Annotated in this window: 50 protein-coding genes and 1 other annotated feature (1 of these 51 running past the window's edge); of the genes, 18 read left to right on the top strand and 32 right to left on the bottom strand. The window is 32.3% G+C overall.

The features are described 5' to 3' along the window. The 4 genes from carB to argB all read right to left on the bottom strand — a co-directional run. Positions 1-2830, bottom strand: the 5' portion of a protein-coding gene (gene carB, locus EV214_RS13955; protein WP_132246837.1) for a carbamoyl-phosphate synthase (glutamine-hydrolyzing) large subunit. 359 nt of this gene lie to the left of the window's left edge; the window shows 2830 of its 3189 coding nt (coding positions 1-2830); the start codon lies at positions 2828-2830; its stop codon lies beyond the left edge, outside the window. Beyond that, complete coding sequence (gene carA / locus EV214_RS13950; RefSeq protein WP_132246835.1) at positions 2821-3900, bottom strand: glutamine-hydrolyzing carbamoyl-phosphate synthase small subunit; 1080 nt, start codon at positions 3898-3900, stop codon at positions 2821-2823. Before carA ends, carB begins: the two co-directional genes overlap by 10 nt. A 507-nt stretch (positions 3901-4407) precedes the next feature. Further along, a complete protein-coding gene (locus EV214_RS13945; protein ID WP_132246833.1) occupies positions 4408-5571 on the bottom strand; it encodes an aspartate aminotransferase family protein in 1164 nt (387 codons plus the stop codon). Beyond that, positions 5558-6445, bottom strand: a complete 888-nt coding sequence (gene argB / locus EV214_RS13940) for an acetylglutamate kinase (RefSeq protein ID WP_132246831.1) — start codon at positions 6443-6445, stop codon at positions 5558-5560. Before argB ends, EV214_RS13945 begins: the two co-directional genes overlap by 14 nt. A gap of 142 nt (positions 6446-6587) precedes the next feature. Between argB and argC the strand changes: the two genes are divergently transcribed. Together argC and argJ are read left to right on the top strand one after the other, a co-directional pair. Next, positions 6588-7625 carry an N-acetyl-gamma-glutamyl-phosphate reductase gene (gene argC / locus EV214_RS13935; protein WP_132246829.1) on the top strand — a complete coding sequence of 346 codons (1038 nt, stop codon included), beginning with the start codon at positions 6588-6590 and terminating at the stop codon, positions 7623-7625. A gap of 21 nt (positions 7626-7646) precedes the next feature. After that, complete coding sequence (gene argJ, locus EV214_RS13930) at positions 7647-8873, top strand: bifunctional glutamate N-acetyltransferase/amino-acid acetyltransferase ArgJ (RefSeq protein WP_132246827.1); 1227 nt, start codon at positions 7647-7649, stop codon at positions 8871-8873. Positions 8874-9000: 127 nt separating this feature from the next. Here argJ and EV214_RS13925 read toward each other — a convergent pair whose 3' ends face one another. From EV214_RS13925 to lysA, 3 genes are read right to left on the bottom strand one after another with little or no spacing between them, the layout of a single operon-like run. Next, complete coding sequence (locus EV214_RS13925; RefSeq protein WP_132246825.1) at positions 9001-10176, bottom strand: M20 metallopeptidase family protein; 1176 nt, start codon at positions 10174-10176, stop codon at positions 9001-9003. Positions 10177-10186: 10 nt separating this feature from the next. Continuing rightward, positions 10187-11335 carry an alanine racemase gene (alr, locus tag EV214_RS13920; protein WP_243116674.1) on the bottom strand — a complete coding sequence of 383 codons (1149 nt, stop codon included), beginning with the start codon at positions 11333-11335 and terminating at the stop codon, positions 10187-10189. Between the two features lie 18 nt (positions 11336-11353). After that, positions 11354-12649: a diaminopimelate decarboxylase gene (gene lysA, locus EV214_RS13915; protein WP_132246821.1), complete on the bottom strand. Its 1296-nt coding sequence runs from the start codon at positions 12647-12649 to the stop codon at positions 11354-11356. A 295-nt stretch (positions 12650-12944) separates the two neighbouring features. On the opposite strand from lysA, the gene EV214_RS13910 reads away from it, so the two are divergent. From EV214_RS13910 to EV214_RS13885, 6 genes are all read left to right on the top strand, one after another. After that, positions 12945-14798, top strand: a complete 1854-nt coding sequence (locus tag EV214_RS13910; RefSeq protein ID WP_132246819.1) for a sigma 54-interacting transcriptional regulator — start codon at positions 12945-12947, stop codon at positions 14796-14798. A gap of 187 nt (positions 14799-14985) precedes the next feature. Next, positions 14986-16590, top strand: coding sequence for an N-acyl-D-amino-acid deacylase family protein (locus tag EV214_RS13905; RefSeq protein WP_165916378.1), 1605 nt, complete (start codon positions 14986-14988; stop codon positions 16588-16590). 33 nt (positions 16591-16623) lie between these two features. Then, positions 16624-17475: a serine hydrolase gene (locus tag EV214_RS13900; protein WP_132246815.1), complete on the top strand. Its 852-nt coding sequence runs from the start codon at positions 16624-16626 to the stop codon at positions 17473-17475. 123 nt (positions 17476-17598) lie between these two features. Then, positions 17599-18213 carry a nucleoside recognition domain-containing protein gene (locus EV214_RS13895; RefSeq protein WP_132246813.1) on the top strand — a complete coding sequence of 205 codons (615 nt, stop codon included), beginning with the start codon at positions 17599-17601 and terminating at the stop codon, positions 18211-18213. An 18-nt stretch (positions 18214-18231) separates the two neighbouring features. After that, a complete protein-coding gene (locus EV214_RS13890) occupies positions 18232-18768 on the top strand; it encodes a spore maturation protein (RefSeq protein ID WP_132246811.1) in 537 nt (178 codons plus the stop codon). Between the two features lie 23 nt (positions 18769-18791). Continuing rightward, positions 18792-19697 (top strand): S66 peptidase family protein, encoded by a 906-nt coding sequence (locus EV214_RS13885; RefSeq protein ID WP_132246809.1) that lies wholly within the window; start codon positions 18792-18794, stop codon positions 19695-19697. A 326-nt stretch (positions 19698-20023) separates the two neighbouring features. On the opposite strand, the gene EV214_RS13880 is transcribed toward EV214_RS13885, so the two are convergent. After that, a complete protein-coding gene (locus EV214_RS13880) occupies positions 20024-21226 on the bottom strand; it encodes a methyl-accepting chemotaxis protein (RefSeq protein ID WP_165916377.1) in 1203 nt (400 codons plus the stop codon). A 317-nt stretch (positions 21227-21543) separates the two neighbouring features. On the opposite strand from EV214_RS13880, the gene EV214_RS13875 reads away from it, so the two are divergent. The 5 genes from EV214_RS13875 (at position 21544) to yugI (ending at position 25148) form a co-directional block, all read left to right on the top strand. Continuing rightward, positions 21544-22095, top strand: coding sequence for an RNA polymerase sigma factor (locus tag EV214_RS13875; RefSeq protein ID WP_132246805.1), 552 nt, complete (start codon positions 21544-21546; stop codon positions 22093-22095). Next, complete coding sequence (locus tag EV214_RS13870) at positions 22092-22568, top strand: hypothetical protein (RefSeq protein ID WP_132246803.1); 477 nt, start codon at positions 22092-22094, stop codon at positions 22566-22568. The genes EV214_RS13875 and EV214_RS13870 overlap by 4 nt, the downstream gene beginning before the upstream one ends. A gap of 1 nt (position 22569) precedes the next feature. Next, positions 22570-23340 carry a hypothetical protein gene (locus tag EV214_RS13865; RefSeq protein ID WP_132246801.1) on the top strand — a complete coding sequence of 257 codons (771 nt, stop codon included), beginning with the start codon at positions 22570-22572 and terminating at the stop codon, positions 23338-23340. Next, positions 23322-24269 (top strand): hypothetical protein, encoded by a 948-nt coding sequence (locus EV214_RS13860; RefSeq protein WP_132246799.1) that lies wholly within the window; start codon positions 23322-23324, stop codon positions 24267-24269. The genes EV214_RS13865 and EV214_RS13860 overlap by 19 nt, the downstream gene beginning before the upstream one ends. Positions 24270-24737: 468 nt before the next feature. After that, the gene (gene yugI / locus EV214_RS13855) at positions 24738-25148 is read left to right on the top strand and encodes a S1 domain-containing post-transcriptional regulator GSP13 (RefSeq protein WP_132246797.1); all 411 of its coding nucleotides are present in this window, start codon (positions 24738-24740) and stop codon (positions 25146-25148) included. A gap of 62 nt (positions 25149-25210) precedes the next feature. Here yugI and EV214_RS13850 read toward each other — a convergent pair whose 3' ends face one another. The 4 genes from EV214_RS13850 to EV214_RS13835 all read right to left on the bottom strand — a co-directional run bounded on the left by EV214_RS13850 (position 25211) and on the right by EV214_RS13835 (position 28649). Then, the gene (locus tag EV214_RS13850; RefSeq protein ID WP_132246795.1) at positions 25211-26005 is read right to left on the bottom strand and encodes an ABC transporter ATP-binding protein; all 795 of its coding nucleotides are present in this window, start codon (positions 26003-26005) and stop codon (positions 25211-25213) included. After that, the gene (locus tag EV214_RS13845) at positions 25980-26873 is read right to left on the bottom strand and encodes an ABC transporter permease (RefSeq protein WP_132246793.1); all 894 of its coding nucleotides are present in this window, start codon (positions 26871-26873) and stop codon (positions 25980-25982) included. Before EV214_RS13845 ends, EV214_RS13850 begins: the two co-directional genes overlap by 26 nt. After that, positions 26873-27886: an ABC transporter substrate-binding protein gene (locus EV214_RS13840; protein ID WP_132246791.1), complete on the bottom strand. Its 1014-nt coding sequence runs from the start codon at positions 27884-27886 to the stop codon at positions 26873-26875. Before EV214_RS13840 ends, EV214_RS13845 begins: the two co-directional genes overlap by 1 nt. Before the next feature lie 340 nt (positions 27887-28226). After that, positions 28227-28649 carry a HutP family protein gene (locus EV214_RS13835; RefSeq protein ID WP_132246789.1) on the bottom strand — a complete coding sequence of 141 codons (423 nt, stop codon included), beginning with the start codon at positions 28647-28649 and terminating at the stop codon, positions 28227-28229. A 208-nt stretch (positions 28650-28857) separates the two neighbouring features. On the opposite strand from EV214_RS13835, the gene EV214_RS13830 reads away from it, so the two are divergent. Beyond that, on the top strand, positions 28858-30315 hold the full coding sequence (locus EV214_RS13830; RefSeq protein WP_132246787.1) for an aminoacyl-histidine dipeptidase: 1458 nt from the start codon (positions 28858-28860) through the stop codon (positions 30313-30315). Positions 30316-30338: 23 nt separating this feature from the next. Here the strand turns inward: EV214_RS13830 and EV214_RS13825 are convergent, their stop codons facing one another. The 3 genes from EV214_RS13825 to EV214_RS13815 all read right to left on the bottom strand — a co-directional run bounded on the left by EV214_RS13825 (position 30339) and on the right by EV214_RS13815 (position 33691). Further along, entirely contained in the window at positions 30339-31415 is a 1077-nt protein-coding gene (locus EV214_RS13825) for a tartrate dehydrogenase (protein ID WP_132246785.1), read from the bottom strand. Between the two features lie 106 nt (positions 31416-31521). Further along, positions 31522-32427, bottom strand: a complete 906-nt coding sequence (locus EV214_RS13820; RefSeq protein ID WP_132246783.1) for a DMT family transporter — start codon at positions 32425-32427, stop codon at positions 31522-31524. A 157-nt stretch (positions 32428-32584) separates the two neighbouring features. Further along, positions 32585-33691, bottom strand: coding sequence for an HD-GYP domain-containing protein (locus tag EV214_RS13815; RefSeq protein ID WP_132246781.1), 1107 nt, complete (start codon positions 33689-33691; stop codon positions 32585-32587). A gap of 435 nt (positions 33692-34126) precedes the next feature. Here EV214_RS13815 and EV214_RS13810 point away from each other — a divergent pair, with 435 nt between their 5' ends. Then, complete coding sequence (locus EV214_RS13810; protein ID WP_132246779.1) at positions 34127-35431, top strand: UDP-glucose dehydrogenase family protein; 1305 nt, start codon at positions 34127-34129, stop codon at positions 35429-35431. A gap of 48 nt (positions 35432-35479) precedes the next feature. Here the strand turns inward: EV214_RS13810 and EV214_RS13805 are convergent, their stop codons facing one another. The 7 genes from EV214_RS13805 to EV214_RS13775 all read right to left on the bottom strand — a co-directional run bounded on the left by EV214_RS13805 (position 35480) and on the right by EV214_RS13775 (position 41243). Beyond that, positions 35480-36079 carry a YdcF family protein gene (locus EV214_RS13805; RefSeq protein WP_132246777.1) on the bottom strand — a complete coding sequence of 200 codons (600 nt, stop codon included), beginning with the start codon at positions 36077-36079 and terminating at the stop codon, positions 35480-35482. 63 nt (positions 36080-36142) lie between these two features. Continuing rightward, on the bottom strand, positions 36143-36586 hold the full coding sequence (locus tag EV214_RS13800; RefSeq protein ID WP_132246775.1) for a CGGC domain-containing protein: 444 nt from the start codon (positions 36584-36586) through the stop codon (positions 36143-36145). A 154-nt stretch (positions 36587-36740) separates the two neighbouring features. Further along, the gene (locus EV214_RS13795; RefSeq protein WP_132246773.1) at positions 36741-37880 is read right to left on the bottom strand and encodes a glycosyltransferase family 4 protein; all 1140 of its coding nucleotides are present in this window, start codon (positions 37878-37880) and stop codon (positions 36741-36743) included. A 12-nt stretch (positions 37881-37892) separates the two neighbouring features. Next, positions 37893-38894, bottom strand: coding sequence for a CotS family spore coat protein (locus EV214_RS13790; RefSeq protein WP_132246771.1), 1002 nt, complete (start codon positions 38892-38894; stop codon positions 37893-37895). 15 nt (positions 38895-38909) lie between these two features. Then, on the bottom strand, positions 38910-39941 hold the full coding sequence (locus EV214_RS13785; RefSeq protein WP_165916376.1) for a CotS family spore coat protein: 1032 nt from the start codon (positions 39939-39941) through the stop codon (positions 38910-38912). 47 nt (positions 39942-39988) lie between these two features. Then, on the bottom strand, positions 39989-40234 hold the full coding sequence (locus tag EV214_RS13780; RefSeq protein ID WP_132246767.1) for a transcription initiation factor IIE: 246 nt from the start codon (positions 40232-40234) through the stop codon (positions 39989-39991). A 67-nt stretch (positions 40235-40301) separates the two neighbouring features. Continuing rightward, a complete protein-coding gene (locus EV214_RS13775) occupies positions 40302-41243 on the bottom strand; it encodes an NAD-dependent epimerase/dehydratase family protein (protein WP_132246765.1) in 942 nt (313 codons plus the stop codon). A 167-nt stretch (positions 41244-41410) separates the two neighbouring features. Here EV214_RS13775 and cotE point away from each other — a divergent pair, with 167 nt between their 5' ends. Further along, entirely contained in the window at positions 41411-42001 is a 591-nt protein-coding gene (cotE, locus tag EV214_RS13770) for an outer spore coat protein CotE (protein ID WP_165916375.1), read from the top strand. A 30-nt stretch (positions 42002-42031) separates the two neighbouring features. Here the strand turns inward: cotE and serS are convergent, their stop codons facing one another. Then, on the bottom strand, positions 42032-43309 hold the full coding sequence (gene serS / locus EV214_RS13765; RefSeq protein WP_132246761.1) for a serine--tRNA ligase: 1278 nt from the start codon (positions 43307-43309) through the stop codon (positions 42032-42034). A gap of 47 nt (positions 43310-43356) precedes the next feature. Beyond that, positions 43357-43573: a binding site (T-box leader), on the bottom strand. A gap of 207 nt (positions 43574-43780) precedes the next feature. On the opposite strand from serS, the gene EV214_RS13760 reads away from it, so the two are divergent. Both EV214_RS13760 and EV214_RS13755 read left to right on the top strand, forming a co-directional pair. Then, positions 43781-43972, top strand: a complete 192-nt coding sequence (locus tag EV214_RS13760; RefSeq protein ID WP_132246759.1) for a hypothetical protein — start codon at positions 43781-43783, stop codon at positions 43970-43972. Between the two features lie 174 nt (positions 43973-44146). Then, positions 44147-44779 carry a site-2 protease family protein gene (locus EV214_RS13755; RefSeq protein ID WP_132246757.1) on the top strand — a complete coding sequence of 211 codons (633 nt, stop codon included), beginning with the start codon at positions 44147-44149 and terminating at the stop codon, positions 44777-44779. A 30-nt stretch (positions 44780-44809) separates the two neighbouring features. On the opposite strand, the gene EV214_RS13750 is transcribed toward EV214_RS13755, so the two are convergent. The 9 genes from EV214_RS13750 to EV214_RS13710 all read right to left on the bottom strand — a co-directional run bounded on the left by EV214_RS13750 (position 44810) and on the right by EV214_RS13710 (position 57217). Further along, positions 44810-47560 carry a UPF0182 family membrane protein gene (locus EV214_RS13750; RefSeq protein ID WP_408631311.1) on the bottom strand — a complete coding sequence of 917 codons (2751 nt, stop codon included), beginning with the start codon at positions 47558-47560 and terminating at the stop codon, positions 44810-44812. Positions 47561-47677: 117 nt separating this feature from the next. Beyond that, on the bottom strand, positions 47678-48715 hold the full coding sequence (locus tag EV214_RS13745) for a PTS transporter subunit IIC (protein WP_132246755.1): 1038 nt from the start codon (positions 48713-48715) through the stop codon (positions 47678-47680). 51 nt (positions 48716-48766) lie between these two features. Then, positions 48767-49600: a carboxylating nicotinate-nucleotide diphosphorylase gene (nadC, locus tag EV214_RS13740; protein WP_132246753.1), complete on the bottom strand. Its 834-nt coding sequence runs from the start codon at positions 49598-49600 to the stop codon at positions 48767-48769. Next, positions 49582-51147, bottom strand: coding sequence for an L-aspartate oxidase (gene nadB, locus EV214_RS13735; protein ID WP_132246751.1), 1566 nt, complete (start codon positions 51145-51147; stop codon positions 49582-49584). Before nadB ends, nadC begins: the two co-directional genes overlap by 19 nt. Before the next feature lie 14 nt (positions 51148-51161). Further along, positions 51162-52073, bottom strand: a complete 912-nt coding sequence (gene nadA, locus EV214_RS13730) for a quinolinate synthase NadA (protein WP_132246749.1) — start codon at positions 52071-52073, stop codon at positions 51162-51164. A 133-nt stretch (positions 52074-52206) separates the two neighbouring features. After that, a complete protein-coding gene (locus tag EV214_RS13725; protein ID WP_132246747.1) occupies positions 52207-52731 on the bottom strand; it encodes a transcription repressor NadR in 525 nt (174 codons plus the stop codon). Positions 52732-52860: 129 nt separating this feature from the next. Further along, entirely contained in the window at positions 52861-54945 is a 2085-nt protein-coding gene (locus EV214_RS13720) for a methyl-accepting chemotaxis protein (RefSeq protein WP_132246745.1), read from the bottom strand. 93 nt (positions 54946-55038) lie between these two features. Further along, on the bottom strand, positions 55039-56484 hold the full coding sequence (locus tag EV214_RS13715; RefSeq protein WP_132246743.1) for an aminotransferase class I/II-fold pyridoxal phosphate-dependent enzyme: 1446 nt from the start codon (positions 56482-56484) through the stop codon (positions 55039-55041). 64 nt (positions 56485-56548) lie between these two features. Further along, positions 56549-57217, bottom strand: coding sequence for a GntR family transcriptional regulator (locus EV214_RS13710; protein WP_132246741.1), 669 nt, complete (start codon positions 57215-57217; stop codon positions 56549-56551). Between the last annotated feature and the right edge of the window lie 454 nt (positions 57218-57671).

Raw genomic sequence — 57671 nt, 5'->3', positions numbered from 1 at the left:
CTTTTAAGGAAACATATATTGCGCCTTCTGTAGGAATTTTAATTCCTGAAGCACTAAATCCTTTATAGATTGCTTTATTTAAATCTCTATCAATGCCTAATACTTCTCCAGTAGATTTCATTTCTGGTCCTAGATGCATATCCACATCGGCAAGCTTCTCACCTGAAAACACTGGAACTTTTACAGCGTATAAATTTTTCTTTTCCATAAGTCCTATTCCATAATCACTATCTTTTAGTTTTTTTCCAAGCATTGCATCTACTGCTAATTTTACCATTGGCACCCCTGTTACTTTGCTTAATATTGGAACCGTTCTTGATGCTCTCGGATTTACTTCGATCACATATATATCTTTTCCATCAAATACATATTGAATATTTACAAGACCAATAATGTCGAGTCCTTTTGCAATCTTTTTTGTATACGCTACTAACTTGTCTATTGTATCTTGATTTAAGGTTATGTGTGGATATATTGTAATACTATCTCCAGAGTGCACCCCTGTTCTTTCTACATGCTCCATAATACCTGGAATTAATATATCTTCTCCATCTCCTATAGCATCTACTTCTATTTCAATTCCTTTTACATATTTATCAATGAGGATTGGATATTTTTTTGATAAATTCACAGCCTCTTGCATATATCGTTTTAATCCTTCTAAATCATAAACCACCTGCATCGCACGTCCACCGATCACATATGAAGGTCTAACAACTACTGGATACCCTAATATCTCTACTGTTTCTAACGCTTCCTCCATACTTGTAACCGCTTTTCCTGTTGGACTAGGAATCTCTATTTTTTCTAAAAAGTTTCTAAATTTATCTCGATCTTCTGCCATATCCATTGACTGATAAGACGTTCCTAATATATTTACGCCTCTTTCAAAGAGCTTTGGTGCTAGATTTACAGAAGTCTGTCCTCCTAATTGGAGAATCACACCCTCTGGTTTTTCGTTGTTAACTACATTCATTACATCATCTATATATAATGATTCAAAATAAAGTTTGTCTGCCGTATCAAAATCCGTACTTACTGTTTCTGGATTGTTATTCATCATAATAGATTCATACCCTGCTTCTTTGATCGCCCATACCCCATGAACACAAGAATAATCAAATTCTATCCCTTGCCCAATTCGGATAGGTCCTGAACCAATCACCAATACTTTCTTTTTATCTGATATAATATTTTCATCTTCCTCTTCATAGCAAGAATAGTAATAAGGCGTTTGTGCGTCAAATTCACCACTACAAGTATCAACCATTTTATATACAGGATGAATATCATATTCTTTACGCATTTTTTGAAGTTTCTCATATTGAATTTCTGTTAAATCACTGATTTCTTTATCTGTAAAACCCATTGCTTCTGCTTCATAAAGTAATTTTTCATCCATTTTTTCTTTTTGCAATCTATTTTCCATATTTATAATATTATTTAAACCATTTAAAAACCACGGATCGATTTGCGTCATTTCATGTAGCTCAGAAACAGTTCTCCCTCTTCTTAAAGCCTCCGCTAGCGCAAATATTCTCTCATCATCACATTTTTTTATTTTATTATTTAACGCTTCTGTATTCATATCCATAATAGAAAACATTCTAAGTCCTGTAAATTTAGACTCTAGGCAAATGAGTGCCTTTAAAATTGCACTTTCAAAGCTTCTGCTAATGGCCATGACTTCTCCTGTTGCTTTCATCTGGGTTCCAAGCGTTCTTTCGGCCTTATTGAATTTATCAAAAGGCCATTTTGGAAATTTTACGACAATATAATCTAGTGATGGTTCAAAACAAGCACTAGAATTCTTTGTTACATAGTTTTTTAGTTCATCTAAACTAAAGCCGATTGCAATTTTTGCACCTATTTTTGCAATTGGATATCCTGCTGCTTTTGACGCAAGTGCACTCGATCTACTTACCCTTGGATTTACTTCTATGACAATATAATTATTACTTTTTGGATCTAGGGCAAACTGTATGTTGCATCCACCTTCAATCTTTAAGCTTCTTATAATTTTGATGGATGATTGTCTTAGCATCTGATATTCTTTATCCCTTAGTGTTTGAGAAGGGGCAACAACAATACTATCTCCTGTATGCACGCCTACAGGGTCCATATTTTCCATATTACATATAATAATACAATTGTCCTTTTTATCTCTTATTACTTCATATTCAATTTCCTTCCATCCTGCTACACTTTGTTCTAGCAATATCTGTCCAATGGGGCTATTCTCTATTCCTCTTTGACAAATTTCAATGAGTTGATCATAATTGGAAGCAATACCCCCTCCTGTTCCTCCTAATGTATAGGCAGGTCTGATAATCACAGGATATCCATGGTTTTCAACAAATGCTTCACATTCTTCTAGCTTTGTTGCAATAATGCTCATAGGAATCGGCTCATCAATCTCTATCATGAGTTTTTTAAATTCTTCTCTATCCTCTGCTTTTTTTATAGTTTCACTGTTGGTTCCTAGTAATTTCACGCCATATTTGTCAAGTATGCCCATTTCACTTAACTTCATAGCTAAATTAAGCCCTGTTTGACCTCCAAAGCCTGGTAAAATTCCATCCGGTTTTTCTTGGGCTATAATCTTTTCTACGCTTTCTACATTTAAAGGCTCTATATATACCTTATCTGCTACGTTTGTATCGGTCATAATCGTAGCTGGATTGCTGTTGACAAGAATCGTTTCAATTCCTTCTTCTTTTATTGCTTTACACGCTTGTGTTCCTGAATAATCGAATTCTGCTGCTTGTCCAATGATAATAGGCCCCGATCCTATTATCATTACCTTTTTTAATGTTTGATCTATAGGCATTTGTCACCCTCCTTTAAATGATCTATGAATTTATCAAATAGATACGTAGAATCTGTTGGTCCTGGTGCACCTTCTGGGTGGTACTGTACTGAAAAAACCGGAAGTTCTTTATGTCTCATTCCTTCTACTGTATTATCATTTAAATTAATATGTGTAATCTCCATTCCATTTTCTTCTACGCTCTTTCGATCTACTGCATAGCCATGGTTTTGAGAAGTAATATAGGCTTTATCTCTTGTGATATCATAAACACCGTGATTTCCACCTCTGTGTCCATACTTCATTTTGTAAGTATCCCCCCCTACTGCTAATGACAGTACTTGATGTCCCATACATATGCCGAAAGTAGGAATTTTTTTGATAATTTTCTTTATTGTTTCGATCGCTTCTGTCGCTGCTTTAGGATTTCCAGGTCCATTACTAAGAAGTACACCATCAGGGCTACTATTCATGATTTCTTCATAACTTGTATCGTAAGGAAATACAGTAATATCACAATTTCTATATTTTAAATTGTTTAATATATTTTGCTTTATGCCAAAATCTAACACAGCAATTTTAGGTCCTTTCCCTTCTATATGAAAAACTTCTTTTGTTCCAACAATCTTCATCCAATCTTCTTTTAACTTTTTTTCTTTTAAAATTTCATCTAATTGTTCCATAGATAAATCTTCGTTGGATATAATACACTTTAGTGCCCCTTCATTTCTAATTCTTTTAGTGATACTTCGTGTATCCACATCACAAATCCCTACAATCCCCATTTTTTGAAGCATTTCTTCTAATGTGTACTCACTCATATAATTAGAAGGATTTTGATCAATCGATTTTGTCACAAGGCCTTTTGCATATATTTTAGAAGATTCACTTTCCGAACTATTAATCCCGTAATTTCCTATTAATGGATAAGTCATAGTGATAATTTGTCCTGCATAAGATGGATCTGTTAATATTTCCTGATACCCTGTAATAGAAGTATTAAATACCAGTTCCCCTACAGAGGTTCCTTTTTTTCCAAACCCTTTTCCTTTATACACTGTTCCATCTTCTAGATACAATATTCCATTCATTTTGCATCCCTCCATCAGTTTTATATATTCATTCATCAATTATCATAATTTATACGCAACAATTTTATTTATAATTATACATAACATTATATAATTATTCAATCAGTTTTAAATTTTTTTCTTCTTTTATATTTGATTTTTATAAACCGATTTATTTTTAAATACATTCTTATTTCTCATAATCCTAACTACTATTTTGATTACATACACATTTACAAATCACGTTATTTATTGTCCTACTAAATTAATATCTATACTTTGCGCAACTATTCATATATATATGCTTTTGTTCATAACTATTTTTTTTATTAAAAAAACCTTTTGCTAGAGGCAAAAGGCATATTTTTACATACACAAATATCAGATATTATCACGAATCATGTGTATCTTCTTTATCACATCCTTTTCAGCCTCTCTGGACCGATTTAAAGGTACTATATTCTATTTTCATTATATAGTACCATATTTTCGAACGAATTGTCAATCATTCTTTTTTTTCCATTTTGTCTATACTTCCTTTAACGCATCTTGTAATATCGTTATACATTGATCGATCTCTTCGTTTTTTACATTTAATGGTGGCAATATCCTTACAACATCTTTCCCTGCACCTACTAGAAGTAGTCCTTTTTCAAAACACTTCCCTACAATCATTTTCGGATCTATGTTTACTTTAATTCCAAGTATAAGTCCCATACCTTGGATACTTTCTATGACAGGATATTTATTTTGTAAGATTTTTAGCTTCTCGACAAAATATTTACTCTTCTCATTAACACCATGAATAATTCCGTTATCTACCAACTCTTCTAAAACGGCGAGTGATACTGCACAAGCCAAAGGACTTCCTCCAAATGTACATCCATGATCTCCTGGTACAAAAGCACTTGCTGATTTTTCATTTGCAAGGGTTGCCCCTATTGGAAAACCTCCACCTAGTCCTTTCGCCATACAAATTATATCTGGAATTACTCCAAAGCTTTGATAAGCAAATAACGTACCTACTCTTCCAATCCCACACTGAACTTCATCAAATATTAATAATGCATCAAATTTATCACATAACCCTCGTGCTTCTTGCAAAAATGCTTTTGTTGCTTTTATGATTCCGCCTTCTCCTTGAATTGGCTCGACAATCACAGCACAAGTGTTTTCATTTATATTTTTCTCCAAAGCAGCTATATCATCAAACTCTATACTTTTTACCCCTTCCATTAAAGGCATAAAATCTTTTTGATACTTCTCTTGTCCTGTTACTGCTAAGGCACCCAAAGTTCTTCCATGAAATGCATTTTTCATATAGATGATTTCATTCTTGCTATTATTTTTTATTCTTCCATATTTTCTAGCTAATTTTAGTCCTGTTTCTACTGCTTCTGTTCCACTATTGCAAAAAAATACTTGCTCATGGTCACTATTTTGGGCTAATTTTTTTGCCAAATCTAATTGCTGTTTATTCCAGTATAAATTAGAAACATGTATTAATGTTTTACTTTGTGCTTCCAATGCGGCTACCATAGCTGGATGACTATGTCCCAAACAGTTTACTGCAACTCCGGAGACAAAATCAATATATTCTTTTCCATCAGTGTCATATACTTTACTTCCAATTCCTTTTTCAAAGGTTACATCAAATCTTCCATAGGTATTCATTATATTATGCTTGCTCATTTTTTTCTCCTCCTTTTATCATTGTTCCCATTCCTTCATTTGTGAATATCTCAAGGAGCAAACTATGCTCCTTTCTACCATCAATGAGATGTACATTTTTAGTTCCCCTTTCTATGGCTTCTATACAGCACTCCATTTTAGGAATCATCCCCCCGAGAATGACTTCTTCCTTGATACATTTTTTTATTTCTTCTACTTCGATACTTGAAATAAAACTTGACGTATCTTTAATGTCTCTATATAGTCCTTCCACATCTGTTAATAATATAAGTTTTTCTGCGTTCAAAACTGCACTTATAGCTGAAGCAACATAATCTGCATTAATATTATAAATATTTCCTTCCTGATCACATCCAATAGGCGATATGACTGGCAAATATCCATTCTGAAGCAAATCGTCCAATAGCTTCGTATTCACAGATACAACTTCTCCTACATACCCTATATCTATTTTTTCTTTTTCTTCATAGATATATTTTTTCTTTGCAGCAATAAGCTGATTATCTCTTCCACTAATTCCTACAGCATCAATTCCATGCTTGCACAAATCAGAAGTGATTCCCTTATTAACTTTTCCCGAAAGCACCATTTCTACAACTTCCATAACACTTTCATCTGTCACTCTTAATCCCTTTACAAATGTTGTTTCTATATCTAATTTATTTAACCAATTTGAAATATTTGGCCCACCTCCATGAACAATCACAACATGAATCCCTACAAGTTTCAAAAGTACTACATCTTCTATCAATGCTTTTTTAGCATCCATATTTTTCATAATGCTTCCACCATATTTAATCACAAAAGTTTTTCCTCTAAATTTTTTAATATAAGGTAGCGCTTCTATCAATATGGCTATTTTCTGATGATCCATCTTATATTAACCCCTTTCTGAATATGCGTTTTAAATAATTATACTAGCATTCGAATAATTATTCAATATTTTTATTTATTTTAGTTGTATATTTATTTATTTTATTGTATAATTAATTAAATTATTCTTAGGAGGTACCCTTATGATAAAAGCAGGAATCATAGGTTCAACAGGTTACGCCGGACAACAATTAGTTTGGTTACTAAAAAGACATAAAGAAGTAGAAATTATTTTTCTATCCTCTCATAGTTATACAAATTTAACTTTTTCTGACGTTTATCCTCAATATGATCGTTTTATAGAAGATCTATGCATAGATATCCATACAGCCGAGAACAAATTCTCTCTTATTGATGTACTCTTTATTGCGCTACCTCATGGTAAATCTTTTGACATAACAAAAAAAGCCCTTAATCTTGGTGTAAAGGTCATTGATCTAGGCGCAGATTTTCGATTAAAAAGTACAGAGGCTTATGAAAATTGGTATGGCCTTACCCATGGGTGTAGTGATTTGTTAGCTGCTTCCATATACGGTTTGCCAGAACTATATAGAGAGAATATAAAAGAATCCAATTTAATCGCGAATCCAGGCTGCTATCCTACAGCAAGCATATTAGCACTAGCTCCTTTATTAAAAGAAAAATTGATTGATCCTAATTCTATTATTATTGATGCGAAATCAGGTGTATCAGGAGCAGGTAGAAAAGAAAATATCCAAACCCTCTTTGCAGAATGTAATGAATCTATAAAAGCTTATGCGGTAGGGAGTCATCGCCATACACCAGAAATCGAACAAGAAGTTTCAAATATCTATGGAGAAAATATCTATTTGTCTTTTACCCCGCATCTAATTCCTATGAATAGAGGAATCCTTGCAACATGTTATGGGAATTTAAAAGAAAAGATCACGCAAGAAAGTTTAAACAAAATCTATGAAGATTTTTATAGAGATGATTATTTCGTAAGAATGAGAAAAAACTTTCCTGAAACAAGATGGGTAAAAGGAACAAATCTCTGTGATCTACATGTATGTGTAGACGAACGAGTGGGAAGAGTAATTGTAGTATCTGCCATAGATAATCTAATGAAAGGTGCAGCAGGGCAAGCTATTCAAAATATGAATATTCTATTTAACATAAATGAAACGCACGGTTTAGAACTAATGGCAATGGCACCATAAATTAAAAATGTAAAAGAAAGGATGATTCCATTGAAAATTTTAGAAAACAAGACAATCTCAGATGTCCCAGGTTTTAAAGCTGTCGGCATACACAGTGGCGTGAAAAAAAACGGTAATAATGATTTGTGTGTTATTTACAGTGAAAAACCAGCTGTAGCAGCTGCTGTATTTACTAAAAATAAAGTAAAGGCCGCTCCTGTATTAGTGAGTATGGAACATATAAAATCAGAAAATATACAAGCGATTGTAGCAAACAGCGGAAACGCCAATGCTTGTACGGGATCAAAGGGCTTTGACAACGCAGTAACGATGACAAATATAACCGCAGAAGCATTAGGTTTATCCGCTAAAGAAGTAATGGTAGCCTCTACAGGAATTATCGGTTTTCCTATGCCAATAGATAAAATTACCTCAGGCATAGAAACAGCTTGCAAACAACTGTCAAAGATAGGTGGAGAATCTGCCGCAAAAGCCATTGCAACTACGGATACTTTCACAAAAAAGATAACGGTTGAAATTACAATAGAAGACAAACCTATATATATTAGTGGCATTGCCAAAGGCTCTGGCATGATTCATCCAAATATGGGTACGATGCTTAGCTTTATTACAACAAATATTAATATTTCAAAATCTTTATTGCAATTCGTCTTAAAGAGTAGTATCGAAAATACCTATAATATGGTTTCTGTAGACGGAGACACAAGCACAAATGATACGGTGATCGTGATGGCAAATGGGCAGGCAGAAAATACTTTCCTTTATGCGATGAATGGTCATTATATGCAGTTTAAAGAAGCCCTTGATTTTGTGAATAAAGAACTTGCAAAAATGATTGCAAAAGACGGAGAAGGTGCAACAAAGCTAATAGAAACCGATGTCATTCATGCAAAAACAATAGCAGATGCAAAACTCTGTGCAAAATCTGTGATTGGTTCGAGTTTAGTAAAATCTGCATTGTTTGGTAGTGATGCAAACTGGGGAAGAATATTGTGTGCCATTGGTTACGCTGATGGAAATTTCATGCCTGAAAAGGTTGATATCTCTTTTAAAAATGATGTAGGCATCATCCAAGTTGCGAAAAATGGTATGGGTATTCCTTTTGATGAACCCTTGGCAAAATCCATATTAGAACAAGAATATGTGAATATCCTTATTGATTTAAAAGATGGAGAACATTCTGCTACTGCTTGGGGCTGTGATTTGAGTTATGATTATGTGAAAATTAATGGAGATTATAGATCATAAAAATAAAATCTCCTTTCTGGTATAATTAGCAATGCTATTTAAACCAGAAAGGAGATTTGTTGTTACAACTTCTACTCTATCTATACGCTCTACTGACTCGGAAGGCTTTACAATATACTTATCTATGTTATTTCTTTAATAATTGAATAAGCGTTTGTGTTTGTAAAATAACACCTATTTTAATACATTCTTCATCAACCATAAAACATTCACTATGAATAGGTGCTGTCCATCCCCTCTTATGGTTTCCACAACCCAAATTATAATAGGCGGCCTTTGTTGCTTTACAGAAAAATGAAAAATCATCTGCTCCCATACTTGGGAACTCCTTGAATAACACGTTATCACTGCCTAATAAATTCTGCGCTGTGTCCTTTAAAATACCTACTACTTCATCATCATTAATCAGCGCTGGATAACCTTCTTCAAATTCAATTACTGCACTTGCACCATGTGCCATTGCTGTGTTTTCTACGATTTGCCTAATTTTTTCTTTTGCATATATTCTTGTGTCTGGATCTAATGTTCTCAATGTGCCTGACATAATCACTTCTGCAGGGATTATATTATTTTTTATTCCACCATGAATTTGTCCTAATGTAACTACTGCTGAACTTAGTGGTGAAATACTTCTACTTACAAAGGTTTGTAATGCTGTGATGATATATCCTGCAGTTACGATAGCATCTATTGATTGTTCTGGATAAGCACCGTGGCTTGATTTGCCACTTACTTTTATACAAAACTCATTGGTAGCTGCATTTACTTTTCCGTATTTTAATTCTACATACCCTACATCTATATATGGCATTAAGTGAAGGGATGTAACATAGTCTACATGAGGATTTTGCAAGCATCCCTCCTTGATCATTCTGTCTGCTCCACCTATTGTTTCTTCTGCTGGTTGAAAAAATATTTTTACATTTCCTTCAAGATCATTTTCCATTTCTTTAAATAGCTTTGCTACGCCAAGATGTATAGTAGTATGCACATCATGTCCACAGGCATGCATAACCCCCTTATAAACTGATTGGAAAGGTAAATCATTTTGTTCTATTATAGGCAATGCATCTATATCTGCCCTAGCGCCCACTGTCTTACCATCTTTTTTTCCCTTAACGATTGCTACTATTCCTGTTTGAGCAATACCTTTTTCATACTCTATTCCCCATTGATCTAAATATTCACAAATTCTATCACATGTTCTATGTTCATTTTCACTAAGTTCTGGGTACATATGGAAATCTCTTCTTATTTCTACGAGCGCTTGAAATAATTCATTAACTCTTTTTTGTATATCCATCATATTCTCCTTATCCAATATAATTGATTACATTTACTATTTTGTTATCTTTCGTATAAACACGTGGTGGTCTCATAGTAATCCTACTCACGATTTCATTTTTATTTGTTTCTGCTAGCCGTGATACAGTATGAATATCTAGTGTATTATTTGTGCCATCACCATATATAATCACATCATCACCTTCACTGGCCTCGGGTATATGGGTCAGATCAATCATACATTGATCCATACAAATCACGCCAATTATTGGTGCACATTTGCCATGAATAGTTACATAACCCTTATCTCTTAGATTTCTAGGATACCCATCTGCATATCCAAATGGAACTGTTCCGACTATACTATCTCTTTGTGCTTTCCATAGATAATCATAACTTACACCTTCTCCCTTAGCAATTCTTTTTATATAAGCTATTTTAGTTTTAAATGTTAGTGCTTGCTTTAAATCTAAGCTTCCATAATGAAAACCCTTGATCCCATATATAATTGCTCCAGGTCTAATCATATTCATTCTATATTTGGGATAGTCAACTGCTGATATACTATCCTCAATGTGCTTATATTTAAATGCAAATCCTCTTTTTTCAAGTGAATCTATTGCTTTTATGAATTTATGGTATTGTTTCTCATCTTCTTTTTTACCCACAAGTGCCAAGTGAGAGAAAATTCCTTCTACATAAATATTTTTGAGACTACAAATTTTTTCTATTTCATCAATACTTTCTTCACAGTCCCTAAAGCCTAATCGATTAAATCCTGTATCATATTTTATATGTACTACAGGCTTTTTATTATATTTCATTCCAAGTTCATTTAAAATTTCAGCTTGCCTGTATAAAAATACGGTTTGTGTTATATCATTTTCAACTACATGTTCTAAATATGAGTCCGGAGTAAATCCCATAATGAATAATTTATACTCCTTAAAATGCTTTCTCAAATCCATGGCTTCATTTAATGCCGCTACAGCTAAATAATCTGCTCCATTTTCCATTAAAGCTTTGGCTATACCAACGGCTCCATGTCCATAACCATTAGCCTTTACTACTGCTGCAATAGCTACGTTTCCTCCAACCATTTTTTTTATGCTTTTTATATTAAAGATAATATTATCAAGATTAACCTCAACGAATGTATCTCTCAATATAGGTTTCATGATTTTTTCCTCCAAGCTTTACTTAAGTGAATCTGGTATTAACTCATTTCTTATCATATCATCATAGGTTTGTCTTTTTACTATAAGATAGTCCTTGCCCTTATTTACAAGAACAACGGCTGGTATATTATTTTTGTTATAGTTACTTGCCATTGAGTATCCATATGCCCCTGTAGAGAATATGGCAAATATATCACCAGGCTCTGGATGTGCTATATTTATATCTTTTATTAATATATCTCCTGACTCACAGCATTTACCACATATGGTTACCTTTTCAGTTTTTGAATCACCCATCTTGTTAGCCATTATTCCTTCATACTTAGCTTGATATAGCGCAGGTCTAATATTATCTGTCATCCCACCATCTATTGAAACATATTTTCTAATGCCTTTTATGTTTTTAATACTACCGATTGTATGAAGCGTAGTTCCCGCTTCTCCAACTATACTTCTACCAGGCTCTATTACTACAGCAGGTCTTTCAATTCCTATTTGTTGTGAAAATTCTTCTATTCTGGCCATAATAGGTTCTAAGAAATATGGATATGGTTTTTTATGATCTTCATCATTATATCTTATTCCAAATCCACCACCCACATTTAATTCCTTAATTGTGTAGTTGTATTGTTTTTTACATTGTTCCACTAATTTCAATGATGTCTCTAATGCTGCTAAATGAGATGTATTGTCATGGAGCTGTGAACCAACATGAAAATGGAACCCTAAAAAATTAACATACTCCGATTGAATAGCTTTTTCAATATGATAAGATATCACGTCTTCATCTAAAGGAATACCAAATTTGGAATCCTTCTTTCCCGTAACGATATAATCATGAGAATCACTTTCAACTTCAGGTGTAATCCTATATAAAATATTTATTTTTTTCTTTTTTCTTTTACAAACTTGTTCTATTAAATCAAGTTCATTTAATCCATCTACAATAATTCTTCCTATACCATAATCTACCGCAAGCTCAATTTCACTGAATAGTTTATTATTTCCATTAAATTCTATTTTTTCTGCTGGAAAATTTGCTTTTATAGCAGTATACAATTCTCCTCCCGAGACAACATCAAGGCAAAGTCCTTCTCTCTCAATGATTTTATACATAGCAAGAGATGAAAAAGCTTTAGAAGCATAAGCAGCTCTCGTATTTGGATACTTATTCAAAAAACATTCTCTAATTTCTCTACATTTTCCTACTATGTCACTTTCTGAATAAACATATAAAGGTGTTCCATATTCTTGTGCAAGCTTTACTGCATTGCACCCATCAATATACAAAGTGTTATTTTTCTTTCCTATCATCCTACATTATCCTTTCAAATTATATTGTATTATATGAAAACTAATGTATGCACAAAATATGCCAATTTAAGCTTGTGAATCTTTAACAAAGCGAAATTTGTAATTTACAATGTCATCCTAGACCCACATGTTCATTTTAAGAAACCCTCTAGATCTTATTGATTCATATATTTGTCCATAATTTTAGACTAGATTCCTAAATTCCAAAAACAATTCATTCCTCCTTTCATTTTTGTAATTCTTGCTATAAAATGAATATATAGTCGAAAAATGGATATTAAAGGAAGGAACTATTATGATCTTTGAAAATCACCTTTTTGAACAAATCATCAATAATATCGATGTTGGCATTATCTATATAGACAAAAATCATAACATTAAGCAGGTTAATCAATACGCCCAAGAAGCGCTAGGCATAATAATAGATCCTCACAAATCTCATCTAGGCGGAAAAATAAATCCTGGAGACATAGTAGTTATAGTAGATAACCATATTGGAAACGACGATGGTGGTCTTACGCCAGAGGATTTAAAGGTAATCAATATAAATGATAAGGATATCAAAACAAACGATACGCTAATAGGTATCGGCATATTTAAAAATGCTGAGATCAAACCCATATATAAACATTGCCGAAATTTAGGAGCTGTTTGCGAATTTAAAATAAAAACCAATCATTTAGGTTTTCATATAGAAGCATATATTGATTCTATTGAAAAAGAAAATGTAATTATTGTAAACGGTATAAAATATTCTATTAAATTTTTTAATTCTATCGGTCATATTGTAGTTATTGATAAAATCTCTGGAAATATCAAATTTTTTCAAGCCAAAGGATATACAGTAAGAAAAGAAAATATACGAAGACTGCTACAGGGCAATACTTTTCTACCTAAGGGAGATAAATCTTTTGGTAGTATTAATTTGCATGAAAAAAAACTAGAAGAAATTGTAGAATGCGATGCGCTTATATCTGATCTAGATTTAATATTACAAGAAAAGCTTTCTTCTATACAAAATAAATTTTATGAACTAAACCAACGCCCTGCTTTATGTTCTATTCATACTATTAAAAATAATCATGAGGTGGCAGGAGCTTTTATCACTTTAAATGATGCATCTGAACCATATAAGATGTTGAAAAACAGGAATGCAATCCTATCAGAACTTGAAAAAATTCAAAACAACTATATCACTCAAAATTATACCTTCCCTCCAAACTCATTCCAAGACTTTGTTGGGAACAGTGCAAAAATAAACGAAGTAAAATATCTAGCATACAAGGCCTCTAGTTTTAAACTGACCGTTATCATAACAGGTGAAAGCGGAACAGGTAAATCTCAATTAGCTAGAGAAATCCACAGGCTGTATAAAGGTGATTCTCCATTTATAGAAGTAAACTGTAGCTCTATTCCTCACAATCTATTTGAAAGTGAATTGTTTGGATATGTAGGTGGTGCTTTTACAGGCGCTTTACCTAGTGGTAAAGATGGTTACTTTCAAATGGCAAACAGCGGAACTATATTTCTTGATGAAGTAGGTGAAATCCCTAATGAAATTCAAGTGAAGCTACTTCACGTTTTACAAAACAGAAAATTTTATAAAATTGGTTCATCCAAACCAACAAATATAGATGTACGTATCATAGCGGCTACAAATATGGATTTAAGAAAGGAAGTTCAAAATGGAAGCTTTAGAGAAGACTTATACTACAGGCTAAATGTTTTCCCGATAAAAATTCCACCACTCAGAGAAAGAACCTCTGATATCTATATTTTAATAAATAATATATTAAAGAATTTAAGTAATTTCCACAATATATCTTACAAACAACTATCAGGTGAAGCATTAAACAAACTATTAAACTACTCATGGCCTGGCAATGTACGCGAACTTGAAAATACACTCGAAAGAGCTATGACCCTTTGTGAAACAAATATACTATATCCAGAGCATATATATTTAGAAGACATCACCTCACAAAACAATATTTTAACCCTTAAAAACATGCTAGATATAGCTGAAAAAAGAGCTCTTGAAGATGCTATTATTCAATATAACCATAACAAGAATCTCATTATAAAAAACTTAAATATATCTAAATCTTCATTTTATGAAAAAATCAAGAGATATAATATAAAATTTTAATTTCCATAATTTTGGAGTGCTTTATTTTTTCTTGGACAAAAAATCCAGAGCACGCTACCCCCTTGATACAAAATAAGTCATAGTGCACCTATTTATTATGTGGCATAATTTTTGCTTTATAATTTTACAACCCATTGAAACACTAACGTACTTTTATTCTATTTTATACTTGGAGGTGTACATTCATATGCATTTTGATTTACTCATTAGAAATGCAAAAATCGTCGATGGCGCTGGTGTTCCTTGGTACAAATCAGACATTGGTATCTCTGGTGATAAAATTGTTCGTATTGGAAATCTAGTTAATGCAACTGCAACAATAGAAATTGATGCATCGAATAAAATTCTTTCCCCAGGTTTTATAGATACGCACACTCATTTTGATCTTGTTCCATTTGCTTTTGCAGAAGCTGAGGATCAAACGAACAAGAGAAGATTATATCAAGGCATCACTACTCAAATCGTAGGATGTTGTGGCATCTCACCTGCACCCATATCTGAAAATAAAAAATCAGAATGGTTTGATAGAACCTTTGCGTTAAATAATTACAAAGATGCACACTGGAACAGTTTCTCAGAGTATTTAGAACAGCTAGATCACTGTTGTTTAGGTACAAACTATGCTTGTTACGTTGGTCATGGCACGATTCGATACAATGTGATGGGTTATGATGATCGTTCTCCAAATAAAGAGGAAATGGAAAAAATGAAAAAGCTATTGGCACAGTCAATTGAAGGCGGTGCTATAGGAATGAGTACTGGACTCATTTATCCACCAGGTGTTTTTGCAAGTACAGAGGAACTTGTAAATCTTTCTTCAGTACTTAAAAAGTATAACGCGATCTATGCATCACACATTAGAAATGAAAATACTCGTTGGATGGAATCTATAAATGAAGTCATAGAAATAGCTATGAAAAATAATATTCCTGCTATTATACATCATGTTAAAACAAAAGCCAAAGATTCTGAACAACTGGTGAAAAATATTTTACAAGCAATTCATGATGCAAGGAATAGCAATGTTGATATAACCTTTGAACAATATCCATACGAAGCAAGTTCAACTGGACTAACAGTAATTCTCTCATCATGGATTGTAGAAGGAGGCAAAGATAAGATTTTAGCAAGACTAAAAGATCACGCACTATTCAAAAAGATGCACGCAGATATCTGCAAGGACTACAAATGGCAAAACGAAGAAGAAGAATGGGCTGGAAGTAAAAACATACTTATTCTCAGTGCTAAAAATCATGAGCATTTCATTGGAAAAACAATTTATGAAATAGCGAAAGCACTTGGTAAAAAACCCATAGAAGCTGCATTTAAGATACTGATAGGTAGTGATTTACAATCCTACGCTGCCTATTTTGGAATAAAACAAAGCGATATCAAAGAAATAATGAATTCGCCATATGGCATGTTTGGTTCAGATTCAGATCCTACAAAGATCGGAGAGCATGTCCATCCTAGAGCCAATGGAACCTTCCCTCGTATATTAGGTAAATATGTACGAGAAGAAAAGACAATAAGCCTAGAAAATGCAATTTATAAAATGACAGGATTTCCTGCTACTAAATTTAATCTTCATCAAAGAGGTCTAATAAAAGAAAATTTTTATGCAGACATCGTCCTATTTGATGATAAAAAAATTGCAGACACAACTACATATGTGAAGCCTTTTGAAAAACCAGAAGGTATAGATTACGTAATTGTTAATGGAAGTATCGCTATAAAAAATGGAGAATTTACAAATAAATTCGCTGGTAAAGTACTCAGAAAAAAATATTAAATGTAAAATAATAGAATTGTTTAGGAGTTACCTATGAAAAATTTGAAAGATAAAATAAAAAATATTTTGAACGCTATAGATGGCAATAAAGGTCTATATATGAAAGATTGTTCCACAAATGAAATCCTAACGATCAACGAAAATAGAAGATTTCATGCAGCTAGTACCATCAAAATAGCCATTCTTTACGAAGCACTCCTTCAGGTACAAAGTAAAAAGCGGAAGTTAGATGATTTATATAAACTAAAATCATCTGATCTAATTGGTGGTTGTGGTGTTTTAAAGCTTATGCATGTTGGACTTGCAGTTACATTAGAAGACCTTATCACACTTATGATTACTGTAAGTGATAATGTTGCAACGAATATACTTCATGATATTTTAGGTAAGGACAATATTAATGATTCTATTCAAACTCTTAACATCGGAAATACTTTTTTTGCACGTAAACTTATGATACCCGATTCTAATCTCTATAGCTATACTACTGCAAAAGATTTAGGAATATTATTAAATGAATTTTTAGGATGTAAAAAACTAAATGAGGACATTGCAAATAAAGGGCTTGAGATACTTTATAAGCAGCAATATAATGATAGAATATCAGACAATTTGATTCTATGTGGTAATTGTAGTGAATATATATGTCATAAAACGATATGTCCAAAATGTCATACCACTACTTCTAATTGTGATCCAATTCATCTACCTTTTGCACACAAAACTGGCGAAATCAATGGTGTCGTTCATGATGCTGGAATATTAACGATTAAAGATAAAAAAATTATTATCGTATGTCTTACCGATAATCTTTCTGACAATAAGCAAGGGATCCTCATGGAGCGAGAAATTGGAAATGCAATTTTTGATTATTTTATGAAATAACAATGAGATTGAAATAAATTTAAATTGTAAACATATCGACTTTATTCATTTGTATTGAATAAACTTTAACGATAATAATTTATATAAAAAATATATAAAACATTTAAGAATGGAGGAATTGTTATGATTAATGTAATTTGGTTAGGTTTTATTGCTATTGGCATCATTGTAGCACTAGTTACAGGAAATGCTCAAGTAATAACAGATGCTGCATTAGCGTCTGCTGATACTGCTGTAGAGCTATCTATTGGTCTTATAGGGGTTATGGCATTATGGCTTGGGCTTATGAAGATTGCTGAAGAAGCTGGAATGGTTAGAGCATTAGGAAATGCATTAAGGCCTATTATGAAATTTCTATTTCCAGAAGTTCCCGATGACCATCCCGCTATGGGGGCTATTGTAATGAACATGGCTGCAAATATTTTTGGCTTGGGTAATGCTGCAACACCTTTAGGGATCAAAGCAATGAAAGAACTTCAGAAATTAAACGATGAAAAAGACACAGCAACAAATCCAATGTGTACATTTCTTGCAATCAATACGTCATCACTTACTTTAATTGCATCTTCTGTAGTTGCATATCGTGCAGCAGCAGGTTCTACAAATGCAACTGAAATTATTGGAGCAACAATCATTGCGACAATTGCATCTACAATAGCAGCAATTATCGCTGTAAAGCTACTTCAAAAATTGCCTATCTTTAATAAAACTGAAAAGGAAGCGGTACAAAAAAATTAATTAAGGAGGTTGATGATAATGTTTGTAAAATTTATGGAAACTATTTCGGTTTATGCAATTCCACTAATCATTTTGATTATACCTATATATGGATTTATAAAAAAAGTAAAAGTCTATGAAGCTTTTACAGAAGGAGCAAAAGAAGGATTTACAACCGGGGTTACAATCATACCTTACTTGGTAGCCATGTTGGTAGCTATTGGTATATTTAGAGCATCTGGCGCTTTGGATATCTTGGTAAGCGTAGTTTCACCAATAACAAATCTATTTGGAATGCCAGCAGAAGTTCTTCCTATGGCACTTATGAGACCATTATCTGGTGGTGGAGCATCTGGTATTATGAATGATTTGTTTACAACATATGGACCAGATTCATTGATTGGTAGAATGGCTTCTGTTATGAATGGTTCTACTGAAACTACATTTTATGTATTAGCAGTTTATTTTGGTGCTGTTGGTATTAAAAAAACCAGACATGCTGTACCTGCAGGACTTATTGCAGATGTGGTAGGCCTTTTAACAGCTGTATTTGTTACAAATCTAATGTTTAAATAAAATATGATTTGGAGGAAAATATCATGATAGTTCCAAAAGGATTAAAACATGGAGATACTATTGGGGTTATTGCTCCTGCAAGTCCAGTAACAAAGGAACAGGCAGATACGGCAAAAACTGTTTTAGAGGAAATGGGATTTAAAGTAAAAATGGGAGATAGTTGTTATGCATCTTTCGGTGGATATTTATCTGGAGAAGACACGATACGTGCGAGAGATTTGAATAACATGTTTATGGATAATCAGGTAGATGCAATTATTTGTATTAGGGGAGGCTATGGTTGCGCCCGTATGATAGACCAGCTTGATATGGACACGATTCAAAAAAACCCTAAAATATTTATTGGATATTCTGATATAACCGCACTGCATTTGCTCCTTAATCAGAAAGCAAATTTAGCCACTTATCATGGCCCTATGGTTGTTTCTAATATGTTAAAATTTAACCAGTTTACAAAATCATCATTTTTTCATGTTATGAATGCTGAAGAAGATATCGAACTAAACAATCCAAAAAATGATCCCATAAAAACGATGGTAGAAGGTTGTGCAAAAGGCCCTATAGTAGGTGGGAATTTGGCTTTGATTGCCACTACAATGGGTACACCCTATGAGATTGAAACAAAGGGAAAAATTCTCTTTATAGAAGATATAGGTGAAAAACCTTATAGTATTGACAGAATGCTAACGCAACTTAGATTAGCTGGAAAACTGAATGATTGTGAAGGAATAATCCTTGGCGATTTTGCAGATTGTGAAGATACTGAAGGGTTTACAGCCTTTGAAGTGTTTAACAATATTATTAAACCATTTTTTAAACCTACTATATATAATTTCAAATCAGGCCATTGTGAATCCATGATTACCCTTCCATTAGGACGTGTTTGTGAATTGGATGCAACAAATAAAAAAGTAATCATAAAAAATTAAGTTCATAATTAAAATATATTCTTGTGACAAGAGGAAATGAGAACGGGCCATATATTGGAGTTAATATCCAATATATGGCCCATTTTTATAGCTATAATAACCTATTCCACTGGTTTTGAATTATCAACATCCCTTGTTCCAAACAATATCTCACCTTAATGCCTAGATCATTAACAAATGTTTCCTCAACCTTTTGAATATTATATGTTTTTCAAAAGTTATCCACATCTATCCACAACAAATTGTGTATAGATAAAGCTTGTCTACTATATATTGTTTTCTTATATCTATAAATACATTTTTTCTTTTAAATATATACTTTATGCTTACATCGTATCATACTTTATTTTACGAAATTCATCATCAAATTCTATTTGTGTTCTTTGCGCTATTTCTGATATATGTTGTGCGACTCTTGCTACATCTTCCATAGAAGCATTTTGATTCTTACTTATTTTTGAAGTTTCTTCACTAGATGCTTCTATTTTCTTTATAATATTTAACATCTTATTTGAAGACTCAGAAATTTGACCTATTAAGATACTCATTTCGTATATATTATTTTCACCATTTTTAAAATCTCTATCTACTGCCCCAATAGAATCTGTTGCTGATTTTACCAATTCAATGATTTCATGAATTGTTTCTTTTATATCATTGGAAAAAGCGTCAGAGCTTTCAGCAAGTTTTCTAATTTCATCAGCAACAACCGCAAACCCTCTTCCATGTTCTCCAGCTCTCGCTGCTTCAATAGATGCATTCAGTGATAAAAGGTTCGTCTGGGATGCAATATTTTGTATCGCTGTAATTACATTTATAATGTTTTCAGACTTTTGCTTTAATCCATCTATCTTTTCAATAGAATAATGCATAGACTTTCCAATTTCATTCATGCTGTTTTTTACATTATTTGCAAATTGTGTACAATTATTAGATTTAGAATTCACATCAACTGCAGCATTTAATCCTTCTTTTGATGCATTTAACGCTTCCTCAGCCTGATTTTCTAAATTATTTGATAAGGCAGTAACTTCCTCAGAAGAAGCTGCCAATTCTTCTGAAATAGCACTTAATTGTTCTGTAAATCCTCCTATATTTTTCATCATATCTTGATATTTTGTGCTATCTTTTACGATCTCTACAGCGCCTACTGGCTTCCCATTTTCATCATATATTCCAGAATTAGATACTAAAGAAACTAGTCTTTCGCCACTTTTTGTATAAATATCAACCATAGCATCTTTTAAGAATTTCTTGGATTCTACACATTTCTGCGTAGGACAATCTTTACATACTTCTGATTTAAATATATCATAGCACTTCATCTTTTTAGCTTCTTCTTCACTATACCCTGTTAACGCTTTCATAGAATTAGGCCATAAAATGATATTATACTCCATATCTCTAGCAAAATAAGGATCAGGCATAGCATTTTGAATGCCCTCTAAAATAGATATCTTATTTTTAAAATCTTTCATGGTTGTATCCTTTTCATCATAGTATATCTCTTTCTCTTTCTTCCAAAACATGATTTCTCCTCCTAACATTTACTATTCACTTGTTTATGTTTCGTATAAATTTCTACATATTTTTTCATTTCCCTTCTTTTTATGTCAATATTTTTATAATTATTCCATGTTTTTCCTACGTTTTTGACTCCTTTTATGCTACTATGTCCCATTTCATAATATTTTTTAATCTCAAACAAATAACTCTTGAATTATAAAAATATCTTAGCCTATTGTAATATTACTATGATACTATTTATTTAGAAAAAATTTCATATTTTTGCAGTATTTTTTTAATTTACTCCGTCTATATTAGTGAGCAGGAAAGGAGGGACGATATGGTTTGTGATGATGAATTGGTTAAACAATGCTTATCTGGTGATGAGCATGCCTTTAGAAGAATCATTGATAAATATAAGGCTTATGTCTTTGCCATCATCCTTAATTTTGTAAAAGATCATAATGAAGTAGAAAATATAGCTCAGGAAACCTTTTTACAAATCTATCGTTCTCTGCCACAGTATCGTTTTGAAAGCTTAAAATCTTGGATTGGTAAAATTGCTACAACAAAGGCAATTGACTGGAAAAGATCAAATGCAAAACGTTTCTGCGAAGAGACGGTGGTGGATATTGAGAGTATGTCAAATGAAGGAAATAAGGAATACAAAACCCCTGAAGAAATCTTCATTCAAAAGGAAAACAAAAACCGTATTGATAAGATTTGTAAAAATATCCCTGAAATCTACAGCAATGTCATCATAAAATTCTATTTTGAAGGAAAAAGCTATCAAGAGATTGCATCAGAAACGGGCACGTCTTTAAAAACAATAGAGTCTAGACTCTATAGAGGACGTCATTTATTCAAAGAGAAATGGAGGGAAGATAGATGAATCACTATGATCAAATACAATGGATTCTTTATAAAAAAGGTGTTTTATCCATTGAAGCATCAGAAAAAATGGAAGACCATTTGTCAATGTGTGACCAGTGCTTAGAAATCTTTCTCTCACTCATTGATGAAGAAGAAATCAAATCTGCCCATCAAATGATTTCACCAGACTTTACAGCTTCTATAATCCATGAAGCAAATACTATAAAAAACGATTTCATGAAAAGAAAATACAAACCAGAACACAAAAACCTATTTATTTATTATACCGCTGCAGCCATGGTAACACTTGTTTTAATGGGAAGTGGATTTTTTTACACCTTAGTAAATACAGTCCCTAGTATTACACAGTCTGCCGTAAGTCAAGAGCATTTTATGCAAACAAATAGAATTACAAATTTTTCAGAAAAGGTAGTAAACAAAACATCCGATTTTATTAACCATTTTGAAGTATGTGATCAAAGGAGGAATTAACGTGAATAAAAAAAGTAGATTTACAATGATACTACTGTCTTGTATTCCAGGGCTGAGCCATCTATACTTAGGCCTTAGAGATCGGGCAATCATATTTCTTTTATCATTCTTTGGAGCAATTGTTGGTACTGGAGGAATATGCTTCATCGTTAGCGATGATGACCCTATGATTATCTTGGTGTTTGCATTACCTATTATTTGGCTCATTGCATTAATTGATGCTTTTTCTTTAAGGGAAAAGCTATACCAAAATCATTCACAATCGATAGAAGGGGTCATCCCGCAAAAACAAGTATCTATGGAAAAATCTAATCGAAAAACGATTGCCATGATTCTTTCTATCATTCCTGGTGCTGGGCATATGTATATTGGGCTTCAAAAAAAAGGTTTGACTTCTATGAGTATATTTTTCTTTACTGTTTTCTTCATGGGATGGTTAGGCATAAGCTTATTTTTATTTATACTGCCTGTTATTTGGTTTTACAGTTTTTTTGATGTTTTCCATTTGGTTGATGAAGAAAGTCCTTGTGATGAAGAATTTATATTCCCTTTACCAAAAATCAAGCACAAATGGATTGGGTGGGGATTGATTGTACTAGGCGATTTTGTCATATTAGAAAGGATTGTTTATCCTTTAATTCCCTGGGAAATTCAACGCTATGTTCAAACTTCTATTGTAGCCATTATTTTGATTGGTAGTGGCGTAAAGCTATTAATAGGAAGTAAAAAAGACAACGCAAAGGAGGATACCATATGGAAAGAAGAAGAGTAGGAACCTTATCTATGGCTGTTTTATTAATTATTTGTGGGGTTATAATGCTCATTACCCAACTCAATAAACAGCCCGTTTTAGACATCGTATTAAAAGGATGGCCCCTTATATTATTTTTATTAGGTGGAGAAATTTTATGGTATTGTTATAAAGCGAAAGATGAAAATGTAAAAATAAAATATGATTTATTTAGTATTTTCATCATATGTATTATCCTTATATTTCATTTAAGTGTTTATGGATTGATTCAATTAGATCTAGTTTCAAAGCTTGATAAAATGATTTCTTCTCAAGACTTTGTTTTAAAAACCCCTGTTGAAGAATTTACTTTCAACGATAACATTCAAAAAATCATCATCGATGCAGCAAATTTTAATCATTTAACAATACGCACAAATGAAGAAAATAAAATTACTGCATATGGTACTGCACAAATTACATCTGATACAAAAGAAACAGCAGAAAAGCTTCTAAATTCAAAAAATATGGTTACACATCAATCAGGTAATACCCTTTATATCTCCTTAAATCGATTTTCCTCAGATCATGGTTATTTAAGAGAGTATACCCTTATTATTCCTAGTGCTAAAAAAGTAGAGATTACCAATGGAGAAAATTTAAAGCTCGCAATAGATACATTGAATAACGATTGGGTCATAGATGGATTTCACAATACAGAAATTCGTTTAAGTGAAAATGCTGATATACGCATCAATACTTCTGTTGAAAATAAGAACCATTTAAAAGGAAACATAGCATGGGTTATAGATAAAACTGCAAATATTAAAGAAACTTCAGATTCAGAAGAAGCTACACAATCTAATACAGCATCCTCTTACCCTATAAATGGAAATTTTATTCAGGGAAACGGTAAATATAAAATTCACATCCTCAATACGGATAATATAACAGTGAATGGCTTCTTATAAAAAGAATGACGCTATCTATATTTTATCGATAGCGTCATTCTTTTTATCTTTATTCTTATTTTTTTAGATTCAACGTCGAATTTTATGATTTTAGAAAAATAAAAGTTAGTCAACAAAAAACAACAATGTAATTATTTCCAAATATATTTTGATTAATGGCTTAAAATCAATGTTTCCATCAAATAAATTCTATAAATTACCATAAAAAAATATATTGACAAAACCTATTTTAGGCTGTTATCACAAAACTTGATGTTGAACCTAAATTTTTATTGACAACTTAAAGGCTATTTCCTTGTTTTTTTATCCTATTGTGGTATACTAGATAAGAAAATAAAAAAGTCTGTCTTAAATATCTTTTAAGGTTGGCTTTTTTGAAATACATGACGGAAATTATAAATGATCCCTAATTACTAGTGATATATAATTTTCTATGTATTATAAGAAAATAATATTAGGAGTGTGCTTATGTCAAATAATTTAGAAGTTGGAACTATCGTGGTAGGAAAAGTAACTGCCATTAAACCTTTCGGCGCTTTTGTAGCATTGGAGGAAGGAAAAGAAGGATTAGTGCATATTTCACAGATCGCTCATGGTTTCGTGAAAGACATCAATGAACATCTTTCTGTTGGAGCTGAAGTAAAGGTAAAAATCTTATCTATTGATGAAGCCTCTGGAAAAATTTCACTTTCTATTCGTGCAACACAACCAGTTCCTGAAACTCAAGAACAAGATAAACCTCGCGCTGAACGTCCTCGTCGTCCAAAATCAAAAAAGGCTACAGTGAATAATTATCAAGATCCACAAAACAACCAAAGTTTTAATTCTCTTGAAGACAAATTAAAAGTTTGGTTAGAGCAATCTGAAAAGAATCAATAATAAAAAGAGTTAACCTGTTTTGGTTAGCTCTTTTTCATTCAATAAAAATTCGCATGCTATTTTTAAGAAAACAGCAAGCGATCACTCAATAAATCATCTGATTGTATTTTTTCAAAGCATCCAAGAAGTTTTTCAATGGTTAAGCTTTTCTTTTCTTCTCCTTTGATATCCAATACGATTTTTCCTCCATGCATCATTAAAAGTCTATTTCCAAGACTGATCGCCTGATTTAAGTTATGGGTAACCATAAGCGTTGTTATTTTTCTTTCTGAAACGATTTTTTGTGTAAGATCAATAATTCTTTCAGAAGTTTTTGGGTCTAAAGCTGCCGTATGCTCATCTAAAAGAAGGATATGGGGATTTGAAGCTGTAGCCATCAGTAGTGATAATGATTGTCTCTGCCCTCCTGATAAAAGTCCCACCTTTGTATCTAGTTGATTTTCTAATCCTAAATGAATCTTAGAAACCAATTTTTCAAACAATGGGATATCCTTTTTCGAAGCACCCATGGATAAATCGAATTTTTTCCCTTTATTCATTGCCATAGACAAATTCTCTATAATGTTCATAGATGGAGAAGTTCCCATAGATGGATCTTGAAACACTCTCCCAATATCCCTTGTACGTTTAAATTCTGGCTCATTGGATATATCTTTATTCTTAAGCCTTATAGAACCTTCATCCACTTCGATACAACCCGATATAATATTTAAAAGTGTAGATTTTCCTGCACCATTACTACCAATGATCGTAATAAAATCTCCTTGTTCTACATCTAATGAAAATTTATTAAAAACCGTTTTTTGGTTTACTGTATTCGGATGAAAGGTTTTACACAGATTTCGAATTCGTAACAATAGGATCACCCCCCATAGAAAATATTTTTTTTCCTTTAAAAGGATTTTTCCCTTGGTTAACCGCTAAAGCAGCAATAACAATAATAGCTGTAATTAATTTTAAATCCGTGGGAGGAAACCCAAGTTTTAGTGCAAAAGCTGTACTAGTCTTATATAAAACAGAGCCAAACAAAGCCATTGTGGTAGGAACAACCAGTGAAACTCTCTTAAAAATTGCTTCTCCAAATATAATGGATGCAAGACCCATAACAATCATACCTGTTCCCATGCCCACATCTGAAAATCTTTGATATTGCGCTACCAAAGAACCTGATAACGCTACAAGTCCATTAGAAATCATAAGTGCTATAATCTTAATGTTTCCTATATCTATTCCTAAAGAAGTAACCAGTTGGGGATTATCCCCTGTAGCTTTTATGATAAATCCAAATTTTGTTTTCAGAAAAAAGTCTAATGCAAATTTCACAAGAATTGCAAATACAGCAATAATCATAATTGGTTTTAAACCGTTACTAAAAATAGTTTCTTGATTGAATAAAGGCACATTTGCTTTTCCCATGATTCTTAAATTTATGGAGTATAGACCAATCATGACTAATATTCCTGATAGAAGATTTGTTATTTTAAATTTTACATGTAAAAATCCTGTGACGCCTCCTGCAAGTAAACCTGCTCCAAAGGCAAATATTGTTGCAATGAATGGCCCTATTCCTAAAATCAAACAGCTAGCAGTAACCGCAGCTCCCAATGGGAAACTGCCGTCTACTGAAAGATCCGGAAAATCTAATATTTTATAAGTAATATATACACCTAGAACCATTACCCCAAATATCAGTCCTTGTTCTAGGATATTTAACCAAAAGTCCATTATTTTTCTCCTCCTACCCATTCTGCCTTTTCTTTTAAGTCGTTCGGTAATACTATATTTAATGCCTTTAACGTATCTGTATTAATAACCAATTGCGTTTCTTTTAAGGTCTCAATAGACATATCTTTAGGATTTTTTCCATTTATAACCTTTACTGCTGTTAATCCTGTTTGAAATCCTAATTTGTAGTAATCAATTCCTTCTGTAGCCAAAGCGCCACCTTCTATATGTGCTTTTTCTGCTCCTATGACCGGAATTTGTTTTTCCATGCACTCTGCCGCAATCAAAGGCATTGATGAAGCTACTAGATTATCTGTCGGTGTATATAAAACATCTATCTTACCAATGAGTTCATTCAATACTTGAGGAACTTCATTTACATTTGTTACACCAGTTGTTATAATCTCTAATCCAAATTCAGATGCTATTTTTTTTGCACGAGTAATTTGAATTTCAGAATTGATTTCACTTGTATTATAGATGATTCCAACTTTTTTTCCATTTGGAACTAATTTTTTTAATAATTCAAATTGTTTCTTTACAGGTGCCAAGTCACTTGTTCCAGTAACATTTGTTCCTGACATCTCCCAAGACTCTACAAGTCCTGCTTCTTTCGGGTCTGTTACAGCTGTTATGATAATCGGAATTTCCTTTGTCGCATTAAAAGCTGCTTGTGCTGTTGGTGTTGCAATGGCTAGTATCATATCTTTTTCTTGCGATACAAAGTTTTGTGCAATAGTTTGTGCTGTTGGCATATCCCCTTGTGCATTTTGAAAATCAATTACTACCTTTTCTCCATCTTTAAGTCCTTCTGATTCTAACGCATCAATGAATCCTTTTCGTGCTGCATCTAGTGCTGGATGCTCTACAATTTGTGTAATCCCTAATTTTATTACTTTTTCTTCATTTCCTTTTTCAGCTTTTACAGGAACTGATTCTTGTGCACAACCTATCAATAATAATAAACCTACCATCAATAATAAAACTTTTTTCAATGCTTTTTTCCCTACCATGCTACCATCCTCCTAATTTTTTGTATTGTGATTATGTTTTTAAAAATAAAAAAACTCCCTATAAGAGAGTATCATACGTACTAAAACAAACCCTTTTCAAAAAGGATTTCATGCACCCATATCTCCTACCAAACTACCATCCTACTTGTTTTTCTTCTCTTATCTAACCTACATGTTCCCTACTAACTACTAACTACTAACTACTAACTACTAACTACTAACTACTAACTACTAACAAAATTTTATCTTATTATATGTGAATACATGAATTCTGTCAATCCTATTTAAAATTTTTATGCGATTCTTAAATAATAGGAACGTTTCTATAATGAACTTTTCTCTACGTCCAATCCGGAATAGATCGGTGGGCAAGTCCAATAACCACTTCATTTAAATGTAGTAATCCAATACTCATAAAGATCGTCACACTTAAATGTTCTTCGTATCTTGCGATTCCGATCTTTCCACCTGCATTTAATCCACTTGCTTTCTCTGCAACCTGCATTATTGCTTCTCTCGCTGCTCCGGCTACAGCGCCATCATGTACATGGGATTCTTTCACAACACCCGTCCTTCTTGCTGAAATAATCGCCCTTTCAATGATCTTTGGAATAGAATCAATTAAATTTCCTCCAATATCAACCGCTACAGTTTTGATCCCTTGATCTCTAAAACTCTTTACTTTTTTATCCTCTTCACTTCTTGAAGAAGAAATCGCAATTTCAATAGACGCCCTTGCAATATCCAAACTATCAAACTTCATTTTTGAACCTCCTCGTTTTCTTACAAAATCTCATGCTAAATTCATTATATATTTCTAATATCGCTTTGTCAGTATAAAGTTAAAATGCAACCGAAAATAATTATAAATATAATTTCCCTAGAATTTCTTCTATAATTTTACATTTTTTTAGCGCAATGATATAATCATGTTAGTATAACAATAAAATACCAAGAAAGGATGATTTTTTATGTGTAATGTTTTAGGCAATTTAAACCCGATATCTGTTTTTAAATATTTCGAAGAAATGTCTAACATTCCCAGAGGTTCTGGAAACGAAAAAGCAATCAGTGATTATTTAGTTGATTTTGCCAAAAATCACCATCTAGAGGTTATTCAAGATAATGTGCTAAATGTAATGATTAAAAAACCAGCAACGATTGGATATGAAAATGCACCTACCGTTATTATTCAAGGTCACATGGATATGGTATGTGAAAAAAACAAGGATACAGTACATGATTTTGAAAAAGATCCTCTTAAACTAAGAATACTCGATGACATGATCTATGCTACAGATACAACCCTTGGGGCTGATGATGGTATTGCTATAGCTTACGGACTCGCATTACTTACATCTGATAATATTCCACATCCTCCTCTTGAGGTTTTAATTACAGTAGAAGAAGAAACAGGTCTACGTGGTGCTTTTGCATTAGATCCAAAACATCTTCAAGGGAAATTTTTAATCAATATTGATTCAGAAGAAGAGGGTCAACTTTTAGTAAGCTGTGCAGGTGGTATTCGAACAACACAAGTGCTTCCTCTCATTTGGGAAGACGTAGATAAAAGTCATATTTCCTATACCATAAATATTAGTGGGCTTTTGGGCGGTCACTCTGGTATGGAGATTGATAAGGGTAGAGGAAATTCAAATAAATTAATGGGAAGAATTTTAAATGATTTATCGAATACCTTTGATTATTCCATAAAAGCAATCAACGGTGGATCAAAAACTAACGCAATTCCTAGAGAAACAGATGCCATTATTTCTATTGATCCTAATGATACTGTAACATTAGAAGAAAAAATAAATGCGTGGGATACTATTTTTAAAAATGAACTTAGAGCTTCAGATAAAAATGTAACAGTAAAACTTGAAAAATCAGAAACAGCTTCTTCAAAAGTATTTTCAAAAGAAACGATGAAAAAAGTCATTGCATTATTGGTATTGCTTCCACATGGGGTGCAAAGTATGAGTATGGAAATCAAAAATTTAGTAGAGAGCTCAACAAACTTAGCCATTGTCACAACAAAAGATACGGAAATAACCTTCAATAGTTCTATCAGAAGTTCTGTGAAAAGTTTAAAATACACGATATTAAATCAAGCAAAAGTGATTGCCAATCTATTAGATTGTGAACTAATCGAAAGCGCAGATTATCCAGAATGGTCATATGACCCCGACTCTAAATTGCGCCCACTATTTGAAAAAGTATATCAAGAAAAATACGGTGAAACTCCTCAAATCTCAGCCACACATGGAGGTCTTGAATGTGGACTATTTAAAGAAAAAAATAATGATTTAGATATGGTTTCCTTAGGGCCAAATATGTTTGATGTACATACACCTAATGAGCATTTAAGTATCTCATCTACCCAAAGAACTTGGGAATATCTATTAGCTGTTTTAAAAGAAATAAAATAGAAAATATAGGATAAGGAAAAGCCTTATCCTATATTTTCTATTATCTTACAAATTCTATCTCCAACTTCATTTGTGGTCCCACTTCCACCTAAATCGGGTGTTAATTTTTCTCTGTTATTTAAAGCTTCAACAATACTCTTCATGATTCTTTCTCCTAGATCTTCATGCCCTAAGAAATCTAACATCATTTTTGCAGTCCATATCATTGCAATAGGATTTGCAAGTCCCTTCCCTGCAATTTCAGGTGCTGAACCATGTACAGGCTCAAACATAGATGGATATTCTCTCTCAGGGTTTATATTTGCTCCAGCAGCAAATCCAAGTCCTCCTTGAAGGGTTGCCCCTAAGTCTGTAAGAATATCTCCGAAAAGGTTAGATGCAACTACCACATCAAAGCTTTCTGGACGCTGAAGCATATACATAGATGTCGCATCCACATGAAACGATTCTGTTTTTATATCAGTATATACATTTGATTTTTCCTTAAATATTCTATCCCAAAAAACCATACTATAGTTTAGTGCATTAGATTTTGTTACACTCGTAACTTTATTTAATTTTTTTCTACTCTTTGCTAATTGAAAAGCATATTCCATTACCTTTTCTGTCGTTTTTCTTGTAAATACACTCGTTTGTAGTGCTACTTCGTCCTTCGTTCCTTCTCTTTGAAACCCTCCTACACCAGCATATTCTCCTTCTGTATTTTCTCTAACAAAAACCATATCTATGTCTTCTACTTTCTTATTTTTCAAAGGGCAATCTTGTGCGGTTAAAAGCTTAATCGGTCTTAGATTGATATATTGATTAAAACCTTGTCTTATTTTTAATAGTAGATCACGAAGAGAAATATGATCAGGAACACCAGGAAATCCTACTGCACCAAGCAATATTGCATCATATTTTTTAAGCTTCTCTAGTCCATCTTCATCCATCATTTTTCCATGTTTTAAATAATATTCACAACCCCAATCATACCAATCAAAGTTAAATGCAATATCCTTATTTAATTTAGATAAGGTGTTTAATACTTTTATCCCTTCATTCATGACTTCTATCCCTATTCCATCCCCTGGAATCACTGCTATTTTGTAGTTTTTCATCCTATTTTCCTCCTCATAGTATCTAACACTATTTTCTGAAAAGTTTATTATTCTACTATATCTTTTTTATCCATTTAATACAATAAATTTATGATAATCATTTTTGTTATTCTTTTTTAGGAAACAAGAAGCTAAGTTTTGTTTCTGCAATGATAATCGCACAAAATATCAGCACACAACCTATGATCATCGTTCCATTTAAAATGTCTCCCATAAGCATCACCCCAAACAGGGTACCAAATACAGATTCTAATGATAAGATAATCGCTGCATGCGTAGATACTGTATATTTTTGTGCTACATTTTGAATGAAGAACGCACCCATCGTAGATACAAACGTCATATAACTAAGTGAACTAGTTAAATCAACTACATTTCCTGTAAATTGGGGTGTCGTCTCAAAAATGAACGCACCCATTAAACTAAGTATTCCTGTTACACCCATCTGTATAATGGCAAGAATAATAGGATCTACATTCTCTGCAAAATGCCCTACAGAAGTAATGTGTGCTGCAAAAAATATTGCACAAACAAGTGTAAGCGCATCTCCTATTTCAATATTTAATCCTCCTTGATACGTAAGTAACCCAATTCCTATAACACTAAAAAAAGCGCCAAGCATTCCATAAAGATCCGGACATTTTTTGGTAACCATCCATACCAGAAACGGTACAATCACCACATTTGTTCCTGTTAAGAAAGCTGATTTACTAACGGTTGTATACTGAAGTCCTATTGTTTGTGTAATAAATGCGATCCAAAGAAACATACCTACAATCGATCCATATTTTAAATCCTTCTTTGTTATTTTTATTGTTTTTTTCCAAAATATAATTGCCAAAGTAACAGAGGCTACCGTAAAACGCAAAGCATTCATATAAAAGGGTGTAAGTATATCTAATATATCCTTCGTTACAATAAATCCACCACCCCAAATAATGGCTACCAAAAGTAATGAAAGATCTGCATATAACCCCCTTCTTTTATTTATCCCTTTTGCCACTGTACTCATTTCTTCCCCTCCTCCAATTTATTTCATAATTTGTTATTTAAAGTATTTTCCAGATTCATCGTCTCATGAACTTATTTACAAGTCAAGTTCTTTGTTTATGGCATGATAATAGAGATAGCCCCACTTTATAATAAAGGCTCTAGTACTACCTCCCATATTATAATTCATAGCAGATGCCTGCTATTACAATATTATTTTCTTTTTTTAAGTCACACAAAAAAGGTTCCACAATTTTCCCCTCTTGTTTAAGGACTTTCACAATGGGTCTTAATGTATATAGATTATTAATCGCTTCTACGATTGCGATACTATTATTGCTTAAGTATACCATCGTTCCTACTGGATATGGATTTACTTTTTTTATAAAAACTTTCACCAAATCCATATCAAAATGTCGCCCTCCTGAACCCATGATATATTCTATAGCCTCATTTGGCGGTAGCGCCTTTCTATAAGGTCTGTCTGAAGTCAAGGCATCATACACATCTGCAATGGCTGCTATTTTAGCTAAACTATAAATCTGTGTATCCTGTATCCCATAGGGATACCCTGTCCCATCAATTTTTTCATGATGCTGTAATGAAATAAGTCTAATCTTTCCATTTATATTTGTATTATCTTTTAAATAGTTAAATCCTCTGGTTGTATGCTCTTTTATAATTTTATACTTATCAGGATCTAACTTCCCCTTTTCATTTAATATTTCCTTCGGTATAAACATTTTTCCTGCATCATGAAGAATTGTTCCCATTGTCAAATCATAAAGATCATTTTTATTTAACCCATAACCAATGCCTAGAATCAAAGCCAAAATTCCCGTATTCACACTATGATTATAGGTATAATTATCTGCACTTTTGATATCAACAAGATTAATCATAATCTCTTTTTGTGTAAATACATCATCAACAATCAGTTTTGCTACTTCCTGCATACTTTGTAATTGCTGTTCACTTTCTTTTTCAAGTTTTTTCTTTTGAAAAGTATTTAAATGATCATTGTCTATATCGGCAAATACATTTAATGCCCCTCTTATCGTAGCAACAGCCTTTTGCCTTACTTGTGGCTTTATAATATCATCTAATTCTCCTTGACTATATTCATCGATTATATAAATAGAACAAAAACCTTGTTCTCTTACTTTCGCTTTTAACCGTTCATTTATTTTTACACCTTTTGATAATAAAATTTGTCCTTTTTCGTTGTATATTGTTTGGGCTAAAAATGCCCCTTCTTTTACTGCATCGATTGGCACTAATCTCATACAGTGCCCCCTCCCTATATATTATAAACTTTCTTATTCAGTAAGCTTTATCCCTTTGGCTAATAAAGTTTGCCCTAAAAAAACACCTTCTTTTACCTCACTTATTGGAGTTCGTCTCATATAATCTCCCCCTTAATTGGGTATTTCAATAACTAATATTTAATTTATCAAAATATGTCTAAAAAATCAAATAGTTAATTTTTTTATATCATTAAATTGCAACCTATCACTCATACTGACTTTTTCCATATAATATATTAGTATCTATAAATTTTCATTTAATTTCATAAGTGTTTTTCTTCCACTTTAAAACATTGTAACGATTAGCATTCTATCCTTTTAAAGGAATAACCAAATAATGAACAAGATTCGTAAACTTAATTTTAAATTATCTTTAAATAAGCAATCTCATAAAAAGTTTAAGAAGGTGATCATATGCATATAGGTGTTGTCGGTGCTGGCTATGTAGGATTAATTACATCTCTAGCATTTGCACATATGGAAAACCATGTAATTTGCATGGATAATGATATAAAAAAAATTAATCAATTAAATAAAGGAGTACCCACAATATTTGAAGAAGATTTAGAAAGCTTATTGCACGAATGTCTAGATAATAAAAATATCGTTTTTACAAATGATCTACAAGAAACTGTAAACCAATCAGATATTCTTTTTATTGCAGTAGGAACACCTCCTAATGATGATGGTGGTGTAGATATGACACAAATAAACGAAGTCATCTGCCAACTTTCTAAATTTATTCATGACTATAAAATAATCATAAATAAAAGTACCGTCCCTGTAGGTACGCAGAAATATATAAAAGAATTGCTTGTACAAAAAGGTGTCTCCGAAAAAAATTTTGATGTAGTTTCTAATCCCGAATTTTTAAGAGAAGGAAAAGCAATATTTGATTTTCTTCATGGGGATAAAATCGTCATCGGTTCTGATTCTCAAAAATTAAAAGAAATACTAGAAAAGTTATATGCACCTTTTCATATAGAAATGATCTTTACAACTCCTGAAACTGCTGAGTTGATAAAATATGCTTCAAATGCATTTCTATCAACCAAAATTTCTTTTATCAATGAAATTGCAAATCTTTGCAATAAAGTAGGCGCAGATATTGATACGATATCTTATGCGTTGGGGTTAGACAAAAGAATCTCTCCACAATTTTTAAAAGCTGGTATTGGCTTTGGCGGATCATGTTTTCCAAAGGATACAAAAGCTTTGATAAAAATAGCTAAAACCCATGGGTGTGATCTTAAAATCGTAAAAAGTGCAGTAGCCGTAAATGAAGATCAAAGAATATTACCAATTCATATCTTATTAGATCACTATGGTGATATAAAAGGCAAAACTATATCTGTTTTAGGTCTTACCTTTAAAGCAAACACAGATGATATTCGTGAATCCCCTTCCCTTTATATCATCCATGAACTCATAAAAAGAGGAGTTACTGTACAAACCTATGATCCAATTGCTTCAGATGAAGTAAAAAAAATATTTCCTCATATAAAATATTGCAGTAACGTATATGATAGTCTTACAAATTCAATCTGTGCCATTATATGCACAGATTGGCAAGAATTTTACAACCTAAACTTGACGCTCCTTAAAGAAAAAATGCAAGTTCCAATGATTATTGATGGAAGAAATATATTTAAATTAGAAAAAGTAAAGGAAAATCGTATCATTTATTATAGCGTAGGAAATGGATCTTTGAAAAGCTAGGGTTTCCCTAGCTCTTTCTTTTATAAAAATTTTTATTTTTCCACATGGCTATCGATCTAAAATAACTGATTTGATCACTGCAAAATATTCTCTGAAATAATATTTAGGCATTAAATATACCCTCGTTTTACTAGGTACACCATATGCAACGATTCCATTCCTCTTCGCTAATAGCTTTGCCCGAAACAAATGAAACCGATTTGTGATGATAATAATTTCATGTATTTCTCTTTTTTCTATTTTTTTTAACTTCTCTTTTGTAAATTTAATATTTTCTAATGTACTGGTTGATTGGTCCTCTTTCACAACTCTATTCTCTCTTATTCCTCTTTTTATTAAAAATCTTTTCATCGCTTCAGCTTCAGCTATATCTTCTCCTCTACCTTGTCCTCCACTTACTACTACTTTCACATCTGGATGATCATTCATATATTCTAAGCACTTGCTCATTCGATCTAATAAAGTTAATGATAATCTTTCTCCCTTTAATCCTGCTCCTAATACGACCACATACTCTGTTTCTTGGTTGTGCTCTAAATTTCCATTGAATATGATTAACCCTTCTATCATGAAAAATGATAGAAACCATATATAAAATATGGTTTTCACCATCTTAGATTTTATCAGTTTCTCTATTTGTTTCTTCATTATTATCCTACCTTTTTCGTTTTTAAAAGCCAACGATTCTATGTACCATTTAAAGAATTGCTCTTAATCGTATGCTTTCATCATACTTTCATCTTCTTCCATCAGATGCTTTACGATAGAACCCATATTCATTTTATTCCAAAATGATAAATTTTTATGTGTATTATAATATTTCATTGGAATTGGATGGGTTCCAACTACAACAGGTGTATTATAATGATTTTCAATAAACTCCTTAAAGTGGTTTATTCTTGGACAGGGAGGATATCCAACAACCATACCCGTTGCTAAATGAATTACCTCCGCACCATTTTTTATCATTTCTTGTGGTACATATTCAATATTCCCACCGGGACATCCACCACAATATGAATATCCTACAAGTTCTAATTCTTCTTCTTTTGGATATACTGAAAAACCTCCAGTATGTTCTTTTAATGCGCGTAAACATTTTCCCCCACCACAGTTTTGATAACGACCACAGATGATAATACCAATTTTTTTCATTCTAACCCCCCCTTTACTAATTACTATTTTATACGATTATGGGATATTATTCAATTTTTATAAAAAAATAAAAAATTCACATACTTTAAAATCTATAATTTCAAAATAATTAAAAAGATACCGAAGCTTTAAACCTCAGTACCTCCAGATTCCTTTATATACTTTCAAAAAGACGTAATAAATCATCAGCTACGCGCTTCCAATGGTATCTTTCTTCTGCAAATTTTCGTCCCATTTTTCCCATGTTTAGCGCAACATCTTCATTTTCTAAAAGGTGAACGATTTTTTCTTCCATTACATCTGGATTATCATATTCTTTGATCGCTATTCCATTAACATTTTCCTCAATAACTTCCGCATTTCCACCTCTATCAGTAGTAATAATAGGTAGCCCTGCTGCCATAGCTTCATAATGAACACGGGCTAGGGGTTCTGTCCATTGGGAGGCACATATGAATATATCTCCTATGTTATAATATTTGGGTATTTCAGCAGGGGGTAAAAATCCAGTGAAGATCACAGGACCTTTTAATTTTTTTGAAAATTCCTGTACTTTTTTTACATAAATATCTGTTGCATTGCTTCCATACCACTTGCTTCCTACAAGAATAAGTGCCGTATTCGGATAATGGTTCATCACTTTTTCCATGGCTTTTAATACAATATGGGTACCTTTTTTCTTAGATAAACGACCTACATTAATGATTACTTTATGATTTTCTAATCCATATTTCTTTTTCATATCTTCTCGATCTTGCTTTACATCTTCATGCCAAAACGGTTTTAATGTATTTAAATCCACTGCAGAATAAACAGGATATATTTTATCTTTTGCACAAGGATACATGTTCACTACATCATCTGCAATAAATTTACTAACCGTGCTAATAAAGCTTACACGTTCTATACACTTTATTCCTCTCTCTTGATCAATTTTTTTAGGTGCAAACATTTCATTATGAAGGCTAAGACTTATAGGTCTCCCCTCTGCTACATCATTGATTCTAAGTACCCAAAGGGGTCTATTAAATACATGGATTAAGTCAAACTTTTCTTTTGAAATTTCCTTTTTAATGTTGTTAATATATTGATCCCCTGTTTTTCCTGATACACGAATATATCTTACCTTTCCTTTTTTCTCTTTATTTTTCAATTTGCTATTATGCAAACTAAACAACGTGATTTCATGATACTTTGATAAAATAGGTAATAAAGCATCAATATATATTTGAATCGCGCCTCCTAATATAGGCGGAACGGGAAGTTTTTCTGTACAAATAAGTGCGATCTTCACAACAATCCTCCTCTAAAATAAGCCCCTTAAAATATCTACTTTACTCTTTTCTAGTTGGGCTATTTTCGCTATTTCACCCGGATTTACGTGTTTGTTCTTTTTAAATAAATTCTTTACTTTTGCAAAAAACCAGTGCGGAAATAATAAATCTATTTTCAGAATCTCTTTTTCATGCTGTGTCAATCTATTTCCTTTTTCATAACATTTTAATATGTTTTTTATGGTCTCTCTATCCCATTTTCCTTGCTTTTCCATCCGTTTGCCTATGATTTTTCTCAGATCACGCCCAACCAAATCATATGTTACCCCATCTAAATCGATTATATATACATCCTCTCCTGAAAGAATTACATTTCCTGTCCCAAAATCCTGATGACATAGAGGGGCCTCTTTTTGATCTACATTTGTTAAAGAATAGTAAGCAGATTTATCTAAATCATTTATTGCCTTATCTGCTATTTTGATAATAGGATCAATATATTTTAGATAACTCGCATAGGATTTATTTTGTGGTTTTAATTGAGCTTCATTTTTCCACTTTAACATTCTATTTTTCATAGATTCGTATTGCTCATTCCATCTACCTAGTTTAGAAGATATCTTTGCCTCTTGCGGTGGCACATATCCTTTTGAAGTTACATGAAATTTTGATAACCCTTCTAATGCGCTACATAAATCAGAACTGTTATCAAAGTACAAATCTTTTGAATCAATCCATTCATATAATACAAACAATTGATCGTTATATTCTGTAATAGGTTCTTTTGTGTTATTTAAATAGATTTTTGGTACCTTTCCACCCTGCTCATAAATATAAATTTGGGCATTTACTGTGAACATCGCTTTATCCTTTGTATGTTTTAGTCTTTTTAGACATTGTACTTGATGATTATAGGTAAACTTCCATAATGTCTTTAGTCCACTATCTTGAATAATATTTAACTCATTTGGAACAATATCATAATTTCCTAATACGTTTTTTGCCAATTGTTTCAATTCTGTATTGTCTTTCACTTATTTTACCTCCTTTTATAAAGGGAGAATTTCATCAAAGTTTTCAATAATTATTTCTTGTGATTTATCCATTTGAATCATCTCTTTTAATCGACTTAAATATTTTTTTTCTGTCCAAGTCTTTTCTCTTTTTTCATAATATTTGCCCATAATTCCTGCAAATAGATGCGGATATGTTAGTGTTGGATTTAAAACCCGCCATTGCTCTTTCTTTAAAGGATTTTTTATTTGATACCATTTTAAAATATCTTTTACTAATGCTAAATCCCATTTCTTCTTCCTTTTCATAATTTTATTTAAAATTTTTCGAATATCTCTAAGGGGTATATCAATGGTAATTGAATCTGGATCTAATACATATATTTCATCTTTATCTGTAAAAAGAAGATTTCCAGCTGTAAAGTCTTGATGACATAAACCACCAAGCTCTTCAACTTCTTTTACCCACTGATGATAATCCTCTCCGTCAAATCCTTTCATTGCATCGATCATTCTTTTATAGAAGTATGGAAATTCTCGCAATATTTCTTCTCCAAACGCTGAGTGATTTTTATTATTTCGCTCTATATCATAATATCCTTTTAGCTTATCTACTTCTTTTTTGTATTTTTCTGGCCATTTGCCTAAATGTGTTCTTACTTTACAACTTTGGGGTGGTTTAAATCCAACAGATGCTTTATGAAAATTACCCAGTTCTGCAACAATTCTTTTTATATTTTCATCTGTACTATAATCCAATGTTCTGCCATCAATCGCTTCGCTTACTATATAGGCTGTTTTATCTAATAATGCATATTTATCTCCTGTTTTGTTTTTGATAATTTTGGGCATATGCATCCCATTATTCATCAAGTGCTCCATAGCAGAGATGATAAATTTCAAAGTTGTATCTGCATAAGCTTGCTTTTTTAAAATCTTATAGCCATCTGGCGTATGCACCCACCATACACCCTTTTTCCCCTTATAAGATTCTGTTCTTATGCTATATACTTCTAGATCATATTCTTTTAATACGGTTTTTAAATCGTTCATGATAGAAGTCTCCACCATCTTTCCTCCTTACAATAATAGGAGGATTTCTCCCCCTATTTATACTATATTTCAAATTCTTCTTCTTCTTCTTCTTCTTCCTCTACAAGATCAGACCAACTTATTTTCACCGCTAGCTGCCCTTCGGGACCATCCTCGTATTTTACTTTATACTCAAGCGTTTTGTCCTTTGGTAATGCTACAACTGCTTCTTCTACTTCAAGTGTTCCTCTTACCAATCTACCAAAAGTTTCCTTTAATTGTTCATGAATTTCTTCTACATTTCCTACAAATTTTTCTCTATATCTCATTATTTATTCCTCCTTTTTTTTACTCAATACAGTATATTCATTCCTTATATAAATGTGATATCTTAATCTACGTATTCTTCATATATTCTACCTGATTTCTTAAGCCTTCTTCTATAGAAAAAGTCGGTTTAAAATCTAACCGATTTTGTATTTCTGAAATATCTGCATAAGTATCTCGAACATCTCCTTTTTGCTTTTCTATAAACTTTATGTTTGCTTTTTTTCCTATAATATTTTCTAAAATCCCTATTAAATCTATCACTTTTATAGGATGCCCACTGCCTACATTGAATGTCTCTCCCTCTAATGAAGACTTTGCCACGAGTATATTTGCACATACTATATCATCTATATACGTAAAATCTCTTCCTTGATTTCCATCTCCATAGATTGATATCGTTTCCCCTTTCAATATCTTTTGAATAAATAAACTTATAGCCATCTCTGGCCTTTGCCTTGGTCCATAAACTGTAAAATATCTCAATGAAATAACAGGAACCCCATAGTTTTCGTGGTAGAGATTACATAAATTTTCTGCTGCTAGCTTTGATACACCATATGGTGAGAATGGTTTTGGTAAATCTCCCTCCCTCATAGGGAGCTCTTTTATATTGCCATAAATAGAAGAAGAGGATGCATAAACCATTTTTTTGATAGGATGGTTCTTTACATGCTCTAAAAGGTATTGGGTTGCAAGAATATTATTTTTTGTATATACATCAAATTCATTTCCCCAACTTCCTCGAACACCAGGCTGACCGGCTTGGTGAAAAATAAAATCAATATCTTTTAAATAATCATATAGTTTTACTTCTCGTAAATCATTTTCAATAAAGAAAAAATCATCATTTCCTATACAAGCATACAGGTTTTTTACTTTTAAATTTCTATCATAATAATCTGTAAAACAATCAATCCCTATAACCTGATATCCTCGATCTAATAAATTCTCGCATAAATGAGATCCTATAAATCCTGCGCATCCTGTTACCAACGCTTTCTTTGACATGTACTCATCTCCTTAATAACAATATATTCATTGGGATATTTTGAGTGTATTAAAAGTACTCCTAAATAAGATTTGAAAATTTATCCATAATAGTAGCACATCTTAATCTACGAGGAATATTATAAGTATAGATACTTATGAATTCGAAAAAGAAAAGGAGGGTAATCATGAAGCATAAAAACAGTAAGTATGATTATAAAAGCAACATGAGAACCATTATCACAAACGCAATTTGTGGAAAAGCAACCCATACATGTCAGACTACTGTATATATAAACGCTGAAGATAATGTAGCACCTGATAAGGTTTTAGGCTGCACCATCACAAATGCGGAGATACAAGGAAGTAAATTCGAACAATTCTCCAATAATAATATTAATATTCGCATCAATGGTGAATTTGAAGTACATGTATGGTACGAAGGAAATGGAGATACAAATGTATCCAAAAGTTTTTCGAAATTCTCTGAAGTCATTCCTGTAGAAAGTTTAGAAGGAGAGAATTATTACGAAGAAAATTATTTTGATAAACGAATCCTTGCATGGATTAACAAAACCCCAGTATCTCAAGGAACGATGATTGTAAACAAATCAGGACTTCCCACTATCGCTATTCAAGTAGAATATGAGTTAGGGGTAGAGGTTATTGGTGAAGCAAGAGTAAATATTTTGTCTTATTCTATAGACCAACAAGAAAAGGAAAAAGATATCATCTTTGATTCTATACTAGATGATGATAATGAAGATGATGTAGATTAAAAATAATAGAGAGGTTAAACCTCTCTATTATTATTTTATAATTTTTTCTAATCCGCCCATATATGGTTTTAAAACTTCTGGAATAATTACTGAGCCATCTTCTTGCTGATAATTTTCAAGAATTGCTGCCAGTGTTCTCCCTACAGCTAATCCTGATCCATTTAGTGTGTGCACATATTCTACTTTTCCTTTTACTTCTGGTCTAAATCTTATATTGCTGCGTCTTGCTTGGAAATCTTCAAAGTTACTGCAAGAAGATATTTCTACATATCTACCATAACTTGGCATCCATACTTCTATATCATAAGTGATAGCTGAACTGAATCCTAAATCTCCTGTACAAAGCTTTACAACCCTATAAGGAATTTTCAATCTCTTTAATACTTCTTCTGCTGCGAATAACAGACTTTCTAGCTCTTTATATGATTCTTTAGGATTTACGAATTTTACTAATTCTACTTTATTAAATTGATGTTGTCTTATAAGACCTCTTGTATCTCTACCTGCAGACCCTGCTTCTTTTCTAAAACATGGGGTATAAGCAGTATGATAAATCGGTAACTTCTCTCCATGAATGATATCATTCATATATAAATTTGTTACAGGTACTTCTGCTGTAGGGATTAAAAAGAAATCCTTACTTGGTATATGGAACATATCCTCTTCAAATTTTGGCAGTTGTCCTGTTCCTGTCATGCTATCTCGATTCACCATAAATGGTGGTAATATTTCCGTATACCCATGCTCTGTTGTATGTAAATCTAGCATAAAGTTAATGATAGATCTTTCAAGTCGGGCACCCACCCCTCTGTAAACTGTAAATCTTGCACCTGTTATTTTTGCTCCTGCTTCAAAATCTAAAATTCCTAAATCCGTACCAATATCCCAGTGCGCTTTGTGCTCAAAATCAAATGTTGTAGGTTCGCCCCATTTTTTCACTTCTACATTATCTTCATCACTATTTCCTACTGGAACATCTTTATGTGGTGTATTTGGAATACCTAAAAGCATATTTTTCATATCTGTTTCAGTATTTTTTACATCTTCATCAAGCTCTTTAATTTTGGCTGATAACTTTTTCATCTCCTCTAATACACTTGATGCATCTTTTCCTTCTTTTTTTAATTGTGGGATCTCTTTTGATACAGTATTCTGTTTATTTTTCATCTGTTCTACTTCTTGTAGTAACCTTCTTCTTTTTTCATCTAATCCCATCACCTGATGTAATCCATAATCTCCATGTCCACGTCTTTCTACAAGTTCTTTCACTTCATCCATATTTTCTCTTACTCTTTTAATATCTAACATACCGTTTCCTCCTCTTCATTTCAAAAATAAAAAAACCCTCATCCCTAAACAGGGACGAAAGGTTATTCTTCCGCGTTGCCACCCAGATTGGCTGAAATTTTCAGTCCTCTTTTCTACGATATAACGGTCGCACCCGACAAAGCCTACTCCATATTTCAGCTTGTGACTTCAGGATGGATTCAATAACAAATTTCATCAGTTTTCACCAACCACTGACTCTCTAAAGAAATTTTATTATTTACTACTTCCTCTCATAGTCTTTCTTCATTTTTAGGATATTCTAACATATTATATATATCTTTTCAATCTTTTTATCTTTTTATTCATGATTTTTTAGATATGGAAATATAGTTATATTAAATCTATTGTTAAAATGATATTGATATGTATTTTTATTTCAATAATATGTATATTTTTTATTATTTCAGTAAATACTTGTAAACATCAAATATTTTTAAGGGGGTACAACAAATGCATGATATTGATTTATACGCACAACTAGGTGATCTAAAAGAAGTTGATTATAGAAATACCCTTGCAATTGCTACAATCCTAGAAATTCTTATTACAAAAGGTTTTATTGATAGAAGAGAATTTTCACAAATGGCACAACATCTTGATGACATGTCTATAGAAGAATTAAAACTTCTCAGAAATAGGTAGCTCTTATTTCTATCCTTTTTTCTATATATATAGCGATATTTTTAAAAAGAAATGCTTTCATTTGAAAGTCTTTCTTTTTTTGGCGGTTAAAATAATTTCCAAAGTTAGGTATTTCTTAATTTCATCATTTGTTATAAAATAGATATAGACTTTTTCAATCAAAGGAGGAAATTCATGAATATCGACATAATAGAAAAGCTTCTTATATTACCTGGGATCTTATTAGGATTTTCATTTCACGAATATGCCCATGCTCAGGTAGCTGTTTGGCTAGGAGACGACACCCCAAGACTTCAAGGTAGATTATCCTTAAGTCCGCAGAGCCATATTGATCCAGTTGGTTTTATTTTTATATTACTTGCTGGATTTGGATGGGCAAAACCTGTTCAAATCAATCCAATGAACTTTAAAAACCCAAAACGAGATGATATTCTTGTATCATTAGCAGGTCCTATTATGAACTTAACCATCGCTTTATTTTTTATTGTGCTCATGAAAATATTATCTAGTATATCTGTTTCCTTTTTACCTCAAAAGCTTTACCCAACGATTATGGATATTTTTAATTATACGGTTTGGATCAATGTGGTTTTATTTGTATTTAATCTAATCCCGATTCCACCATTAGATGGCTCCCATATCTTCTTTGGTCTCCTTGGATTAAAAGACAAACCGATCTATCATGAAATTTCTACAAAAGGAAATTTTATTCTTATTTTATTGATTATAACAGATGCTATTGATAAAATCATTGGCCCACCTATTTCGGCTGTATATACACTGTTGTTAAATCTATTCTTTTTATAAAAGGGAACCTCTTTAAGAGATTCCCTTTTATTATTTTATATTTTGGAATTGATTTAATTTTTCTAGTACTGTTTTTAATTCACCGATATATTTTCCATAGTCTGCCCATTTTCCATTTCTTTGGGCCATCTGTGCTTGATTAAATAATTGATTCGCCCTTTGAATCATTCCCTTTGCATTTATTGGCTCACTAACACCTTCTTGTGGAATGATTACTTCTGGCTTTTGTACGCCTCCAAACAAATTATCCAAAGCTTTTTCTAGCGTTTCTTCATAAGCAATTTTATCCCCATAAGCCACAACCACTCTTTTTACTTCTGGCAAACTATTTTCATTATCTGCCTTTAAATAGATTGGTTCAATATAAAGCAGTGAATTTTCAATAGGTATGGTTAAAAGATTTCCACGCATATATGTAGAACCTTTTTGCCCCCATAAGGAAAATTCCTTGGAAATGGTCGTATCTTGATCAATTTTAGATTCTATCTGCATTGGCCCATAAACATTCTTTTGCTTTGGCATCTTATATATAACGAGCTTTCCATAATTTTTGCCATCATTTCTTGCCATCAAAATGGCTGTCATATTTGGCTTATTCTTTGGTGTATATGGAATCGTAAGTAAGAATTCTTCCTTTTTTTCATCTGGTAATCTCATCACGAAATAGTTCGATTCCATTACTTGTGTTTCTCTTTCATAGATTTCATTTGCAATATCCCATAAATCTTCCTGTTGATAAAATACCTCTGTATCCGCCATATGATATACTTTATACACATTTGCTTGTATATCAAATAACGCTTGTGGATATCTTACATGATTTTTCATTCCATCAGGCATTTTATCCATGCTTGTAAATAATTGCGGGAATATTTTTTTCATGGTTTTTATAACAGGATCTTTTTCATCTGCTACATAATAAGTCGTACCTCCATTATACGCATCGATCACTACCTTTACAGAGTTTCTGATATAATTTGTACGTCCCTCTCCAAAAGGTTCTGCATAAGGATAATTACTACTAATCGTATAACCATCTAAAATCCAATATAATTTTCCTTCATCAATTACAAGATATGGATCATCATCATACTCGATAAAAGGTGCTATTTTTTGTACTCTCTCTTTTATATTTCTATAAATTAAAATTTTACTATCTTTATTGATATTACCAGAAATCAATAATTTTAAATTCCCCTCCTTTATTGCATATAAAAGTTTATTGATTCCCCCTAATTTAATTCCTGCTTTGCCTTCATACAAAGTTTCTGCATTTGAATCTCCACTTGGGTAATCAAATTCTTTTTCATCTGTATTGGTCACCACGTAGTTATTGGTTAATTCTCCAAAATAAATCTGTGGGTATTTAATTCCTATACCTTTTATATTTGATTTTGGTGGAATATCCTTTATGAATAGATCTGGCTGTCCCTGACTCGTAATTGCATTTACAGGGGATAATGCCACCCCATATCCATGTGTATATTTCAAATGCTGATTAATCCATTGTTCTTTTATTTTATCTTCATTAATCTCTCTTCCTGATAAAAAGACTTGCGTTAATTGTCCATCAATAGTATATCTGTCTATATCCACATCATGGAATTGATAATATTGTCTAATGCCTTGAATTTGATTGTAAAACTGCTTTGTAGGTCTATAGTCATTGATTCGAATATTTTTTATGGTTTCCTTATTTTTATCTAAGTCTGCTCTTGTTAAATTTCGTTCTGCTGAGAAATTCTTTTCTTCTATTTGATCTAATCCATAGGCCATCTTTGTATATTTAATATTATAATCTAAGTATTTACTTTCCTTTGAGATTTCATCTGGTGTTACAATAAAGTTTTGTACACCTAGCGCAGCAACGTTTCCTAGGATCGATACTACAATCATAATAACGGGTCCTGCAAGGGCTAATCTTAGCTTCCTAGCTTTTGCACCCATTATTAGTACAACTGCAGATACAAATGCAAATACTATCTTTGCTCGATATACCCATAGTGTTACATGAATATCTGTAAAACTTGCCCCATATGCAACGCCTCTCGTTGAATAAAGTAAATTATAAGTTTTTAACACATATCCTAATCCCAATAGAATAAAAAATATTACACCTAAAGTTGTTAGCTGCCCAAATGCAATATTTAATAATTGCTTTCCATTCTCAGCATTGAGTTTTGCTCTTCCCGTCTCTGGGTTTTCATGATTTACATCAAACAATTTAGGTCTTTTTACACTCATCATGATTAAATAAAAAACAACGGTGATAATAACCAAAAGTACAATAAAGCTAATCAATGAATAATAAACCTGTTCAATAAAAGGCAGTTGAAACATGTAAAAAGATAGATCCTTTTTAAATAGTGGATCCATAATATTAAATTTTGTTGTATTGAAAAACTTTAGTACCTCAAACCAAAGATTACTACACACGGTCACACTCGCAAGAAAAGAAACAATAGCCGAAATCCCTAAGGCTATTTGGTTGATTTTCTTTTCGCTCAATCCAACATAAGCTGTATGAATCTTTTTATTATAACTCTTTTTAATAGATCGTAGGTAAAAATAGATTAATAGTGTCAATACAACAAAAATAGGAATGCCTATTTTCAATTGCGTCATGAGCTTTGTTAAAAATACCTGTTCATACCCCAATTCCTGAAACCACTGATAATCGGTTATGAAATTAATAATTGTGGTAAAAGAAGTTAAAGCAAATAAAATTGCCATCACTCCTAAACTTACAAAAGCACCTCTAGCTTTTCTCAAATTTTTCACTCCTTCATTATCTTTATAGTACTAATATACCCATATATAAATATTTTTGTCAATAAAAAACAAACTCGACAGTATATTCTTATTTTTATTATACTGTCGAGAAAGTTATTTTTTAAATTATGAATTTAATTTCATATCTCCATATTGAATCCATCCCTTTTTTCTCATATATTCAGAAATGATAAGGGTAAGAATAGCCGGCAAAATAAAATGAAGTAGAATGATTTTTCCTATAATTAGCGTCATAGGTTCATTCGGTCCCATAACTGCAATCGTACCAAACTGTCCAACTAAACCACTTGTTCCCATCCCTGCCCCAATACTATTATTCTCCATTTTCATTATAAATGTAGCAATAGGCCCAAGTATTGCACTGGCTAGCGTTGGTGGAATCCAAATGAGAGGATTTTTTATAATATTGGGAACCTGTAGCATAGATGTTCCTAATCCTTGGGCAATCGCTCCCCCTATACCATTTTCTCTGTAGCTTGCCACAGCAAAACCAATCATTTGTGTTGCACATCCTACCACAGCAGCTCCTGCCGCTAATCCACTAAGCCCTAATGAAATAGCAAGGGCTGCACTACTTATTGGCAACGTCAAAATCATCCCCATAAGGGTTGCTACAATCATTCCCATAGGAATAGGCTGTAACTCCGTGGCTCTATTAATGACGCCTCCTAAAGATTTCATAACTGATGCCATAACAGGTCCTATAAAAACGCCTGCTAATCCACCAATGATAATGGTTCCAAGGGGAATGAGCACAATATCTACTTTTGTTTTTCCTGCAATTAATTTTGAAAACTCAGCCCCTATGACGCCCGCAACGAAAGCCCCTACTGGCTCACCTATTTTTATAATAAAAGCACCCGCTTCGCCAGAAGCAATCGTTCCAGCACCAATGGCTCCTGTAACAATAGAAGCAAAAATCCCTAAAGGCGGCGCGCCTACACTAAATGCTACCCCAGCACCAATGGCAGGTCCCATTAAGAATTGTGCAACTTTACCAAACTTTATTAAAGCTTCTATTCCTGTATAATCTCCAATTTGTTTGATAATCAGTCCTATGATCAGAGAAGAAAATAATCCTAAAGCCATACCATTTAACGCTTTTGTACTATATTCTCTGAATGAAAATTTTTCTTTTTTCATTTGGTTCTCCTCTTTATTTTATAATGTAGTATAAATAGTTTTGTATATTTATTAAATAATCATCAAGCTAATATCCATCGCCTTCACAGAATGGGTTAATTCACCTACAGAAATTACATCCACGCCTATTTCAGCCATCCCCTTTATTCTTTCAATGGTAACATTTCCAGAAGCCTCAAGAATTGCTCTTCTATTTGTAATTGCAACTGCTTTTTTCATGGTTTCTATATCCATATTGTCTAACATAATAATATCTGCATTTGCATTGATTGCCTCTTCTAACTCTTTTAAATTTGTTACTTCTACTTCTATTTTTGTGGTGTGAGCAATATTCTTCCTTACCCGATCCACAGCTTTTTCTATACTTCCTACTGCCTTTATATGATTATCCTTAATCATTACAGCATCCGATAGATTGAACCGATGATTAAAACAACCACCTACACGAACTGCATATTTTTCTAGCATTCTAAGTCCCGGTGTTGTCTTTCTAGTATCTACGATCTTTGTATTATACCCATTTATTCGATCTGCATATGCACTTGCCTTTGATGCAATCCCTGACATTCTCTGTATGATGTTTAAAGCTAATCTTTCACCTTTTAAAATATTTTTTGTACTCCCTTTAATAATAGCAATTTGTTCTCCTTTTTTTACATGCTCTCCATCTTCTTTTATAAATTGAAAGGCTATTTTATTATCCAATAGTCTAAATACTATCTCAGCAATGGGCAGTCCTGCAATTACCCCTTCTTCTTTTGCAATCATAAAAGCCTCTGAAATACTGTGTTCATCTATTAATATATCCGTAGTAGTATCCCCATAGTTCATATCTTCTATCAAAGCATTTTTTATTATTTTCTCCGCTAAAAATTTATTATACACCCTTGCCCCTCCGTATCTACTCTATAGTGTGCCCCAAGACTCTCTTTCCTTTTCAAAGCAGCTTTTATAATAAGGATTGCAACTGTACATATATTGACGCATTCATAGTATTTTACACTTTTCCCATTTCCTAATAAAGCACTACGTATTTTCTCTACTTCTTTTAATGCATATCCTAGTCCCTTTTGGCTTCGCATAATAGATACATGTTCATCCATAATGTTTTGAATGTTTTCTCTCATTTTATCTAATACAAAGTCATTGATCCCTTTATATTGAACACTTGAAATCATAGGTAATGGTTTTATTTCTATATTTAAAATATATTTATTTAAAGATGCAACGACTCTATTGCCAAAGACCAATCCTTCTAATAAAGAGTTACTTGCAAGCCTGTTTGCTCCATGAACCCCTGTGCAAGCGCATTCTCCACATGCATACAATCCCTCTATAGTTGTTTTTCCATCTACATCTGTATAGATTCCCCCCATACTATAATGTTGAACGGGAGATACAGGAATATATTCCTTTGTCATATCGATTCGTTCTTCTATACACCTTTTATATATGGTAGGGAATCTATTTTTAATAAAATCAGGGTTTTTGTGGGTAATATCTAGGTATACATATGGTTTCCCTAATTTTATCTTTTCTGTAAAAATACTTCTTGCCACAATATCCCTTGGTGCTAGATCAGCTTTTTTATGATATTTTTTCATAAAAGCCTCACCCTTTGTATTCCTTAAAATAGCACCTTCTCCTCTTACGGCTTCAGATATTAAAAACTTTTGTCCATTTTCTTTATCATACATGGCAGTAGGATGAAATTGTATAAACTCCATATCTAAAATTTTAGCGCCTGCTCTATAGGCCATAGCAATACCATCTCCTGTAGTCACTGCTGGATTTGTGGTATTTCTATAGATTTGTCCAACGCCGCCTGTTGCTAAAACAACAACCTTACTTCTATAAATGATCTTTTCTTCCTTCTCATTTACTGCCAAAACGCCACAAACTGTATTTTTATTTGTTAATAAATCTATCCCCAAAACATTTTCGCAAACCACAATATTTCCTCTATCTTTGATTTCTTCGGCTAAAGACCTGATGACTTCTCTTCCTGTAGCATCTTTTGCATGCAGAATCCTTCTCTTGCTATGTCCACCTTCTCTTGTCACCCTTAGGTTTCCTGCTTCATCTCTATCAAAGTTTGTGCCATAAGTTAATAGCTTTTTAATATTTTTAGGTGCTTCTTCAATTAAAACCTTTGTGGTATCTTTTCTATTATAAAAAGCTCCTGCTCTTAGTGTATCTTCATAGTGTGATATGCAATCATCTTTTGGATCTACACATGCAGCGATGCCACCTTGCGCTAAATTACTGTTATTGTCTTCAAGTTTTCCTTTAGAGAGCACCATTACTTTGTATCTAGGATCAACATTTAGCGCAGTAAATAATCCTGCAATACCAGTCCCTAAAACAATCACATCACAAATTTCTTGACTTATATTTTTTTCATGAAAACCACTAATATATCTGGGTTTCATCTTTTTTCATCTCCTTAACTAAGTTCAAGCATTCTTGTAAGCGAATGCAGCGCTTTATTTCTTATTTCTTCTTCTACTTTTATTTCATATTGTTCAAATACTAAAGCTTTATAAATATTTTCTAGGGTTGTTTTTTTCATATTGTAGCAGGTCAATCCAGGCGATAATAAATAGAATTTTTTATCTGGATTTTCTTTACGCAATTTATGCAATACGCCCATTTCTGTACCAATAATAAATGTTTTATTTTCTGATCGATTTGCATAATCAATAATCTCAGATGTGCTTCCTACAAAGTCAGCCTTTGAAACGACTGCTTCATTACATTCTGGATGTACCAGCACCAATGCATCTGGATGCTTTTTCTTTGCAACATTTACTTCTATACTTTTCACTCTATGATGGGTAATGCAAAATCCTTCCCAAAGAATGATTTCCTTCTCTGGTATTTGCTTTTGAATATAACTTCCTAAATTTTGATCAGGTACAAATAATAGCTTGTCTTCTTTCATACTTTTTACAATCTTTACTGCATTCGAAGATGTACAGCAAATATCACTTTCTGCTTTTACCTCAGCTGAAGAATTTACATAGCAAACAATTGGAATGTCTGGGTATTCTTGTTTAAATATTTTAAGTTTATCCCCATCTACCATATCTGCCATAGGGCATCCTGCGTCATATGCAGGTAATAATACTTTTTTATGCGGAGATAAAATTTTTGCACTCTCTGCCATAAAATGAACACCCGAAAATACAATGATATCTGCATCTGTTTTTGTAGCTTCTTGACTTAGCTTTAGGGAATCTCCCACAATATCAGCTATCTCTTGAATTTCAGGTATCTGATAATTATGTGCTAGAATTACTGCGTTCTTTTCTTTTTTTAACCGCTCAATTTCCTGTATCATTTCATTTTCATTCATATTTTCAAACCCTTTCTTAGGATATATGTTTTTACACCTGTCTTGTCACCTGTTATTAAAAATATAACAAATCTTTCGCATTTTTTCAATCCCCTAGATTTGTAAATTTTATTATTTATACGAATTAAAAGAATTATTCTCCTTTTAACAAATATCCTTTTTCTTTTAGTAATGCTATTATTTTGTGATATGCACGATCATTTGGAACTTCTATTGTATGGATATGTTCTCCCCCTGTTAATGAAGCTAATGGTGCTGCTTGATTCTTTTTCACTTTTCCTATAAAATCTTCTATATCCATTCGAGAACCAATCATCAATGTGCTTCTAATATCGCCGTATATAGGATGTTCTATAATTACATCTAATACCTTTGCGCCCATATCCACCATTATTTTTAATTCTTCTTCCATATGAATATAGCCTTCATGTCTACATACAATAGTCTTTATATTTTTCTTTTTCCCATCGAACTTTGGAATCATATATCCATTTGAAGTGGCCAATATGTTTTCCCCTTGTGCACGCATGACAGCAATATCTTGCACAATAACTTGTCTACTCACATTAAATTTTTTTGCTAATTCTGCACCTGTTGTAGTTTTTTCTTTATTCCTAAATATTTTTATGATTTCTTTTCTTCTTTCTTCTGTTGACATGGTATCTTCCTTTCTATTCTCTTTCTTTATTTCAATATTATACCATAGTTTAATTGTAAAAATAGATCGTTATGTTTTAGTTTTTTTTAAACAAAAAACCTAAGGATTATTATATCCTTAGGTTTTTGTTTAACTTAATTTGAATACCTTTACTGTTTGCTCAAGTTCTTGTACCATTTCCTCTAATTCTTCTGAAAGCGCGCTTAATTGTTCCATAGAGGCCGTTTGTTCCTCCGTAGAAGCATATACCTGTTGAGAAGCTGCTGCTGTTTCTTCTGATACAGCGGATACATTGGCTATTACGGATATGACTTTTTCTCTACTTATTGATACATTTTCTACACCATAGGAAATATCTTTTATTTTGTTAATAATATCTTTTACAGCAATCGTCATATTCTTAAAAGTTTCTTGTACATGTTTGATTGATTCATTCTGTTCTTTTGCAACTGATTCAGAAGTTTTCATTTTCTCTTGTGCTAATCTTACATCTTCTTGAATATTGGATATAATGTCCTTTACATGATTCGTAGCATCATTTGTACTCTCAGCAAGCTTTCGAACTTCTTCTGCAACTACTGCAAAGCCTTTCCCTACATCTCCTGCTCTTGCTGCTTCAATTGATGCATTTAAAGCTAATAAATTCGTCTGCTCAGAAATGTTCATAATTGTTGCTACAATAAGATTAATCGCTTCTGTTTTTTTACTTAACGCAATCACTACTTCTACCACTTGCTTTGAAGATTTATTACTTTGTTCCGTCTTATCTTCTAAGATTTTCATAACCTTTAACCCTTTATCATTCTCATGATAGACTGCATCTGCATATTTTTGGCTTTCCTTTATTTGGTCTGCCATTTTCTCGATTTGTTCTGAAAGGTCTGTCGTAGCAACAACACCTAATTCTGCATCTTTCGCTTGTTCATTTGCACCATTTGCTACTTCCCCTATACTTCTTGCCACTTCTTCAATGGCTATTGATGATTGTTCTGTAGTATTCGCAAGAAGTTTTGAAGATTTTTCTACGGATTTAGATACATTTTCTATTCTCTCCATAAGGTTTTTCATTCCATTTATCATTTTATTAAAGCTTTCACCTAGTTTCCCTATTTCATTCTTAGCTTTCACATTAGCACTTACAGTTAAATCCCCATTTGCAGCCTCTTCCATAAGTTTCATCATATGAATAATAGGCTTTGTTATTTTACTAGAAACAGTATATGCAACGAATGCTGCTAACAATATTAAAATTATCCCTATAAATATATTTCTTTTATAAACAGCTGTAACAAAGTTCATTGCTTTTTCTTTTTTCTGAACCGTAATAACAGCCCAAGGATCAGAATCTCCTGGTAGATCAATTGGTTTATATGCACTGATAACCTTTTCTCCATTATTATCAATATATTCTGCTATTCCTGTTTCTCCATTTAAAACTTTTTTTGTTATTTCTTTTAGTTCTTCTGGTATCTTGATGTCTTGATCTTCTTTTTTCTGATTTCCCTTTTCATCTAATAGCGCATTTCCATTACCATCTTTTAATACAACTGTTTTATTAAATTTTTTATAATTATAAAGTTCTGATACTTGTTCTTTATTTGGATGCGCAATCACAACCCCTTCACCATCTAGCACGTATGCATATTGATGTTCCACAATACTAGATTTTTCTATTATTGTTTGAAGATAGTCTAATTTCAAATCTGATCCCATGATTCCCTTTAGCTGACCATTATCAGATATCGGTACAAATATAGAAGTAACTGGAACCGTTCCATTTCCTGATATGGTAGGATAGGATTTACTTATAAATGTTTTTTTATCATTCATAAATTTTTGAAACCACCATCTATTGGATCGATCTCCTAATTTACCCTTTGATCTTGCAGTCTGCATGCCGTCAATGCCTTGTATATATAATAAGTCAAAATAAGGATTTCTTTCAATGCTACCCACTAATACTTCTCTTTGTTTTTCGGAGATAAACCCTTTTACATCGTTATTGTAAGAAATTTCTTCTGTTATTGCATAGGCTTTATCAATAAAAGCGGCCACATTACCAGATATAGAATTTGCAAGAATCGTGTTATTATTTTCCATTTCTATTTGATAATCTTTTACAATAAAATAATATCCCATCATATTTGATGCAATAAAAGGAATGATTACAAGTAATATCATGATACCTATCAACTGATGTTTTAGTTTTTTCATACGTCTCTCTCCTAAATAGTATTTTATACACTCTTCTATATTTCAATATTATTCTCTTTTTTCCTTTTTATTTTTTATATGATCATTTTAAATTTATTTTATTACGTTTATCTTTTTTAACCTGCTATCGTGCGACCCAATAATATTGATTCCCATTGCTTTTAAATATTTTATATATACAATCATTTCTTCAGTAATTTCTTCTCCTGGGCATAAAATAGGCATCCCGGGAGGATAAGGAACAATGTATTCTCCACTTATTTTTCCAGCACTTTTTTCAAAATCTATCTCTATCTTTTTTCTAAAAACAGCTTCTCTTGGTGTGATATTCATTTTAGGAGTAGTATATAAAAACGGTGGCATGGCTATTTTTTTATAAGATTTTTTATTTTCTCTTTGTATATCTTTTAACGCTATTAATAGCTTTTTAAAATCATTCCCAGCATTTCCAATGGTACATACCGCTACAATATTGTTTATATCACTCATCTCCATCTGTATATGATGGTTTTTTCTTAATAATTCTTCTAATTGTATACCACGAATCCCTAAATCTGTCATATCTATTACAAGTCTTGTTTTGTCCATATCATGAACGCCGTATTTTCCTATAAATCTTTTATTTATAATTTTTACTCCTTCTATATAGGATATCTTTTCATGGAAATCATCTATATGTTCTAAAAGGTTCTTCATAAGCTGCTTTCCATCCTTTTGTGCGATCGCTCTTGCCTCATCTAATGATGCCATTAATAAATATGAAGGACTACTGCTTTGATGCATCGTCAGCATGAATCTTAACCGATCTATATCTACTCTATTTCCATTCATATGAAGCATAGAACTTTGCGTAAAGCTAGATAATGTCTTATGCGTACTCTGAATAACTATATCTGCTCCTGCTTCTATGGATGTTATAGGTAAATCTTCACTTAAAATAAAATGAGACCCATGTGCTTCATCTATAATGAGTATCTTTTCATATTTATGTACAATATTAGCGATTTTTTCAACATCTGAGCAGATCCCATAATAATTAGGATAAGTAAGCACTACCGCTTTTGCGTCGGGATTTTTAAGAATAGCTTCTTCTACACTTTCTGGTTTTAACCCCATAGGAATATTGTTTTTCATACTCACTTCGGGGGTAATATATACAGGAATTAAACCTCCAAGGATCAATCCATTCATAATAGATTTGTGGCAATCCCTTTGTACAATAATTTTTTCATTAGGGTTTGCTACTGCCATAAGCGCAGAAATATTTCCTGCTGTGGTTCCATTTATAAGAAAAAATGTATGCTCTACTTTGAAAAATTTTGCTGCTCTATCCTGCGCATTTTTAATCATTCCTACAGGCGCATGCAAATTATCTGTTCCTTGAATTTCCGTTACATCAAAACATAATAGTTCATTATTTAAATAATGATTCTTATATTTTTTATAAATATTTCCATTTTTATGTCCTGGAACATGAAAGGATACTATGTGATCTTGTGAAAGCTTTGTAAGTTTTTTAAAAATGATAGAATCATTCATAGTTAAAACCTCCATTTTTAATTTTTTGTTACTCAAGCAAAAAAAAGACTACTATAAAGTAGTCTTAGCTTTCTATATTCTTTTCTACATTTTTTTTTGAATTCTCTACATGCTTTGTAAGTGCCTTCTGAGCTGCCACATTATCCTTATTTAGAAAAGCCTCTAGAATCACTTCATGTTCTTTAAGTGATTCATTTATTCTTCCTTCAACATTCAACGATCTTTTTCTTGTTTTTTTCATGTAATATTGAAAGTCCTTAAGTACTTGTTCAAGATACCTACTCTTTGTTGCTTTATAGATAGTTTCATGGAATTTAGTATTTAATTCTGCAAATTTTTCAAGATCCTTTTTAAATGTATAAAACTCCATCAATTCGTAAGCTTCTTTCAATTCATTTAATTCTTCTTCTGTAATTCTTTCTACGGCCCATCTAGCAGCAATTCCTTCTATTGCTTCTCTTATAGCATATATATCTTCAATATCTTGTTTAGATATTCCTAATACAATGACGCCTCTGTTTGGTTTATTCTCTACAATACCATCTAATTCAAGTTGTTTAAGGGCTTCTCTTACTGGTGTACGACTTACACCAAGTTCTTCTGCTAATTTTGCTTCTCCTAGCTTTTCACCTTCAGCATATTTATCATTTAATATATCTTCTCTTAGTATATTGAATATCTTGGATGTTAAGGACAAACCTGTATTATCTTCATTCAATATGTCCCTGGTCATAAAATCCTCCACACTTCACATGAATTTTACCTAACATTTGTCATATTTCGACACCATTGGTAATGTACTTCCTATAAGAATATATTAATACAAATATACGATAATGTCAATGTATACAAGTATTTTCAAGCATTTGATTTTTTTTTCATGCCACCTTGCACGTTTAATTTATTACGCCTTACATCATTGTATTATTATTTAATTTGTATTATTATTTCTCTTTCTCAAAAATAAATTCTGCAAGTTTCCATTCAGCACCATTCACTTTCAGCCTATGGTATTTCAATTTTAATCCTATATATTATATATATGTATTTAATTTCACGTTAAATTTCAAATTTTTTAAAATCTATCATTTCAAAAAAACAAAATAATAAGGATATACATTTTTGCGTATATCCTTTTATTCTTCCTTACATATTTCTTGTAGCAACAAGATCCACCCCTGTATTTA

This window comes from Marinisporobacter balticus, assembly GCF_004345705.1.
Taxonomy (GTDB): Bacteria; Bacillota; Clostridia; order Peptostreptococcales; family Thermotaleaceae; genus Marinisporobacter; species Marinisporobacter balticus.
Note: the sequence above shows the minus strand (reverse complement) of the source record. Positions and strands in the feature narration are given on the sequence as shown.

What these genes read in the sequence shown, in the direction of transcription:
- carA (WP_132246835.1), bottom strand. Translation starts at nt 3,900, where the DNA reads ATGAATGGAATATTGTATCTAGAAGATGGAACAGTGTATAAAGGAAAA.
- EV214_RS13925 (WP_132246825.1), bottom strand. Translation starts at nt 10,176, where the DNA reads ATGGATATACAAAAAAGAGTTAATGAATTATTTCAAGCGCTCGTAGAA.
- EV214_RS13890 (WP_132246811.1), top strand. Translation starts at nt 18,232, where the DNA reads ATGTTTGTAAAATTTATGGAAACTATTTCGGTTTATGCAATTCCACTA.
- EV214_RS13755 (WP_132246757.1), top strand. Translation starts at nt 44,147, where the DNA reads ATGAATATCGACATAATAGAAAAGCTTCTTATATTACCTGGGATCTTA.
- EV214_RS13835 (WP_132246789.1), bottom strand. Translation starts at nt 28,649, where the DNA reads ATGAAGTTTGATAGTTTGGATATTGCAAGGGCGTCTATTGAAATTGCG.
- argJ (WP_132246827.1), top strand. Translation starts at nt 7,647, where the DNA reads ATGATTCCATTGAAAATTTTAGAAAACAAGACAATCTCAGATGTCCCA.
- EV214_RS13875 (WP_132246805.1), top strand. Translation starts at nt 21,544, where the DNA reads ATGGTTTGTGATGATGAATTGGTTAAACAATGCTTATCTGGTGATGAG.
- EV214_RS13945 (WP_132246833.1), bottom strand. Translation starts at nt 5,571, where the DNA reads ATGAGCAAGCATAATATAATGAATACCTATGGAAGATTTGATGTAACC.
- EV214_RS13900 (WP_132246815.1), top strand. Translation starts at nt 16,624, where the DNA reads ATGAAAAATTTGAAAGATAAAATAAAAAATATTTTGAACGCTATAGAT.
- EV214_RS13880 (WP_165916377.1), bottom strand. Translation starts at nt 21,226, where the DNA reads ATGTTTTGGAAGAAAGAGAAAGAGATATACTATGATGAAAAGGATACA.
- EV214_RS13720 (WP_132246745.1), bottom strand. Translation starts at nt 54,945, where the DNA reads ATGAAAAAACTAAAACATCAGTTGATAGGTATCATGATATTACTTGTA.
- nadB (WP_132246751.1), bottom strand. Translation starts at nt 51,147, where the DNA reads ATGAAACCCAGATATATTAGTGGTTTTCATGAAAAAAATATAAGTCAA.
- yugI (WP_132246797.1), top strand. Translation starts at nt 24,738, where the DNA reads ATGTCAAATAATTTAGAAGTTGGAACTATCGTGGTAGGAAAAGTAACT.
- argC (WP_132246829.1), top strand. Translation starts at nt 6,588, where the DNA reads ATGATAAAAGCAGGAATCATAGGTTCAACAGGTTACGCCGGACAACAA.
- EV214_RS13810 (WP_132246779.1), top strand. Translation starts at nt 34,127, where the DNA reads ATGCATATAGGTGTTGTCGGTGCTGGCTATGTAGGATTAATTACATCT.
- EV214_RS13840 (WP_132246791.1), bottom strand. Translation starts at nt 27,886, where the DNA reads ATGGTAGGGAAAAAAGCATTGAAAAAAGTTTTATTATTGATGGTAGGT.
- serS (WP_132246761.1), bottom strand. Translation starts at nt 43,309, where the DNA reads ATGTTAGATATTAAAAGAGTAAGAGAAAATATGGATGAAGTGAAAGAA.
- nadA (WP_132246749.1), bottom strand. Translation starts at nt 52,073, where the DNA reads ATGAATGAAAATGAAATGATACAGGAAATTGAGCGGTTAAAAAAAGAA.
- EV214_RS13905 (WP_165916378.1), top strand. Translation starts at nt 14,986, where the DNA reads ATGCATTTTGATTTACTCATTAGAAATGCAAAAATCGTCGATGGCGCT.
- EV214_RS13895 (WP_132246813.1), top strand. Translation starts at nt 17,599, where the DNA reads ATGATTAATGTAATTTGGTTAGGTTTTATTGCTATTGGCATCATTGTA.
- EV214_RS13870 (WP_132246803.1), top strand. Translation starts at nt 22,092, where the DNA reads ATGAATCACTATGATCAAATACAATGGATTCTTTATAAAAAAGGTGTT.
- EV214_RS13820 (WP_132246783.1), bottom strand. Translation starts at nt 32,427, where the DNA reads ATGAGTACAGTGGCAAAAGGGATAAATAAAAGAAGGGGGTTATATGCA.
- EV214_RS13745 (WP_132246755.1), bottom strand. Translation starts at nt 48,715, where the DNA reads ATGAAAAAAGAAAAATTTTCATTCAGAGAATATAGTACAAAAGCGTTA.
- EV214_RS13725 (WP_132246747.1), bottom strand. Translation starts at nt 52,731, where the DNA reads ATGTCAACAGAAGAAAGAAGAAAAGAAATCATAAAAATATTTAGGAAT.
- EV214_RS13845 (WP_132246793.1), bottom strand. Translation starts at nt 26,873, where the DNA reads ATGGACTTTTGGTTAAATATCCTAGAACAAGGACTGATATTTGGGGTA.
- EV214_RS13760 (WP_132246759.1), top strand. Translation starts at nt 43,781, where the DNA reads ATGCATGATATTGATTTATACGCACAACTAGGTGATCTAAAAGAAGTT.
- lysA (WP_132246821.1), bottom strand. Translation starts at nt 12,649, where the DNA reads ATGATAGGAAAGAAAAATAACACTTTGTATATTGATGGGTGCAATGCA.
- EV214_RS13715 (WP_132246743.1), bottom strand. Translation starts at nt 56,484, where the DNA reads ATGAATGATTCTATCATTTTTAAAAAACTTACAAAGCTTTCACAAGAT.
- EV214_RS13815 (WP_132246781.1), bottom strand. Translation starts at nt 33,691, where the DNA reads ATGAGATTAGTGCCAATCGATGCAGTAAAAGAAGGGGCATTTTTAGCC.
- EV214_RS13710 (WP_132246741.1), bottom strand. Translation starts at nt 57,217, where the DNA reads ATGACCAGGGACATATTGAATGAAGATAATACAGGTTTGTCCTTAACA.
- EV214_RS13860 (WP_132246799.1), top strand. Translation starts at nt 23,322, where the DNA reads ATGGAAAGAAGAAGAGTAGGAACCTTATCTATGGCTGTTTTATTAATT.
- cotE (WP_165916375.1), top strand. Translation starts at nt 41,411, where the DNA reads ATGAAGCATAAAAACAGTAAGTATGATTATAAAAGCAACATGAGAACC.
- EV214_RS13805 (WP_132246777.1), bottom strand. Translation starts at nt 36,079, where the DNA reads ATGAAGAAACAAATAGAGAAACTGATAAAATCTAAGATGGTGAAAACC.
- EV214_RS13830 (WP_132246787.1), top strand. Translation starts at nt 28,858, where the DNA reads ATGTGTAATGTTTTAGGCAATTTAAACCCGATATCTGTTTTTAAATAT.
- EV214_RS13800 (WP_132246775.1), bottom strand. Translation starts at nt 36,586, where the DNA reads ATGAAAAAAATTGGTATTATCATCTGTGGTCGTTATCAAAACTGTGGT.
- EV214_RS13825 (WP_132246785.1), bottom strand. Translation starts at nt 31,415, where the DNA reads ATGAAAAACTACAAAATAGCAGTGATTCCAGGGGATGGAATAGGGATA.
- alr (WP_243116674.1), bottom strand. Translation starts at nt 11,335, where the DNA reads ATGAAACCTATATTGAGAGATACATTCGTTGAGGTTAATCTTGATAAT.
- EV214_RS13780 (WP_132246767.1), bottom strand. Translation starts at nt 40,234, where the DNA reads ATGAGATATAGAGAAAAATTTGTAGGAAATGTAGAAGAAATTCATGAA.
- argB (WP_132246831.1), bottom strand. Translation starts at nt 6,445, where the DNA reads ATGGATCATCAGAAAATAGCCATATTGATAGAAGCGCTACCTTATATT.
- EV214_RS13775 (WP_132246765.1), bottom strand. Translation starts at nt 41,243, where the DNA reads ATGTCAAAGAAAGCGTTGGTAACAGGATGCGCAGGATTTATAGGATCT.
- EV214_RS13885 (WP_132246809.1), top strand. Translation starts at nt 18,792, where the DNA reads ATGATAGTTCCAAAAGGATTAAAACATGGAGATACTATTGGGGTTATT.
- EV214_RS13910 (WP_132246819.1), top strand. Translation starts at nt 12,945, where the DNA reads ATGATCTTTGAAAATCACCTTTTTGAACAAATCATCAATAATATCGAT.